This window comes from Nonomuraea terrae, from assembly GCF_044465245.1.
GTDB classification, from domain to species: domain Bacteria; phylum Actinomycetota; class Actinomycetes; order Streptosporangiales; family Streptosporangiaceae; genus Nonomuraea; species Nonomuraea terrae.
On record NZ_JBITLL010000003.1, the window covers coordinates 450,094 to 506,115 of the forward strand.

General features: G+C 72.7%; 52 protein-coding genes and 1 pseudogene (2 of these 53 cut by a window edge). 30 read left to right on the forward strand and 23 right to left on the reverse strand.

From position 1 onward, the window contains the following. Both ACIBP6_RS14535 and ACIBP6_RS14540 read right to left on the reverse strand, forming a co-directional pair. On the reverse strand, positions 1 to 1,075 hold the 5' portion of the coding sequence (locus tag ACIBP6_RS14535) for a hypothetical protein (protein ID WP_397052245.1). 3,008 nt of this gene lie to the left of the window's left edge; the window shows 1,075 of its 4,083 coding nt (coding positions 1-1,075); it begins with the start codon at positions 1,073 to 1,075; the stop codon falls past the left edge of the window. A 261-nt stretch (positions 1,076 to 1,336) separates the two neighbouring features. Beyond that, positions 1,337 to 2,350: a zinc-dependent alcohol dehydrogenase gene (locus ACIBP6_RS14540; protein WP_132621566.1), complete on the reverse strand. Its 1,014-nt coding sequence runs from the start codon at positions 2,348 to 2,350 to the stop codon at positions 1,337 to 1,339. A 92-nt stretch (positions 2,351 to 2,442) separates the two neighbouring features. Here ACIBP6_RS14540 and ACIBP6_RS14545 point away from each other — a divergent pair, with 92 nt between their 5' ends. Beyond that, positions 2,443 to 2,634 (forward strand): DUF1918 domain-containing protein, encoded by a 192-nt coding sequence (locus ACIBP6_RS14545; protein WP_132621568.1) that lies wholly within the window; start codon positions 2,443 to 2,445, stop codon positions 2,632 to 2,634. On the opposite strand, the gene ACIBP6_RS14550 is transcribed toward ACIBP6_RS14545, so the two are convergent. Then, positions 2,635 to 3,159 carry a type II toxin-antitoxin system prevent-host-death family antitoxin gene (locus tag ACIBP6_RS14550; protein ID WP_397052248.1) on the reverse strand — a complete coding sequence of 175 codons (525 nt, stop codon included), beginning with the start codon at positions 3,157 to 3,159 and terminating at the stop codon, positions 2,635 to 2,637. It lies immediately after the preceding gene. A 115-nt stretch (positions 3,160 to 3,274) separates the two neighbouring features. On the opposite strand from ACIBP6_RS14550, the gene ACIBP6_RS14555 reads away from it, so the two are divergent. Continuing rightward, on the forward strand, positions 3,275 to 3,814 hold the full coding sequence (locus tag ACIBP6_RS14555; RefSeq protein ID WP_397052250.1) for a GNAT family N-acetyltransferase: 540 nt from the start codon (positions 3,275 to 3,277) through the stop codon (positions 3,812 to 3,814). 97 nt (positions 3,815 to 3,911) lie between these two features. On the opposite strand, the pseudogene ACIBP6_RS14560 reads toward ACIBP6_RS14555, so the two are convergent. After that, positions 3,912 to 4,878: pseudogene (locus ACIBP6_RS14560) on the reverse strand (endonuclease/exonuclease/phosphatase family protein). Between the two features lie 121 nt (positions 4,879 to 4,999). On the opposite strand from ACIBP6_RS14560, the gene ACIBP6_RS14565 reads away from it, so the two are divergent. Both ACIBP6_RS14565 and ACIBP6_RS14570 read left to right on the forward strand, forming a co-directional pair. After that, the gene (locus ACIBP6_RS14565) at positions 5,000 to 5,761 is read left to right on the forward strand and encodes an SDR family NAD(P)-dependent oxidoreductase (protein WP_132621574.1); all 762 of its coding nucleotides are present in this window, start codon (positions 5,000 to 5,002) and stop codon (positions 5,759 to 5,761) included. A gap of 57 nt (positions 5,762 to 5,818) precedes the next feature. Further along, positions 5,819 to 6,373 carry a DUF4142 domain-containing protein gene (locus ACIBP6_RS14570; RefSeq protein ID WP_397052253.1) on the forward strand — a complete coding sequence of 185 codons (555 nt, stop codon included), beginning with the start codon at positions 5,819 to 5,821 and terminating at the stop codon, positions 6,371 to 6,373. Positions 6,374 to 6,613: 240 nt separating this feature from the next. Here the strand turns inward: ACIBP6_RS14570 and ACIBP6_RS14575 are convergent, their stop codons facing one another. From ACIBP6_RS14575 to ACIBP6_RS14615, 9 genes are all read right to left on the reverse strand, one after another. Further along, complete coding sequence (locus ACIBP6_RS14575) at positions 6,614 to 6,820, reverse strand: hypothetical protein (RefSeq protein ID WP_397052255.1); 207 nt, start codon at positions 6,818 to 6,820, stop codon at positions 6,614 to 6,616. A gap of 309 nt (positions 6,821 to 7,129) precedes the next feature. Continuing rightward, positions 7,130 to 8,557: an aldehyde dehydrogenase family protein gene (locus tag ACIBP6_RS14580; protein WP_397052257.1), complete on the reverse strand. Its 1,428-nt coding sequence runs from the start codon at positions 8,555 to 8,557 to the stop codon at positions 7,130 to 7,132. Continuing rightward, positions 8,554 to 9,789: a P1 family peptidase gene (locus ACIBP6_RS14585; RefSeq protein WP_397052259.1), complete on the reverse strand. Its 1,236-nt coding sequence runs from the start codon at positions 9,787 to 9,789 to the stop codon at positions 8,554 to 8,556. The genes ACIBP6_RS14580 and ACIBP6_RS14585 overlap by 4 nt, the downstream gene beginning before the upstream one ends. Then, the gene (locus ACIBP6_RS14590; protein ID WP_397052261.1) at positions 9,789 to 10,967 is read right to left on the reverse strand and encodes a M20 family metallopeptidase; all 1,179 of its coding nucleotides are present in this window, start codon (positions 10,965 to 10,967) and stop codon (positions 9,789 to 9,791) included. Before ACIBP6_RS14590 ends, ACIBP6_RS14585 begins: the two co-directional genes overlap by 1 nt. Next, on the reverse strand, positions 10,964 to 11,764 hold the full coding sequence (locus ACIBP6_RS14595; RefSeq protein ID WP_397052263.1) for an ATP-binding cassette domain-containing protein: 801 nt from the start codon (positions 11,762 to 11,764) through the stop codon (positions 10,964 to 10,966). The genes ACIBP6_RS14590 and ACIBP6_RS14595 overlap by 4 nt, the downstream gene beginning before the upstream one ends. Then, entirely contained in the window at positions 11,733 to 12,647 is a 915-nt protein-coding gene (locus tag ACIBP6_RS14600) for an ABC transporter ATP-binding protein (protein ID WP_397052265.1), read from the reverse strand. Before ACIBP6_RS14600 ends, ACIBP6_RS14595 begins: the two co-directional genes overlap by 32 nt. Continuing rightward, complete coding sequence (locus ACIBP6_RS14605; protein ID WP_397052267.1) at positions 12,634 to 13,455, reverse strand: ABC transporter permease; 822 nt, start codon at positions 13,453 to 13,455, stop codon at positions 12,634 to 12,636. Before ACIBP6_RS14605 ends, ACIBP6_RS14600 begins: the two co-directional genes overlap by 14 nt. An 8-nt stretch (positions 13,456 to 13,463) precedes the next feature. Next, a complete protein-coding gene (locus ACIBP6_RS14610) occupies positions 13,464 to 14,402 on the reverse strand; it encodes an ABC transporter permease (RefSeq protein ID WP_397052269.1) in 939 nt (312 codons plus the stop codon). Between the two features lie 10 nt (positions 14,403 to 14,412). After that, on the reverse strand, positions 14,413 to 15,909 hold the full coding sequence (locus tag ACIBP6_RS14615; protein ID WP_397052271.1) for an ABC transporter substrate-binding protein: 1,497 nt from the start codon (positions 15,907 to 15,909) through the stop codon (positions 14,413 to 14,415). 89 nt (positions 15,910 to 15,998) lie between these two features. Between ACIBP6_RS14615 and ACIBP6_RS14620 the strand changes: the two genes are divergently transcribed. The 9 genes from ACIBP6_RS14620 (at position 15,999) to qcrB (ending at position 25,250) form a co-directional block, all read left to right on the forward strand. Next, positions 15,999 to 16,751, forward strand: a complete 753-nt coding sequence (locus ACIBP6_RS14620; protein ID WP_397052273.1) for a FadR/GntR family transcriptional regulator — start codon at positions 15,999 to 16,001, stop codon at positions 16,749 to 16,751. Between the two features lie 48 nt (positions 16,752 to 16,799). Continuing rightward, positions 16,800 to 17,762 carry an adenylate/guanylate cyclase domain-containing protein gene (locus ACIBP6_RS14625; RefSeq protein WP_397052275.1) on the forward strand — a complete coding sequence of 321 codons (963 nt, stop codon included), beginning with the start codon at positions 16,800 to 16,802 and terminating at the stop codon, positions 17,760 to 17,762. A gap of 72 nt (positions 17,763 to 17,834) precedes the next feature. Beyond that, complete coding sequence (locus tag ACIBP6_RS14630) at positions 17,835 to 18,317, forward strand: SigE family RNA polymerase sigma factor (protein WP_397052277.1); 483 nt, start codon at positions 17,835 to 17,837, stop codon at positions 18,315 to 18,317. Continuing rightward, entirely contained in the window at positions 18,314 to 19,309 is a 996-nt protein-coding gene (locus tag ACIBP6_RS14635; protein WP_397052279.1) for a hypothetical protein, read from the forward strand. The genes ACIBP6_RS14630 and ACIBP6_RS14635 overlap by 4 nt, the downstream gene beginning before the upstream one ends. A gap of 40 nt (positions 19,310 to 19,349) precedes the next feature. Further along, positions 19,350 to 20,102, forward strand: a complete 753-nt coding sequence (locus ACIBP6_RS14640) for an aminotransferase class IV (RefSeq protein ID WP_397052281.1) — start codon at positions 19,350 to 19,352, stop codon at positions 20,100 to 20,102. A gap of 29 nt (positions 20,103 to 20,131) precedes the next feature. Then, entirely contained in the window at positions 20,132 to 21,109 is a 978-nt protein-coding gene (locus tag ACIBP6_RS14645) for an LLM class flavin-dependent oxidoreductase (protein ID WP_397053394.1), read from the forward strand. A 46-nt stretch (positions 21,110 to 21,155) separates the two neighbouring features. After that, positions 21,156 to 22,685: an acyl-CoA synthetase gene (locus tag ACIBP6_RS14650; RefSeq protein ID WP_397052283.1), complete on the forward strand. Its 1,530-nt coding sequence runs from the start codon at positions 21,156 to 21,158 to the stop codon at positions 22,683 to 22,685. A 127-nt stretch (positions 22,686 to 22,812) separates the two neighbouring features. Beyond that, positions 22,813 to 23,454 carry a class I SAM-dependent methyltransferase gene (locus ACIBP6_RS14655; protein WP_397052285.1) on the forward strand — a complete coding sequence of 214 codons (642 nt, stop codon included), beginning with the start codon at positions 22,813 to 22,815 and terminating at the stop codon, positions 23,452 to 23,454. 176 nt (positions 23,455 to 23,630) lie between these two features. Next, positions 23,631 to 25,250 carry a cytochrome bc1 complex cytochrome b subunit gene (gene qcrB / locus ACIBP6_RS14660; protein WP_397052287.1) on the forward strand — a complete coding sequence of 540 codons (1,620 nt, stop codon included), beginning with the start codon at positions 23,631 to 23,633 and terminating at the stop codon, positions 25,248 to 25,250. A 9-nt stretch (positions 25,251 to 25,259) separates the two neighbouring features. Here qcrB and ACIBP6_RS14665 read toward each other — a convergent pair whose 3' ends face one another. Together ACIBP6_RS14665 and ACIBP6_RS14670 are read right to left on the reverse strand one after the other, a co-directional pair. Beyond that, on the reverse strand, positions 25,260 to 25,595 hold the full coding sequence (locus ACIBP6_RS14665; RefSeq protein WP_397052289.1) for a hypothetical protein: 336 nt from the start codon (positions 25,593 to 25,595) through the stop codon (positions 25,260 to 25,262). Next, on the reverse strand, positions 25,585 to 26,583 hold the full coding sequence (locus ACIBP6_RS14670; RefSeq protein WP_397052291.1) for a LysR family transcriptional regulator: 999 nt from the start codon (positions 26,581 to 26,583) through the stop codon (positions 25,585 to 25,587). Before ACIBP6_RS14670 ends, ACIBP6_RS14665 begins: the two co-directional genes overlap by 11 nt. Before the next feature lie 63 nt (positions 26,584 to 26,646). Between ACIBP6_RS14670 and ACIBP6_RS14675 the strand changes: the two genes are divergently transcribed. Further along, a complete protein-coding gene (locus ACIBP6_RS14675) occupies positions 26,647 to 27,978 on the forward strand; it encodes an MFS transporter (protein WP_397052293.1) in 1,332 nt (443 codons plus the stop codon). 177 nt (positions 27,979 to 28,155) lie between these two features. Beyond that, complete coding sequence (locus ACIBP6_RS14680) at positions 28,156 to 29,175, forward strand: zinc-binding dehydrogenase (RefSeq protein ID WP_397052295.1); 1,020 nt, start codon at positions 28,156 to 28,158, stop codon at positions 29,173 to 29,175. 4 nt (positions 29,176 to 29,179) lie between these two features. Here the strand turns inward: ACIBP6_RS14680 and ACIBP6_RS14685 are convergent, their stop codons facing one another. Then, on the reverse strand, positions 29,180 to 30,091 hold the full coding sequence (locus tag ACIBP6_RS14685) for a MerR family transcriptional regulator (protein ID WP_397052297.1): 912 nt from the start codon (positions 30,089 to 30,091) through the stop codon (positions 29,180 to 29,182). 63 nt (positions 30,092 to 30,154) lie between these two features. Between ACIBP6_RS14685 and ACIBP6_RS14690 the strand changes: the two genes are divergently transcribed. Continuing rightward, positions 30,155 to 30,901, forward strand: a complete 747-nt coding sequence (locus ACIBP6_RS14690; protein WP_397052299.1) for a maleylpyruvate isomerase family mycothiol-dependent enzyme — start codon at positions 30,155 to 30,157, stop codon at positions 30,899 to 30,901. Positions 30,902 to 30,904: 3 nt separating this feature from the next. Here the strand turns inward: ACIBP6_RS14690 and ACIBP6_RS14695 are convergent, their stop codons facing one another. After that, positions 30,905 to 31,726: an aldo/keto reductase gene (locus tag ACIBP6_RS14695; RefSeq protein WP_397052301.1), complete on the reverse strand. Its 822-nt coding sequence runs from the start codon at positions 31,724 to 31,726 to the stop codon at positions 30,905 to 30,907. 143 nt (positions 31,727 to 31,869) lie between these two features. On the opposite strand from ACIBP6_RS14695, the gene ACIBP6_RS14700 reads away from it, so the two are divergent. From ACIBP6_RS14700 to ACIBP6_RS14715, 4 genes are read left to right on the forward strand one after another with little or no spacing between them, the layout of a single operon-like run. Then, positions 31,870 to 32,784, forward strand: coding sequence for an ATP-binding cassette domain-containing protein (locus ACIBP6_RS14700; protein ID WP_397052303.1), 915 nt, complete (start codon positions 31,870 to 31,872; stop codon positions 32,782 to 32,784). Further along, entirely contained in the window at positions 32,781 to 33,572 is a 792-nt protein-coding gene (locus tag ACIBP6_RS14705; RefSeq protein ID WP_397052305.1) for an ABC transporter permease, read from the forward strand. Before ACIBP6_RS14700 ends, ACIBP6_RS14705 begins: the two co-directional genes overlap by 4 nt. 19 nt (positions 33,573 to 33,591) lie before the next feature. Beyond that, the gene (locus ACIBP6_RS14710) at positions 33,592 to 34,740 is read left to right on the forward strand and encodes a sensor histidine kinase (RefSeq protein ID WP_397052307.1); all 1,149 of its coding nucleotides are present in this window, start codon (positions 33,592 to 33,594) and stop codon (positions 34,738 to 34,740) included. Beyond that, positions 34,731 to 35,375, forward strand: coding sequence for a response regulator (locus ACIBP6_RS14715; protein WP_132621698.1), 645 nt, complete (start codon positions 34,731 to 34,733; stop codon positions 35,373 to 35,375). The genes ACIBP6_RS14710 and ACIBP6_RS14715 overlap by 10 nt, the downstream gene beginning before the upstream one ends. Here the strand turns inward: ACIBP6_RS14715 and ACIBP6_RS14720 are convergent. Beyond that, the gene (locus ACIBP6_RS14720; protein WP_397052309.1) at positions 35,360 to 35,899 is read right to left on the reverse strand and encodes a CGNR zinc finger domain-containing protein; all 540 of its coding nucleotides are present in this window, start codon (positions 35,897 to 35,899) and stop codon (positions 35,360 to 35,362) included. The two genes, ACIBP6_RS14715 and ACIBP6_RS14720, sit on opposite strands and share 16 nt — an antisense overlap. 79 nt (positions 35,900 to 35,978) lie before the next feature. On the opposite strand from ACIBP6_RS14720, the gene ACIBP6_RS14725 reads away from it, so the two are divergent. Then, the gene (locus tag ACIBP6_RS14725) at positions 35,979 to 36,518 is read left to right on the forward strand and encodes a putative glycolipid-binding domain-containing protein (RefSeq protein WP_397052311.1); all 540 of its coding nucleotides are present in this window, start codon (positions 35,979 to 35,981) and stop codon (positions 36,516 to 36,518) included. Positions 36,519 to 37,057: 539 nt separating this feature from the next. On the opposite strand, the gene ACIBP6_RS14730 is transcribed toward ACIBP6_RS14725, so the two are convergent. Beyond that, a complete protein-coding gene (locus ACIBP6_RS14730) occupies positions 37,058 to 39,097 on the reverse strand; it encodes a SpoIIE family protein phosphatase (RefSeq protein ID WP_397052313.1) in 2,040 nt (679 codons plus the stop codon). An 867-nt stretch (positions 39,098 to 39,964) separates the two neighbouring features. On the opposite strand from ACIBP6_RS14730, the gene ACIBP6_RS14735 reads away from it, so the two are divergent. Further along, positions 39,965 to 41,179, forward strand: coding sequence for a DUF5685 family protein (locus ACIBP6_RS14735; RefSeq protein ID WP_397052315.1), 1,215 nt, complete (start codon positions 39,965 to 39,967; stop codon positions 41,177 to 41,179). Positions 41,180 to 41,252: 73 nt separating this feature from the next. On the opposite strand, the gene ACIBP6_RS14740 is transcribed toward ACIBP6_RS14735, so the two are convergent. Continuing rightward, positions 41,253 to 42,488: a cytochrome P450 gene (locus tag ACIBP6_RS14740; RefSeq protein WP_397052317.1), complete on the reverse strand. Its 1,236-nt coding sequence runs from the start codon at positions 42,486 to 42,488 to the stop codon at positions 41,253 to 41,255. A 153-nt stretch (positions 42,489 to 42,641) separates the two neighbouring features. Next, positions 42,642 to 45,473, reverse strand: a complete 2,832-nt coding sequence (locus ACIBP6_RS14745) for a hybrid sensor histidine kinase/response regulator (RefSeq protein WP_397052319.1) — start codon at positions 45,471 to 45,473, stop codon at positions 42,642 to 42,644. Positions 45,474 to 45,632: 159 nt separating this feature from the next. On the opposite strand from ACIBP6_RS14745, the gene ACIBP6_RS14750 reads away from it, so the two are divergent. The 3 genes from ACIBP6_RS14750 (at position 45,633) to ACIBP6_RS14760 (ending at position 48,560) form a co-directional block, all read left to right on the forward strand. Then, positions 45,633 to 46,316: a response regulator gene (locus ACIBP6_RS14750; protein ID WP_397052321.1), complete on the forward strand. Its 684-nt coding sequence runs from the start codon at positions 45,633 to 45,635 to the stop codon at positions 46,314 to 46,316. Continuing rightward, entirely contained in the window at positions 46,313 to 47,158 is an 846-nt protein-coding gene (locus ACIBP6_RS14755) for a glutamate ABC transporter substrate-binding protein (protein WP_397052323.1), read from the forward strand. Before ACIBP6_RS14750 ends, ACIBP6_RS14755 begins: the two co-directional genes overlap by 4 nt. 73 nt (positions 47,159 to 47,231) lie before the next feature. Then, entirely contained in the window at positions 47,232 to 48,560 is a 1,329-nt protein-coding gene (locus tag ACIBP6_RS14760; protein ID WP_397052325.1) for an amidase, read from the forward strand. Between the two features lie 118 nt (positions 48,561 to 48,678). Here the strand turns inward: ACIBP6_RS14760 and ACIBP6_RS14765 are convergent, their stop codons facing one another. Beyond that, positions 48,679 to 49,848, reverse strand: a complete 1,170-nt coding sequence (locus ACIBP6_RS14765; protein WP_397052327.1) for an alginate lyase family protein — start codon at positions 49,846 to 49,848, stop codon at positions 48,679 to 48,681. A 205-nt stretch (positions 49,849 to 50,053) separates the two neighbouring features. On the opposite strand from ACIBP6_RS14765, the gene ACIBP6_RS14770 reads away from it, so the two are divergent. Further along, entirely contained in the window at positions 50,054 to 51,148 is a 1,095-nt protein-coding gene (locus ACIBP6_RS14770) for a glycerophosphodiester phosphodiesterase (protein WP_397052329.1), read from the forward strand. Between the two features lie 13 nt (positions 51,149 to 51,161). Here the strand turns inward: ACIBP6_RS14770 and ACIBP6_RS14775 are convergent, their stop codons facing one another. Then, on the reverse strand, positions 51,162 to 51,983 hold the full coding sequence (locus tag ACIBP6_RS14775) for a DUF1206 domain-containing protein (RefSeq protein ID WP_397052331.1): 822 nt from the start codon (positions 51,981 to 51,983) through the stop codon (positions 51,162 to 51,164). Positions 51,984 to 52,092: 109 nt separating this feature from the next. Here ACIBP6_RS14775 and ACIBP6_RS14780 point away from each other — a divergent pair, with 109 nt between their 5' ends. From ACIBP6_RS14780 to ACIBP6_RS14795, 4 genes are all read left to right on the forward strand, one after another. Then, positions 52,093 to 53,493, forward strand: coding sequence for a tetratricopeptide repeat protein (locus tag ACIBP6_RS14780; RefSeq protein ID WP_397052333.1), 1,401 nt, complete (start codon positions 52,093 to 52,095; stop codon positions 53,491 to 53,493). Between the two features lie 68 nt (positions 53,494 to 53,561). Further along, positions 53,562 to 54,386 (forward strand): PIG-L family deacetylase, encoded by an 825-nt coding sequence (locus tag ACIBP6_RS14785; RefSeq protein ID WP_132618814.1) that lies wholly within the window; start codon positions 53,562 to 53,564, stop codon positions 54,384 to 54,386. Between the two features lie 255 nt (positions 54,387 to 54,641). Beyond that, the gene (locus ACIBP6_RS14790; protein WP_397052335.1) at positions 54,642 to 55,235 is read left to right on the forward strand and encodes a DUF6461 domain-containing protein; all 594 of its coding nucleotides are present in this window, start codon (positions 54,642 to 54,644) and stop codon (positions 55,233 to 55,235) included. Positions 55,236 to 55,863: 628 nt separating this feature from the next. Beyond that, positions 55,864 to 56,022 carry the 5' portion of an NADP-dependent oxidoreductase gene (locus ACIBP6_RS14795; RefSeq protein WP_397052337.1) on the forward strand. It continues 522 nt past the right edge of the window, so 159 of the gene's 681 nt are visible here — the first part of the coding sequence; its start codon is at positions 55,864 to 55,866; its stop codon lies beyond the right edge, outside the window.

Genomic DNA, 56,022 nt, shown 5'->3' on the forward strand with positions numbered 1-56,022 from the left:
GCGCGGCGTGGGTGAAGCGGCGCCCCGTCACGGCGAGCGCCTCCAGCCGGGCGGGCGCGGAGGCGGTGGCGTCCAGGGTGAGGGGGTCGAGGGCGGCCTTCACGGTGAGCCGGCCGGTGGCGGGCGACTGGCGCAGGCTCACGGCGCTGCGGCCGGTCAGGCCGGCCACCACGGCCGCGGACGCGCCCGGCTCGGTGCGCTCCACGTCGGCCGTGACACGCCCGCCCGCCACGGTGAACGTCCCCCGGTCGGCCGCCGACAGGGAAGAGCCGCGGCGCAGGCCGTCGAAGCCGACGGAGACCTTGCCGTCGTACTCCGCCCAGACCAGCGCCTTGAGGTCCGCACGCCCCAGCCGCCGCACGGCGAACCGCAGGCCGACCTCCTTGCCGGGGAGGGCGGCGGGCACCAGGGTCGCGGCCAGGTCGGGCCGGTCGTCGGCGGTCACGTCCGCCGCGGCCGGCACGCCGACCAGCCGCCGCGCCGAACACGAAACCGGCACGTCCGCGCTCTCGACGCACAACCGGTACGTCATCCCGGACGCCCCCACTCGCTCACCCGCGCCCTCGCCGAGCCGGTCGAGCACCTCAGCGATCGGGGCGAGGGGTTTCACCAGGGTGAGCAGCCGGGCTCCGGCGGTGTCCGGCAGCACGCCGTGCACGTCGGGAGCCCGCCCGCCGACCCCCTGCTCCTCCTGGACGGCGGCGGCACGCGCGCTGACCTCGCGGGCGAGCGCGGGCCCGGCCGGCGTGGTGACCTGGGGCGCCTGCGGCCCCGCCGCGTCGTCGCCGGCGGAACGCAGGGCGAGCGACGGCCGCTCCGGGACGGTGGCGACGGCGCCGGACGGCTCCTCGACCCCCGGCACGGGCTTCAGGTCGACACCGGCCGCCTGCCCTCGGTCCGGCTTCGGCGTCCGCGCTGACACCGGCTTCGGCGTTCCCGCCTGGGCGTGGACAGGCGTGGGCGCCTGGCCCTGGACGGGCTGGCCTGCCTCGGCCCGCGTCGCGGACGGCTGCGCCACGAGGAGCGAGCCCGCGACGGACGTGGCGGCGAGCACGCGCAGAAAGGCGTGCGGCATGAAGCGTTCTCCCCCGGACCAATCATCCCGTCAGAAACATAAGTCACGAGATGACCACATCCCCTCACAGTGAGTCAAACCTCTCCCAACATGGGACTCCAGTTTTATGGGGCGATACGACCTCATCCGGGACCGCCAGCCGATCCGGCGGAACGGCCGGAAACGGCGCAGAAGGCGCACTGAACAGGGCGCTTACGCGCGGCATCGCTTTCTGCGTCCATGAGCCGCATGTCGGGGGACCGGCCACGGGCCAGGCTGGAGTCAGGCGGGGAGACGGGGATCCACGTGGATCTTGGGAGCGTCGCCCCATTCCGGGCGCCGCTCCCCCGCGAGCACCCCGGCCACCTCGTCCAGCGCCACCGTGGCGGCCACCAGCGGGCGGGGATCGACGAGGCCGGAGGCGTACAACTCCGCGGTGCCCGCCAGGCCGCCCGAGGCGCTGAGCACGCCGACGGCGGTGATGTCGCCGAGCACGAGCGCGCGGGTGTCGACCGTGCTGGGCTCGGCCGACAGCCCGATGAACACCACGCGCCGGCCCGGCTCGACGGCCCGCAGGGCGAGCGCGGGCGCGCCGGAGCCGTTCGAGGCGTCGATGACCGCGTCGAAGCGCCGCTCCGGCGGCTCCGTCCAGGTGCGGGTGAAGCCGAGAGAACGGGCGAAGTCGAGCGAGCGCTCGGTGAGGCCCAGCAGGTGCACCTCGGCGCCGCGGGCCGCCGCCGTCAAGGCCGCCAGCAGGCCGATCGTGCCCGGCCCGATGACCAGCAGGCGCATGCCGGGTTCGAGCGCGGCGGCGTCGACGGCCCTGAGCGCGTTCCCGCCGGGCTCGACCAGCGCGCCGAGGACCGGGTCGAGGCCGTCAGGGAGGGGTTGCAGGGCATGCGCGGGAACGGGGAGGCGCTCGGCCAGCGCGCCCGGCCAGTCGTTGCGGATGCCGATCTCGTACCGGTCGGCGCACAGGTGCTGCCGGCCCGACCCGCAGCGGGGGCACCGGCCGCAGCCGAGCATGGTGTCGCCGGTGACGCGGCGGCCGAGCCAGCCGGGGTCGGCGCCTTCGCCGACCTCGCGGACGATCCCCGCCCACTCGTGGCCGATCCGCACGGGGTAGCGGGCCTCGCCGGTGCGCAGGTACGCCATCGCGCCGGTGAAGAACTCCATGTCGGTGCCGCAGACGCCGGCCCGTTCGACCTCGACGACCACCTCGCCCGCGCCCGGCCGGGGCGGATCGACCTCCCGGACCTCGGCGCGGCCCGGCCCTGTGATGACGAAGGCCCGCATGGCGGCAAGGTACGCGATTCCCGCGTCTTTGCGCGAGGGCCGCTCTGGTGCAAGGTGGAGGTGACCCTCCGAAGCCCTGAGAGGAACCCACCATGCAGGCGAACGTCGGTGACAAGCTGGTCGTCCACGGTCACGTCGTCGGCCAGGGGAACAAGAAGGCGGAGATCATCGAGATCAGGGGCGCCGACGGGGCTCCCCCCTACCTGGTGCGTTACGACGACGGCCACGAGCACCTCGTCTTCCCCGGGCCCGACGCGGTGATCGAACCGGCCCGGCCGCAGTAGTCAATCCTCCAGCGACCGCAGGGCCTCGGCGACCGTCTCGCCGAGGCCGGTCGCGACCACCTCGCCGTCCCGGTCGCGGGCGATCGCGACGACCCCGCCGAGCGGTCCGCCGGCCAGCGCGATGGCATGGCCCTCCGCCAGCAGCGTCTCGGCGGGCGGGCGGCGGCGGGTGGCCGGGCGGCCGAGCAGTCGCCGGGCACTGACCAGGGCGGCGACCGGGCTGCGGTGGCGGGTCAGCAGCACGGGGCCCTCGTCGTACGGCTGGGCGGCCTGACGGACGAGATCGCCGAGCTTGGCGCGGGCCGTCGACAGCGACAGGACCGGCAGACCGCTCAGCACCCCGGACACCTGCGACAGCGGCACCAGGGCGGCCAGCTCCCAGCGCTCACGGGTGATCAGCGTGGTGGTGCCGTCCCTGGCGGCGCGGACGAGGGTGCCCCAGTGGGCGCGCGCGTCCTCCACTCCGACCGGCGGGCCGTATCGGGCCTGCAGTTCGTCGAACGACGGCGATTCCATGTCGATCATGACGAGAACCGTAAGCCGCCTTACAGCAATTTCGCAAGCCGCCTTACATATTCGCGCGCGACCGGTGGCCGAAAATTACTCGAAACCGGTCGGTCTCACCCGATACCGTGCGTCGGTGCACGTATATCTGGAGACCGAGCGGCTGGTGCTGCGCCGCTTCACGCCGTCCGACGAGGACCGCCTGTACACCCTCCACAACGACCCCGAGGTCATGCGCTACCTCAACGGCGGCAAGCCGACGCCGCGCGAGGTGATCGTGGAGCGGACCCTGCCCCGGTTCATCGGCGGCGGCTTCTTCGCGGCCGAGGAGAAGACGACGGGCGACTTCCTCGGCTGGTTCCATCTGCGACCGGCGGACGGCGGCCCCGCCGACGAGCCCGAGCTCGGCTACCGCCTGCGCAAGGCCGCCTGGGGCAAGGGCTACGCGACGGAGGGCTCACGCGCACTGATCGACCAGGCGTTCACGGAGCTGGACGCGCGGCGCGTGTTCGCCCAGACGATGATGGTCAACCTCGGTTCGCGCCGGGTCATGGAGAAGTGCGGCCTGCGCCTGGCGCGCACCTTCCGTCTCGACTGGCCCGAGCCCATCCCGGGATCGGAACACGGCGAAGTCGAATACGAGATCACCCGCGCCGCCTGGGAGGCCACCTCCTGACACCGTCCCCGAGGAGCCCGTGCGTCGTCTGCCGAGCCGTCCCTGACGGCCGGAAGCCGTGGCCGGCGACGTGCTCCGCGGCCGGTGATCCGAGCAGCTACAGCTTGATGCGGGCGGCGACCGGCAGGTGGTCGCTGCCGGTGGCGGGCAGGGTCCAGGTGGTGACAGGGATCGCCGCGCGGGTCATGACATGGTCGATCCGGGCCAGGGGGAACGCGGCGGGCCAGCTGAAGCCGAACCCGTCCTGCGCGGGGGTCAGCCGGGAGGTGACCGGGCTCAGGCCGCGGTCGTCGAGGCTGGCGTTGAGATCGCCCAGCAGCACGATCCTGTCCACTTCTTCGGCGGCGACGGCAGCGCCCAGCGCGGCGGCGCTCTCGTCGCGCCATCCGGTGTCGAAGCCGCCGGGCAACCGGATGCGGACCGAGGGCAGGTGCGCGACGTAGACCGCCATGTCACCCGATGGCGTCCGTACGGTGGCCCGCATCCCCCGGTTCCAGTCCGGTCCGAGGCCCGCGGGCCTGATGTCCACCGCGCGAGTGTCCGTCAGGGGGTGTTCCGACCAGAGCCCGACACTGCCCACGACCGCGTGGTGGGGATGGCCGGGAGCCAGGACGGCCTGGTAGGCGGGCAGGGCGCCGGGCGTCAGCTCCTGCAGGGCGATGAGGTCGGCTCCCGCCCCCGCCAGGGCTCGCGCGGTCGCCGCCGGGTCGGGGTTCTCGTCGTTGACGTTGTGCTGGAGCACGGTCAGGTCGTGAACCGCCCCTTGATCGGCCGGTAGCAACCGTTCGCCGAAGACGGCGGCCCAGACCGCCGCGGGCAGCGCCAGCGCCCACCAGCGCGGTGGCCGAGCGACGCGCCAGCGCCAGGACCAGTAGCGCCGGAACGGCCAGGCCGCCCCAGGGCAGGAAGGTCTCCAGCAGGCTGCCGAGATTGCCCACGGCGTCGGGCACGACGGCGGGAAACGCCAGCAGCGCGCCCACCAGCACGGCGGCCGACGCGAGGACCCGCCCGCGCCGCCACTCCAGGGCGGGCCTGCTCGCGGCTTTCCGATCTTCCGGGCTCACAGCCCGACCGTACGGGGAATCGCGTGTGCCGGTGGACCTCACCCCTCAGCGGGAGGCGGCGTGATGTTCGTGGCCGGGTAGACCTGGTGCACTGGTCTGACCAGTCGCTAGGGTGCCTCGTATGGGATATGACGCGCTGTTCCGCCTGGACGGGCGGCGAGCCGTGGTGATCGGCTCCGGGAGCGGCATCGGCAGGGAGGCGGCGCTCGCGCTGGCCGCGCACGGGGCGTCCGTGGTCTGCGCCGACCGCGACCTGGACACCGCGAAGGAGACCGCCGCCGGGTGCGGCGGCGAGGCCCGGCAGGTCGACGTGCTGGACGCCGGCGCGGTGCGCGACCTGGCCGCGCGCTTCCCGGCCGACGTGCTGGTGTTCACGGCGGCGATGAACGTGCGCAAGCGGCTGCTCGACTACTCCGGCGAGGAGTTCGACCGGGTGGTGGCGCTGAACCTGCGGGCGTCGTTCGACGTGGTCCGGGCCTTCGGGGCCGGGATGGTCGAACGCGGGCGCGGCTCCATCATCGGGTTCGCCTCGATCCGGGCCTCGGTCACCGAGCCGGGGCAGGGCGTCTACTCGGCCACGAAGGCGGGGCTGGTGCAGCTGCTGCGGACGGCCGCGGCCGAGTTCGGCCCGCACGGCGTCCGGGTGAACGCCGTCGCGCCCGGCGTGGTGGAGACGCCGCTGACGAAGCAGATCAAGGACAATCCCGGCTGGTACGACGCGTACGCCGCCAAGAGCGCCCTGGGCCGCTGGGCGCGGGCGGAGGAGATGGCCGGGGCGGTGGTCTACCTGGCCAGTGACGCGGCGAGCTTCGTGACAGGCTCCGTGCTCTACGTGGACGGCGGATGGACCGCCGTGGACGGGCGTTTCGATCCGCCGAATTAACACGAATACTCCTGACCGGATCGGGCAGCGGGCACGGGTCCTACGAAAGGAGGACCTATGAGAGCGGCACGGAAGTTAGTCCCCGCGGGTGCCGCGGCCGTGCTGGCCTTCACCCTCGCCCCCGCCGCACAGGCGCAGTCCCCCACGCCGGAGACCGCCGCGGTCGCCCCCGTGAGCTGGGCGCAGCGGGTCTCGGCCCAGGACAGGGCGTACCTGAGGGAGGCGCACCGAGGGCATCTCGCCGAGATCGCGGCCGGACGGGCCGCGCTGCGCGAGTCGCGTGACAGAGATGTCCGGAGCATCGCGGCGCGTCTGATCCGTGACCACGGCAGGCTGGACGCGCGGCTCCGCGAGGCCGCCAGGCGGCTCCGCGTCAGCCTGCCCGACTCCCCCAGCGCCGAGCAGCGCAGGGATCTGCGCGCCGTGGTCGCCAGGAACGGTCACCGCTTCGACCGCGCCTGGCTGCGACTCCAGCGGGAAGCGCACGAACACGCGCTCTGGCTGGGTGAGCGACAGCTCCGGCGAGGGAGTTCCGGATGGGTGAAGGACCTGGCGCGCGACAGCGCACCGGTGATCCGGCACCACCTGCACATGGTGCGCACGGAGCTCTGACACCGCCGGGAGCTCTGATACCGCCGGTAGCTCCAGCACCGCAGGGAGCTCTGACGCTGGAGCTCTGACGGCTGGAGCGGTCACACCGCGCGGAATCGACGGCCGGGGCCGGTTTGGTCCCGGCCGTTGCGCTGCCCGGAAGTCAGCGCCGGCCGTTCAGCAGGGTGTCGATGACGAGGTCGGCGGCCTGCGGCGGGTCGATCGAGGGGAACCGGTGGGCGACCGTGTCGACCCGTTGGGTCAGGGCGCGTGCCCAGCCCGGGAGGGCACGTCGGGCCGCAGGACCCTCTCGTCGGCCGCCCGCTGGACGAACCTGTCGAGGCGGGCGATCTGCTCCGCACGCAGCGCGTTCGCCGCGGGGTCGGCGGCGCGTATGAGGCGGCGGGTCTCCCACGGCCGCTCCCTGCTCACCGGGACGATGCCTTCCCCGTAGCGGTGCAGCGCCACGGGACAGGCGCGTCCATGAGCACCGCGTCTCGGCGAGGACCCGCTCCGTGGAGCGAACACGGCGGCGAGCAGGGCGCCTCCTGCTCGGCGCGGACGCGGTGGAGCGGGCCCGACGTTCGTCCGGGGCCCGCGCCGCGCAGGCGGCCCAGTGGGCCCAGGTGAGCCGCTCGGCCGACTTCCCGCCCGGAGAACAGCCCGCCCGCACCACCGAGCCCGGCCTGGCAGCGGCTCCCGCAGCACCGAGCCGCCCTGGCCGGCATCTCGGCCGGCCACCACCATGACGGGGCACGCACGGCCGGGCCGGAGCGGCTACGGCCGGATGATGGCCATCCTGGTGACAGTCAGCTCCTCGATGGCGAAGCGGGGGCCCTCGCGGCCGGCGCCGGAGTCCTTGACGCCCCCGTACGGCATGTTGTCGGCCCGGAACCCGGGCACGTCGTTGACCACCACTCCGCCGGCCTCGATCCGCTCGATCGCGGCGAACGCCGTGGCCAGCGAGCGGGTGAACACCGCGGCGTGCAGCCCGTACCGCGACCGGTTGACCGCGGTGAAGGCGGCGTCCAGGTCGGGCACCGAGCGGACGCACACCACCGGCCCGAAGATCTCCTCGTCCCAGGCGGCGGCTCCGTCCGGGACACCGTCCAGCACCGTGGGCGCGATGGCCCGCCCGTCGCGGTGCCCGCCCGCGAGCACCTCGGCGCCGGACGCGGCGACCCACTCCAGGACGCGCTCGGTGGCCTTGTCGTCGATGAGCGGGGCGACGCGCGTGTCCGGCAGGCGGGGGTCGCCGACGGAGACGTCCTTGACGCGCTCGCTCAGCAGGGACAGGAACCGCTCGCGTACGGGGTCCTCGACGAGCACCCGCTGCACCGAGATGCACGCCTGGCCGGAGGCGTAGTAACCGCCGCGCACGACCGCGTCGGCGGCGGCCTCGAGGTCGGCGTCCGCCGCGACCACGAGGGCCGCGTTGGAGCCCAGCTCCAGGAGCACCTTCGTGGGGGCCGCGTTGCGCGCGATGGCGTGTCCGGCGGCGGCGGAGCCGGTGAACGACACCGCGCCGATCCGCCGGTCCTCCACCAGGGTCCGGCCGACCTCGACGTCGCCGGTGACGAGCTGGACGCCGGCCGGCGGCAACGCGCCGGACTCGCGCAGGAGGTGGACCAGCCAGAGGGTGGCCAGCGGGGTCGCCGGAGCCGGCTTGACGATCACCGGGCAGCCCGCGGCCACGGACGGCGCGATCTTGTGGGCGGCGAGGAGGAGCGGGTAGTTGTAGCCGGTGATGCCGACGACGACGCCGATGGGCCGGCGCGTCCAGAACCCGATCAGCCCCTCACCCGCGGGCAGCAGGTCGAGCGGCACCGTCTCGCCGTGCAGCCTGGCCACCTCCTCGGCGGCCGTGGCGAGGGTGACGAGCGTCCTGGCCACCTCGACCCTGCAGTCCACCAACGGCTTCCCGGTCTCCAGGACCAGCAGCCGCTCGAACTCCGCACGCCGTTCCGCCAGGGCGTCATGGGCGTGCGTGAGTGCGGCCCGGCGGGCGTGCGACGGCAGCGCGGCCATCGCGGGGGCCACGTCGAGGGCCGCCTCCAGGGCGCGGCGGGCGTGCTCGGCCGTGCCCAGCGGGGCCGCGGCGACCACGGAGCCGTCATAGGGGAAGGTCACGTCGGTGGTGTCCGCGGTCTGCGTCCATTCGTCGCCGATGGGCAGGCCGGCGGGCCATGCGAGGTCGAAGGTCATGTCTCTTTCCGTACTGCGCTCGGGAACACGTCGAGGTACGCGGGCGCGTCCTCGCGTCCGGTGGCGGCCAGGACGGCGTGCGCGACCGCGCGGCTGAACGCGTCGGCGGCGGTCGCGAGGACGTCCTGGAACGTGTCGTGGTCCGGGGCGGGGCGGGCGCAGGTGGCCAGGGCGAAGACCGTGTCGCCGTCGGTCATGGTGTGCGCCGGTCTGATGGCCCGGGCCAGACCGTCGTGGGCCACCGCGGCCAGCTTGCCGCACTGGGCCTTGGTGAGGGCGAGGTCGGTGGCGACGACGCCGATGGTGGTGTTGAACGACGGGCCCTTCTCGGGGTTCCAGGCCCGGGCTTCCTCGGGGGTGGGCGGGCGGAGGTGGTCGAACTCGCCGGGGAGCCCGTACCTGGCGCCGGCCAGGGTGGCGTCGAGAGGATCCAGGACGGAGCCGGCGGCGTTGACCACGGCCAGGGCGGCGACGGTGGTGCCGTCGGGCAGCACGACGCTCGCCGTCCCCACACCCCCGGCCAGCCCTCCGGCCACCGCCCCGGTGCCCGCCCCGACGGACCCACTCGCCGTGGCCGACGCCGTCCCGAACGCCCCTCGGGACGAAGGGCCGGGCCGCCACACCGCGTCAGCGGTCATCACCCCGCCGTCCACGGCTGAGGTCACTCGGGGGGAGTCGGGGGTGAGGGTCGATCCGGAAGCGACCGGGGCCGAAGCCTGCCCGGACGGGAAAGCGGCGCCGTCCCCCTGCCTCGGCACCGCCCCACCGCCCCGGGCTGAGGTCCCTTGAGGGGAGTCGGGGTTTGGGACGGCGCTGGCGGCTTGGTAGGCGACTGCGCCGAAGGGAGCGTCGGGGACGGCGCGGAAGGTGCCGCCTCGGCCGAGGTCGAAGATGACGGCGGCCGGGACGATCGGGACGGTGCCGCCGGCGACCGGGTAGCCGATGCCGGCGTCCGCGAGGCGGTCCATGACGCCGCAGGCCGCACTCAGGCCGAACGCGCTTCCGCCTGACAGGACGATCGCGTGCACCCGCTCCACCAGATTGCGCGGGTCCAGGAGTTCCGTCTCCCTGGTGCCGGGGGCGGCCCCCCGTACGTCGACTCCCGCGACGGCTCCGCCGGCGGGCGCGAGGACGACGGTGGTCCCGGTACGGTAACCGTCCCCGACCCGGTGCGCGTGGCCGATCCGCAGCCCCGCCACGTCCGCCAGCGAGTTCGTCGGCCCGGGCCGCATCAGAAGTCGCCGGTCAGGAAACGGCGGGCGGCCTCGGCGAAGACACGGGTGCAGCGGACGATCTCCTCCACCTCCACGTACTCGTCCGACTGGTGCGCGATCCACTTCCCGCCGGGCCCGTACACCACCGACGGGATCCCGCCCCAGTGCGTCAGCACGGTGCCGTCCGTCGAGCCGGGCACCCCGCCGTACACGGGCTCCTCCCCCGTGACGGCCCGGTGCGCGGCGGCCAGGGCGGCCACCACCGGCGTGGTGACGGGGACGTCCACGGGCGGCCGGTCCACCAGCACCGACACCTCGGACGAGATCCCGGAGCCGGAGGCGAGCGCGGCCACCCGGTCGGCGACGTCCTTGTGCTCGACCCCGGGGATCGTGCGCACGTCGACGAAGAGCGAGGCGACCGCGGGGATGACGTTCACCTGCTCCTCGGAGCCGGCCCGCAGCACGGTCGGCGTCACGTACACCTCGCCGAGGTGCTCGTGGGCGGGGTGGCGCGCCTGGAGCTCGTCCTGCAGCGCGGCGAGGCCGGCGAGCAGCGCGCCGGCGGCGGGGATGGGGTTGCGGCCGTGCTGCGGCATCGCGCCGTGCGCCATCTTGCCGGTCAGGTCGACGCGCAGCCGCAGGGCGCCCTTGGCGACCGCGCAGATCTCCCCCGCCTCGGGCTCGGCGACGATGGCGCCGTCCACCCCGGCGGCCAGGCCCTCGGAGACGAAGTGGTGCGCGCCGATCATGAGGCCCTCCTCGTCGGCCAGCGCGCACACCTTGATCCGCCCGGGGAACGGCCCGGCCAGCTGCAGGGCGCGGGTGGCGTAGAGGGTGGCGGCCAGGCCGGACTTCATGTCGGCGCTGCCCCGGCCCCACAGCCGCCCGTCGCGGATCTCGCCGCCGAACGGGTCGACGGTCCAGGTGGACAGGTCGCCCTCGGTGACGACGTCGGTGTGGCCCTCGAACATCAGCGTCGGCCCGTCACCGCCGCCGCCCTCGACCACGGCGACCACGTTGGGCCGGCCGGGCGCGGCCTCGTACACGACCGGGTCCCAGCCCCACTCGCGCATCCTCGCCTCGACGAGCTCGGCGGCGGGCCGCTCGTCGCGGCCGCGCGCCGGGTCGTTGGTGCTGGGGATGCGCACCAGGGCCTGGGTGAACGCGACCACCCCGCCGGCATCGACGTCGATCAAGACAACCCCTCCAGAGTCGGTACGGCCTCCAGCAGCGCCCGCGTGTACGGGTGGGCGGGCGCGGCCCAGACGTCGTCCACGGGCCCGGTCTCCACGATCTCCCCCGCGCTCATGACGGCGACCGTCTCGCACACGTGCCGGACCACGGACAGGTCGTGCGAGACGAACACGAGCGTGAGCCCCAGCTCGTCGACGAGGTCGGCCAGCAGGTTGAGGATCTGGCCGCGTACGGAGACGTCGAGGGCGCTGACGGGCTCGTCGGCGACCAGCACCTGCGGCCGGGGCGCGAGCGCGCGGGCGATGGCGATGCGCTGGCGCTGCCCGCCGGAGAACTGGTGCGGGTAGCGCTCGGCCGCCTCGGCGGAAAGCCCGACGGCCTCCAGCAGCTCCGCCACCCGGCCGCCGACCGGCAGGCCGAGGGCGACGAGCGGCTCGGCGACCAGGTCACGGACGCGCATGCGCGGGTCGAGCGAGCTCATCGGGTCCTGGAAGACGATCTGGAGGTTCTCGCGCAGGAAACGCAGCCGCCGCTCGGGCAGCCCGATGATCTCCCGGCCGTCGAACAGGATGGACCCGCTGGTCGCCCGGTCGAGGCCGCACAACAGGCGCAGCAGCGTCGACTTGCCGGAGCCCGACTCGCCGACGATGCCGTACCGCTCGCCGCGGTGCACGGTCAGCGACACCTCGCGCAGGGCCTGGACGTCGTGGCCCGGCTTGGTGAGCGAGGTGCGGGGACGGTGGTAGACGCGGGTGAGGCCGCGCGCCTCAATCAGCGGGGTGCCAGCATGCGAAGGCATGTCCGTCTCCTGTCAGCTCCGGTGCCGTCTCACAGGCGGGGGTCGCCTGCGGGCAGCGGTTCCTGAACACGCAGCCGCCGGGGAAGCGCCCGGCCGGGGGGACGCTGCCGCTGATGGTCGGCAGCCGGGTGCCGCGCGGGGTCAGCTTCGAGGCGGCCAGCAGGCCCTCGGTGTAGCGGTGGCGAGGGCGGGTGAACACCTCGCGGATGGGGCCCGACTCGACGACGCGGCCGCCGTACATGACCAGGACGCGTTCGCAGACGGAGGCGACGACGGCGAGGTCGTGGGTGATGAACAGCAGCGCGGGCGCGACCTCGGCGATCAGCTCCAGCATCTGCTTCTGCACGGTGACGTCGAGCGCGGTGGTCGGCTCGTCGCAGATGAGCAGGCCGGGCTCGTTGGCCAGCGCGATGGCGAGCATGACGCGCTGACGCTGCCCACCGGACAGCTGGTGCGGGTACGCGCGGGCGATCTGCGCGGGCTCGGGGAGCCGTACCCGCTCCAGCAGCTCGACCGCCCGCGCGCGGGCCTCGTGGCGCGCTTTCCCGTGCAGGGTCATGACCTCGGCGACCTGGGCGCCGACCCGCATGAGCGGGTTGAGCGCGGTCATGGGCTCCTGGAAGACCATGGACATCTCGCGCCCGCGCAGCTCCTTGATCCGGCTCTCGGGGACGCCGACGAGGTCGCGGTCGCCCAGCCTGGCCACCCCTGAGGCGGCGACGCCCTCGGGCAGCAGGCCCATGAGCGACAGCGCGGTCAGCGACTTGCCCGACCCGGACTCGCCGATCAGCCCGACCCGCTCCCCCGGCCCGATCGCGAACGACACGTCGTGGACCAGCTCCACGGAGTCGGCGCGTACGGTGAGCCCGTCAACCTTCAGCACGGATCCTCCTGAGCTTCGGGTCGAGGAAGTCGCGCAGCCCGTCGCCGAGCAGGTTGAACCCGAGCACCGCCAGCGCGATGGCCAGGCCGGGCCACAGGGCCAGGCGCGGGGTGGAGAACAGCAGCTCCTGCGACTCCTGCAACATCCGCCCCCACGACGGGGTCGGCGGGCGGGTGCCGAAGCCGAGGAACGACAGCGCCGCCTCGGCCAGGATCGCGATCGCGAACGACACCGACGCCTGCACGATGAGCACGGAGCCGATGTTCGGCAGCACGTGCCGGAAGGCGATCGCGGGACGCCGCCGCCCGGCCGCCCTGGCGGCCAGCACGTAGTCGGTGACCATGACCTGCAGCGTGGCGGCGCGGGCCACGCGGGCGAACGCCGGCACGGTCGCCACCCCGATCGCGATCATCGCGGTGAGCGTGCCCGCCCCGTAGACGGCGCCGAGCATGACGGCCAGCAGCAGCGCGGGGAAGGCGAACACGAGGTCGTTCACCCGCATGATCAGCTCGGAGAGCCAGCCGCGCGGTGTCATCCCGGCGGCCATCCCGAGCGGCGTGCCGATGACCGCGGCGATGCCGACGGCGACGATGCCGACGTAGAGGGTGGTACGGGCGCCGACCATGAGCTGGCTGAAGGTGTCGCGGCCGAACTTGTCGGCGCCGAGCAGGGAGCCGCCACCGGGCTCGCGCAGCTTGCGGGCGGCGTCCACGAGCGTGGGGTCGTGCGGGGTCCAGAAGAACGACACCAGCGCCGCGAGCACGACGATCCCGACGAGCACCCCGCCGACCAGCAGCCCGGCGTTCATCCGGCCTCTCATCGCAGCCTCGGGTCGAGCAGGTGGTAGGCGACGTCCACCACGAAGTTGATCAGCAGGACGGCTGCCACGAGCACCATCACCACGCCTTGGACGAGCAGCAGGTCGCGCTGGGCGACACCGTTGAGCAGCAGGTCGCCGAGGCCGGGGACGACGAAGACCCGCTCGACCACGACCGCGCCGATGAGCAGCGTGGCGAGTTGCAGGCCGAGCACGGTGACGACGGGGATGGAGGCGTTGCGCAGGCCGTGCCGCCACAGGGCGCCGGTCGAGCCCCGGCCCTTGGCGCGGGCGGTGCGCAGGTAGTCCTCGCGCATCACGTCGAGCACGGCGCTGCGCACGTAGCGGGTGAGCACCGCGCCCTGGACGAGCCCGAGCGACAACCACGGCAGCAGCAGGCTGCGCAGCCACTCGGCCGGGTTCTCGGAGATCGGCACGTAGCCGCCGGACGGCAGCGCCTGGGCCTGCACCGCGAAGACGAAGACGAGCAGGATGCCGGCGAGGAAGGCGGGGATCGCGATGCCGAGCTGGCTGGCGGCGCTGATCACCGCGCCGAGCGCGTCGCGGTGGTGGACGGCGGCGAACGTGCCCAGCGGCACCGCGATCACCACCGCCAGGATCATGCCGCCGAGCACCAGCACGGCCGTGACGCCGAGCCGGTCGCCGATCTGGGGCCCGATGGGGGCGCTGGTGACGTAGGAGGTGCCGAAGTCGCCCTGCAGGAGGCCGCCGGCCCAGTCGAGGAACTGCGCGACGGGCGCCCGGTCGGTGCCGAACTGCCGGCGCAGCTCGGCGACCGCCTCGGGGGTGGCGTTGACACCGAGCGCGATCTCGGCCGGGTCGCCGGGCAGCAGCGCCATGAAGGCGAAGACCACGACGGCGGCCACGGCGGTGCTCGCGAGGAGCACCGCCAGCCGTTTGACGAGGTACAGGGTCATGCGGATCGGGTCACTGCTTGGCGAGCGCGGTGAAGTCGAACTGCTCCGCGATGGCGTTCTTCGGCAGCCCGGTCACGCCCTTCTTCGCCACCACCAGGTTGGGGAAGAGGAAGAGGAAGTCGGCCGCGGCGTCGTCGGACAGCAGCTTGGCCGCCTGCTTGAGCGACTCGGTCTGCTCCTGCTCGGTGCCTTCGTCGGCGGCGGCGAGCAGCTCGCCGAACTCGGGATTGTCATACCGGAAGTAGTACGACTTGTCGGCAAAAATCGACATGTCGCGCGGCTCGACGTGGTTGATGATCGACATGTCGTAGTCGCCCTGGGTGAACACCACGTCCAGCCACCGCGCCGGGAACTCCAGCGGCTCGATCTCCGCGTTGATCCCCACCTGGGCCAGCTGCGACTTGACGACCTGCGCGCTGTTGACCGCGTACGGCAGGTTGGGGATGCGCATCTTGACGTCGTACGTCTTGCCGCCCAGCAGCTCCTTGGCCTTGGCCGGGTCGTACGGGTAGTCGCCGGTGCGGTCCTCGTACCAGGGGTCGGTGGGCGGCACCATCGAGCCGATGAGCTGCCCGCGCCCGGCCCAGGCGGTGTCGAGCAGCGCCTTGTGGTCGATGGCGTGCCGGACGGCCTGCCTGACCTTCTTGTCGTCGAACGGCGGCCGGCCGTTGTTCATCGACAGCACCACCTCGCCGTTCGTGGTGCCCTCGACCGTCTGGAAGCGGTTGGGGTCGGCGAACTGCTGCAGCGACTCGGGCGCCTGCACGCTGGAGATGGCGTCGATGCCGCCGGTCAGCAGCGCGTTGTTCATCGCCGTGGCGTCCTTGAAGTACTTCAGCGTGACCGACGACAGCGACGGCTTGGTGCCCCAGTAGGCGGGGTTGGGCTGGAGCTGGATGGAGTCGCCGCGCCGCCACGAGCCGAGCACGTACGGGCCCGTCCCGATCGGCTTGTTGGCCAGGTCGGAGACGCCCGTGCGGCTGAACATCGCGCCGAGCCTGGTGGCCATCGAGTAGAGGAAGCCGTTGCTCGGGCGCTTGAGCGTGACGACGACGGTGGAGTCGTCCTTCTTCTCGACCGTGTCGATGACGTCGAGCTGCGACTTGATCTTGAGCTTCCAGTCCGTCTTCACCCGGTCGAGCGAGAACACCACGTCGTCGGCGGTGAACGGCGCGCCGCTGCTGAACGCGACGTTCTTACGCAGGGTGAAGGTGTAGGACCTGCGGTCGTCCGAGACGTCCCACTTCTCGGCCAGCAGCGGCACGATCTGGCCGTTCTGGTCGAGCTTGACCAGGCCCTCGTAGACGTTGACGAGCAGTGCCTGGGGGATGGCGACGCCCTCCGTGGAGGTGAAGTCGAGATTCGCGGGCTCGGCCACGAATCCGACGGACAGCGTCTGGGCCGCGGGGGCGCCGCCGCCGCCTGCGGTGCCGGCGGTGCCGCCACCGCAGGCTGCGGTGCTGAGCAGGAGACCGCCGACGGCGATCCAGGTCCCGATGCGCCTCATCTCTTACAGCCTCCTGGCTAGTGCACTGGTCGGACCAGTAGGCTACGCACATTGCCAGTCGGCGACGGCTCGGGTCAAGGGGGCAGGACGTGAGTGGTCCGAGGTTCGAGCCCGTACGGGCCGTACGCGCTTACGAGCGGGTCGTGGAGCAGGTCGAGGAGGCCATCGAGAGCGGCGCTCTCTCACCGGGCGAGCGGCTGCCGAGTGAGCGCGAGTTGATGGTGCAGTTCTCCGTCAGCCGCTCCACGGTGCGCGAGGCGCTGCGGGTGCTGCAGGCGCGCGGCCTGGTGCGGTCGCGGCCGGGCGACCCGAACGGCGCGGAGGTGCTGCCGTTCACGCCGGCCGCGCTGCACAAGTCGATGACGACGCTGGCCCGGGTGGAGGAGCTGTCGCTGGCGGAGCTGGTGCAGTTCCGGATGGTGCTCGACTCGGCGGCGATCCTGCTGGCGGCGCGGCTGCGTACCGACGAGCAGCTCGCCGAGATGGCGGAGGCGGTCGCGCGCATGCGGGCCGCGCTGGAGCTGGGCGAGGACGCCTTCAGCGCGGCCGACGTGGCCTTCCACGAGGTGGTGGCGCGGGCGGGCGGCAACAAGCTCATCCAGATCTGCACCGACGTGGTGCGCTCGATCGTGGTGCGGCTGATCTCCGAGAAGCTGGCGGGCGCCCCCGACAGGGACGCGCTGATGCGGCAGAGCATCCGCCACCACGAGGAGGTCATCGCGGCCATCCGCCTCGCCGACGGCCCCCTGGCGGCCCGGCTGTCCAGGAAGGCGATGTACGACTACTACGCGGGCTACGTTCCCGCCGCCGAACGCGGCGTCCTGCGGGCCCTGCTGGACTGACCCATCCCGTAGGAGTGACCTGGCCCACAGGGGTGTTATGTTGCCCCCGTGGCGCGCGACGGGGACGGGCTGGCGGAGGCCTTTCTGCGCGAGCCGCGGCGATACACCAGCCACCAGGTGGCCGAGATGGCGGGGGTGCCGGTCTATCGTGCGCGGCGGTTCTGGCGTGCCCTGGGCTTCCCCAACGTGCCCGACGACGCGGTCGAGTTCACCGACTCCGACGTCGAGGCGCTCAAGACGCTGCTCGGCATGGTGACCTCGGGCGTCTACGACGAGGAGCACGTCCTGCTCATGGCCCGCTCGCTGGGCCGGGCCACGGCGCGGCTGGCCGAGTCGCAGGCCGAGCTGGGCGCGGAGGCGCTCGACCAGGCGGGCGTGCCGCTGGCCGAGCGCCCGCGCGCCTGGCGGCGGCGGGCCGAGCTGGTGGTGCCCGACCTGGCGCGGCTGCTGGTCTACGCCTGGCAGCGCCAGCTCGCCGCCGCCGCGGGCCGCATCGCCGACCAGGACATGAGCTCCGTACGCCTGGCCGTCGGGTTCGCCGACCTGGTGGCGTTCACCCGGCTGAGCAGGCAGATCACCGCGAGCGAGCTGGCCAGGCTGGTCGACAGGTTCGAGGGCCGCTCGGCCGACATCGTCACCTCCACCGGCGGGCGGGTGATCAAGACACTCGGCGACTCGGTGCTGTTCGTGGCCGACAAGTCCCACGTGGCGGCGGAGATCGCGCTGCGCCTGGTGGAGACGCACGCCCGCGGGCGTGACATGCCGGAGCTGCGGGTGGGGCTGGCGTCCGGGCCGGTGATCTGGCGCATGGGCGACGTGTTCGGCACCACGGTCAACCTGGCCAGCCGGCTGACCGCGCTGTCGCTGCCCGGCTCGATCCTGGCCGACCCGCGGCTCGCCGAGGAGCTGGAGGGCGACCGGGCCTTCCGGCTGCGCGAGGTCAACCGGCTGTCGGTGCGCGGCCTGGGCGAGCTGGCCCCGTACACGATCGGGCGCGCCGAGGGCGCCTGAGCCGCGGGGCAACCCGGTGGGCCGGTCACCGCGTCATTAGCGGCAGGCCGGCTCGTGGCAGGAGGCATCCCGGTGGCGGATAGGGCGATATTTCAGGACTTCGTGGTGTCGAGGTCGGATCGGTTGTTACGCACGGCGTACCTACTGGCCCGGGACTGGGACGTCGCGGAGGACCTGCTGCAGGAGTCCCTGGCCAAGGCGTGGTTCGCCTGGCCCCGGGTGGAGGAGCCCGAGGCGTACGTGCGCAAGATCCTCGTGACTACGTACGTCTCGTGGTGGCGGCGGCGCTGGCGCGGGGAGCTGCCCAGCGACGACCTGCCCGAATCACCCGCGCACGACGCGGGGGACGGCCGCGACGACGGCCTGTGGCAGGCCGTGGGCCGCCTTCCGGCCAGGCAGCGCGCGGTGGTCGTGCTGCGCTTCTACGAGGACCTGCCGGTGGCCGAGGTCGCCGGGCTGCTGGGGTGCGGGGAGGGCACGGTGAAGAGCCAGACCGCGAAGGCGCTGGCCAAGCTGCGCGTGGACGAGACGATCGTGAAGGAGCTGCGCCGATGAGCGTGCAAGACCTGCGGGACGTGCTGCGCGAGCACGCCGGCGGCCCGTCGCCGGCGAACCCGCGCCGCCACGATCAGATCCACGCCCGCGTCCGCAGGATGCGGCGACGCCGGCGGGTGCTGGCGGGGGCGGCGGCCGTGGCGGCGGTCGTGGCCGCGGCCGTCCTGGTGCCGGGCGTGGCGGCGCCACCGTCGCGCGAGACGACGGCCGCCGCCGTGGCGGAGGCGCTGCCCGAGCGCTTCACGGCGCCGGACGGGACTCCGTACCGCCGCCTGGCGCTCACCTCGCTCGGCCCGGACGTGCGGCGGTCGTCGGTGACGGTGCCGGTCTCCGGCCGGCCGCTGGACGTGGGCGCCGTGTGCGACGGCCGGCTGCCGAGCCTGGAGGTGCAGGTCCTGGTGAACGGCAACCGCACCGGACCGCCCGGGTTCTCTCCGTGCCGCCCGGAGCGGGCGCTGTGGCCGCTGACCGTGCCCCCGGGTGTCCGGGACGTCACGATCACGTTCGAGATGACGGACATGGGCTGGCGCTGCGCCGACGAGACGAGGCCGTGCGAGGCCGCGACGCCGCAACCGGGCGACTGGGGCCTGGCGGTCTACGAGTGGACCCCGCCGGCCCGGCCGGTCTCCCCCGAACCGGTCCGTGCCTTTCCCGGCCGGCTGGGTGAGCTGAGACTGGCCGCCTCGGCGTCGGGCGTGTGGCCGCAGGACTCGACGTTCACCTTCGAGGGCGTGAGCGCCGACGGCACGATCGGCATCGAGCGGCTCTGCTCCGGCGACCTGGCCGGCCGGATGTGGTTCAGGTTCCGGATCGACGGCGTGGAGGATCCTTCGACGGTGGGTTGCGACGTCTGGAAGGAGGGCTCGTTCCCGTCGGGGAGGATCCCGTTCGACGTCCCCAAGGGGAAGCGGGTCACCGTGACGGGGCAGATCGGGCTCTGGGGAGAGCACACCAACCGGCCGGTCGACTGGTCGGTCGGCTTGTACCGATAGCGGGCCCTACGGTAGATCGGAACATGAGGAGGTGGCCGTGATGCGACGTGCCGTGATCGAGGGCCGGCCGGTGGACGACGCGCAGGCGCGGTGGGCGATGGAGGCCCGCTACGGCCACTTCACCGCCATGCAGGTCAGGGATCGGCGGGTACGCGGGCTGGAGCTGCACCTCGAACGGCTCCGGGGTGCCACCCGCGAGCTGTTCGGCGCCGAGCTCGACCGCACGACGGTGCTGGAGTCGATCCGCGCGGTTCTCGGCGAGGAGCGCGACGCGAGCGTGCGGGTGTACGTCCTGGAGCACGACCGGCCGCGCGTCGTCGCGACCGCGGGGCCGCCGCACGAGCCGCTCGCCGGGCCGCTGCGCCTGCGCTCGGTCGTCTACCAGCGCTATCTCCCGCACATCAAACAGGCCGGTGGGTTCCAGCAGGCCCACATCCTGCGGACGGCCGCCCGTGACGGCTTCGGAGAGGCGCTGCTCACCACCGATGACGGCCTGATCAGCGAGGGCGCGATCACGAACGTGGGCGGGTTCGCCGACGGCCGGCTGGTCTGGCCGGACGCGCCGATGCTGACCGGCGTCACGATGGCGCTGCTGCGGCGCATGGACGTGCCGCAGGAACGGCGTCCGCTGAAGGTGGCCGACCTGTCCGGGTTCGACCTGGTGTTCCTCTGCAACTCCTGGGGCGTGACGCCGGTCGGCGAGGTGGACGGCGTGCCGCTGCGGCAGGACGCCGCGCTGATGGCGCGGCTGCGCGCCTTCTACGACGGCATTCCCGGGGATCCGGTGGATTGATCCGGCGGCCGGGCGCGTTGCACCGGTACGTGACCGCGTACTCGATTCTCGATCGTTCGCTCGTGCGGCAGGGCTCGGACCCGGCCGAGGCGCTGCGGGAGACCGTGCGGTTCGCGCGGCAGGCGGAGGAGCTCGGCTACCACCGGTTCTGGGTGTCGGAGCACCACAGCGTGCCAGGCGCGGCGGGCTCGGCGCCGACCGTGCTGGCGGCGGCCGTGGCCGCGGCGACCTCCCGCATCCGGGTGGGCACGGGCGGCGTGATGTTGCCCAACCACCGTCCGCTGGTGGTCGCCGAGCAGTTCGGCGTGCTGGAGTCGCTGTATCCCGGGCGCGTCGACATGGGGCTCGGGCGTTCCGTGGGGTTCACCGGCGGCATCCGCCGGGCGCTCGGCCACGGCAAGGACGACGCCGACCGGTTCGCCGAGCAGCTCGGCGAGCTGCTCGGCTGGTTCACCGGCACCCAGACGGCTCATCCCGGCGTGCACGCGCTGCCCGCCGAAGGACTGCGTCCGCAGGCGTTCGTGCTGGCCATGGGCGCAGGCGCGGACATCGCGGCGGAGCTGGGGCTGCCGGTGGTGATCGGGGGCGGGCCCCGGGCGGTGGACGCCGCCGCCCGCTACCGGACCGGGTTCCGGCCGTCGGCGTGGGCGGCGCGGCCGTACGTGATGGTGGCGGCGGACGTCGCGGTCGGCCCGAGCGCCGAGGAGGCAGCGCTGCTGCAGCTGCCCGAGGCGTGGTCCACGGTCCGCTCGCGCACGGCGGGCGTCTTCCCGCCGCTGATCCCGGCCGCGGAGGTCGCGCGGACGGAGATGAGCGAGCGCGAGCGGGCGTATCTGGAGGAGTCGCTCAAGAGCCGTGTCAACGGGACGGAGAGTGAGGTCGCCGTCGCCCTCGGCACGCTGGTCGAGGCCACCGGTGCGGACGAGGTGCTGGTCACGATGAACACCTACGACCTCGATCGCCGGCTCGACTCCTATCGGCGGCTCGCGGGGGTGTTCGGGGGCTGATCGAGGGCGTTACTATCGCCCGAATGTCGTTCTGCCCGGATGAAGGGTGCCCGCCTTGACCCGTCAGCACTCCCTCGGCGATCTCCTGCGGCGCTCGGCCGCCCGTCACCCCGCCAAGACCGCGATCGTCTTCGGCGACCTGCGGCAGAGCTACGCCGACCTCGACCGGGCGGTGAACCGCACGGCCAACGCGCTGGCCGCGCGCGGTGTGGCCAAGGGCGACCGGTTCGCCGTGCTGAGCCACAACAACCACGCGTTCGTGGTGGCGTACCTGGCGCTGGCGCGGCTGGGGGCGATCTCCGTGCCGGTCAATTTCATGCTGCGGGCCGAGGAGGTGGCGTACGTCCTGGAGCACTCCGGGGCGAGCGGGATGCTCGTCGAGGAGGCGCTGCTGCCGGTCGCCGAGGCCGCGGTCACCGGCAAGGTGTCCGTACGCGGCGTGATCGGCGCGGCGCGGGACGGCTGGGAGGCGTTCACCGCGTGGTCGTCGCACGACGACGACGCCGAGCCGCGGGCAGAGGTCGCCGACGACGACCCGATCCAGATCATGTACACCAGCGGCACCGAGTCGCGCCCCAAGGGGGCCACCCTGTCGAGCCGGAGCCTGATCGCCCAGTACGTCACCTGCATGGTGGACGGCGAGATGAGCCCCGACGACGTCGAGGTGCACGCCCTGCCCCTCTACCACTGCGCCCAGCTGCACTGTTTCCTCACTCCTGGCCTCTATCTGGGCGCCACCAACATCGTGCTGCCCGGCGCCAGCCCGGCGGCGATCCTGGCCACGATCGAGGGCGAGCGCGCCACGAAGCTCTTCTGCCCGCCCACCGTCTGGATCTCGCTGCTGCGCCACCCCGACTTCGACCGCCGTGACCTGTCGTCGCTGCGCAAGGGCTACTACGGCGCCTCCATCATGCCGGTGGAGGTGCTGAAGGAGATCGCCGCCCGGCTGCCGGAGGTGCGGCTGTTCAACTTCTACGGGCAGACCGAGATGGCGCCGGTCGCCACGATCCTGCGCCCGGAGGAGCAGCTCACCCGGCTCGGCTCGGCCGGCCGGCCCGCGCTGAACGTGGAGACCCGCATCGTGGACGACCAGGACGAGCCGGTGCCGCCGGGCGTGGTCGGCGAGATCGTGCACCGCAGCCCGCACGCCATGCTCGGCTACTGGAACGACCCGGACAAGACCGCCGAGGCGTTCCGCGGCGGCTGGTTCCACAGCGGCGACCTCGGCGTCATGGACGCCGACGGCTACCTGTCGGTGGTGGACAGGAAGAAGGACATGATCAAGTCCGGCGGCGAGAACGTCGCCAGTCGCGAGGTCGAGGAGGCGATCTACCAGCATCCGGGGGTCGCGGAGGCGGCGGTGTTCGGGCTGCCGGACGACAGGTGGATCGAGGCGGTGACCGCGGCGGTGGTGCCGCGGCAGGGCGCGGAGGTGACCGCCGAGGAGCTGTCCGCGTTCCTGCGGGAGCGGCTGGCGGCGTTCAAGGTGCCCAAGCGGGTGGTGTTCGTGCCGGAGCTGCCGAAGAACGCCTCGGGCAAGGTGCTCAAGCGGGAGCTGCGCGACACGCTGGCGTAACGTCCGCGGCCTCGGGCACGACTTCGGAGTGATCACGCTTCACCCCGGTCCGGAGCGGGCATGCCCTCTCGGCGACCACTTGCCCGCCCAGCCCGGGACTCCCCCCGTGTCGACCTAGAGAGGCCGCATGCCAAGCCTGCCCGAGCTCATGCACCGCACCTTCTTCCGGACGTTGTCGCTGCTGTCGCCGAGGGGTCAGGCCGTGGTCCTGCGCCGCTACTTCGACTGGTGGCACCGCAGCCCCGACCCGTGGAAGTTGTCGACCGACGACTACGAGCAGCACAAGTACCGCTCGACGCTGGAGTGCCTGCCCGCCAGGCCGTACCAGCGCATCATGGAGGTCGGCTGCAGCGAGGGCGTGTTCACCGGGACGCTCGCGAAGACGTACCCGGAGGCCGAGATCACCGGGGTGGACGTGTCGGAGCGGGCGCTGGAGCGGGCGCGGGCGCGCGTCCCCGAGAACGGGCGGGTGCGGTTCCTGCAGGCCGACATCCTCACCCACCAGGTCGAGCCCCGCTACGACCTGGTGTTCTGCTCCGAGACCCTCTACTACCTGGGCCGCCACGACCGCCTGCACCGCGCCTCCGACCAGCTCAGCGCGTTGCTGGCCCCGGACGGCGTGCTGGTGGCGGTGCACCCGTGGCCGGAGGCCAGGCGGCTGCACCGCTTCCTCGACGGGCACCCGTCGCTGTCGCGCCTGACCGAGCGGGTCTACACGACTCCGCCGCGCCCGTTCACCGTCGCCGTGTACGGGACAACACCGGCATAAAACTGCGGCGAATCCGGCAGAACGTTACAAATTTTGCCGGTGCCCGGGGTCCGCCATCGAGTCGGATGACGATCGCGCGACTACGCTCTGGTACTGCCGCGTACCAGTCATCCGGCAGCGCCGAGGCGCCGTCCGGCTTCCCCCCGCCGTTGGAGTCCGGCCAGGGGAGGCCATTAATGACCACATTGCCCAAGTTCATCACCGGGCCCAGCAACTTCTTGGACGAGCGCCTGGGGGGCGCGAACTTTCTCAAGCGCAACCTGCGCAAGATCTTCCCTGACCATTGGACGTTCCTGCTGGGTGAGATCGCGCTGTACTCGTTCATCATCCTGCTGCTGACCGGGACGTTCCTCACCTTCTGGTACGAGCCCAGCATGGGGCACGTGGTCTACCAGGGACCGTACGCGCCGCTCAGAGGCGTGGGCATGTCGGAGGCGTACGCGTCGACCCTGGAGATCAGCTTCGAGGTGCGCGGCGGGCTGCTGATGCGGCAGATGCACCACTGGGCGGCGTTGCTCTTCGTGGCCAGCATCGTGATCCACATGCTGCGGGTGTTCTTCACCGGCGCCTACCGCAAGCCGCGCGAGCTGAACTGGCTGATCGGCATCGGGCTGTTCACGGTGTCGCTGTTCGAGGGGCTCAGCGGCTACTCCCTCCCCGACGACCTGCTGTCGGGCGCGGGGCTGCGGATCACCCAGGGCGTGGTGCAGTCGCTGCCGCTGGTCGGCACGTACCTGTCGTTCTTCCTGTTCGGCGGGGAGTATCCGGGCGAGGTGGTGATCGCGCGGTTCTTCACGCTGCACATCCTGCTGATCCCGGGCCTCCTGGTCGCCCTCATCACCGCCCACCTGATCCTGATGTGGGTGCAGAAGCACACCCAGATGCCGGGCAAGGGCCGCACGAACACCAACGTGGTCGGCGCCCCGCTGCTGCCCGCCTTCATGGCGAAGTCGGGCGCGTACATGCTGTTCACGGTCGCCGTCCTGGCGGGCCTGGCGACGTTCGCGCAGATCAACCCCATCTGGTTGTTCGGCCCCTACACGCCCGCGGACATCTCCGCCGGATCCCAGCCGGACTGGTACATGGGCTTCCTGGAGGGCTCGCTGCGGCTCATGCCGGCCTGGGAGATCAACCTCTTCGGCACGGCGAACGCGGGCACGCTGCCACTGAGCGTGCTGATCCCGGCGCTGCTGCCCCTCGGCCTGATCATCACCGGCCTGGTGCTCTATCCGTTCCTGGAACGCTGGATCACCGGCGACCGGAGCGAGCACCACATCGCCGACCGGCCGCGCAACAACCCGCACCGCACCGCGATCGGCATGGCGGGCGTCACCTTCTACGGCCTGCTCTGGCTGCTCGGCGCCAACGACGAGATCGCGACGTTCTTCCGCGTCAGTCTCAACTGGACGACGTACATCGGACGGGTGCTGATCTTCGTCGGGCCGGCGCTGGCGTACTGGATCACGTACCGGATGTGCGTGGGCCTGCAGCGGTCGGACGCGAGCGTGGTCAGCCACGGGGTGGAGTCGGGCGTCATCAAGCGCCTGCCGCACGGCGAGTACATCGAGGTCCACTCGCCGCCGTCGGAGGACATCGAGGCCCACCTGCGCGGCAAGACGCCCGTCCCGATGCTGCCCGCGGCCCGGGGGGACGGCGAGCGTGTCCCGCCCAAGTACGCCCGCAGCCTGCTCGGGCGGCTCAGGGTGAAGATGAGCCGCGCGTACGGCGGCGAGCAGGTCCCGCTCGACGGGGACCACGCACATGAGGAGAAACCCGTCGCCAGGAGGGAGCAGTAGGACCGTGGCTCAGGAGGCCGGGCGGCGGTCGAGGGCCTGGATCCACTTGACCGCCACGGCGGCCACCTGGACCAGCTCGCCCCGCAGCCGCCGCGGGTCGCTCTCGGCGAACGCCTCCAGCACCTCCTCGGCCAGGATGTGCCGCCAGGTCAGCGTCCCGGCCCGGGAGGCCGCCTCGGTCTCCAGCCGGGCCTTGTCGGAGGCGGCCGTCGCGCCGTCGGCGCCGGTGCCGTCGGGCAGGATCTGCATGCCCCACCTGGCGTCCTGCGCCGCCCGCTCGGCCGCCACGTCGCCGAGCGCCCGCGCCAGCGACCCGGGCACTCCCGCATCCCCGTCATGTGTCATGCGCCCAGTCTGGCCGATGATCATCAATGCCGGCCGGCCGGACGGGGCGGGGTGCCGGAGGGCGGAAACCGGGGCCGAGGTCGGTCAGGCCGGAGCAGGCGTGGTCGCGGAACGCGCGGGCGGCCGGGGTCAGGTGGTCCCCGGCCGGCCAGCTGACGCCGATCGTGCGGAACAGCGGCGGCGACAGCGGGATCTCGCGCATGCCGCCCGTGGGCGGCTGGTCCGAGCGGGGCAGGACGGCCACGCCCAGGCCGGCCGCCACCAGGCCGCGCACGGTCTCCGACTCCTGGCCCTCGAAGGCGATGCGCGGCTCGAACCCGGCCGCGGCGCACAGGTCGTCGGTGATCTGGCGCAGGCCGTACCCGTGCTCCAGCGTCACCAGCTCCTCCCCCGCCAGCTCGGCCGCCCGCACCCGCCCCCATGCGGCGAACCGGTGCGACGGCGGCACCGACAGGACCAGCTCCTGGTCGGCGAGCGGCCGGCTGACCAGATCGGGGTCGTCCAGCGGCATGGGCGCGACGAACACCAGGTCGATCTCGCCGGCGCGCAGGGCCCGCAGCATGTCCTGGCGCGACCCCTGCGCCAGGCTGAAGCGGATGCCCGGGTTGCGCTCGCGGAAGCCGCCGATGAGCGACGGCACCAGGGTGCGCCCCAGCAGGTGCAGGAACCCGAGCACGACGCGGCCGCTGCCGGGGTCGATCTCCTCGCGCACCTCGCGGACGGCGGCGGTCACGGCGGCGAGCGCGCGGGTGGAGGCGGCGGCCAGGGTGCGGCCGGCCCGGGTCAGGCGGATGCCGCGGCCGGCGGGGAGCACGAGCGGGGCGCCGACGATGTCCGCCAGCGCCGCGAGGCGGCGGCTGGCCGTGGGCTGGGGGATGCCGAGCAGCTCGGCGGCACGGGTGACCTGGCCCGTTTCACCGACGGCGGCCAGCAGGGCCAGGGACGGAGCCAGGCGGGCGGCCAGCTCCTCATCGGATTCATGCGTCACAGTATGAATTATCGCCTATTTCTGCATTAGACGTATTTTTTAGCTTTGCTTAGCGTCTGAGGTGTGGTCGTTCTCCAGGATGTCTCCGTGGACACGCGGCGGGTCAGCGCCGCGGTGGCCGCGGCCGGGCTGTCGTCGTTCGCTCTGCTGTACGCGCCGCAGCCGGTGCTGCCGCAGCTCGCACAGGCGTACGGGCTGGATCCGGGCAGCGCGTCGCTGGCGATCGGGGTGGCGACCACCGCGCTGGCCGTCGCCGTGCTGCCGGTCGCCTGGATGGCGGGAGCCGTCGGGCGGCGGCGGGTGATCCTCTGGTCGGTGCTGCTGGCGGCGGTGATCGGGCTGGCCCTGCCGCTGGCGCCGTCCTTCCCTGTGCTGCTGGTGATGCGGGCGGTGCAGGGCGTGGCCGTCGCCGGGTTCGCGGGGGTGGGGGCGGCGTACCTGGCGGATCTGCTGGGGACGGCGCGGCTGCCGGCCGCGGTGGGCGCGATGATCGCCGGGAACTCGGTCGGCGGCATGCTCGGCCGCCTCGGCGCCGGCTTCGCCACCGGCCCCCTGGGCTGGCACGGCGCCCTCCTCGCGGTCGCGGCGGTGGCCCTGGCCTGCGCCGTCTTCGCCGCCGTCGCCCTCCCCCGCGAGCCCAGGCCCGCCGGCGCCGCTGCGGACGCCGGCCGCACGCCGGACAACGGACGCACGGCCGCTCGCGACCTCGCGCCCGACCGCGCACGCGCGGCGGATCCCGACCTCGCGCCGGGCGGAGGAGGAGCGGCGGGGGGCGGCGGAGCGGCCGGGGGTGAGCGGGGCGCCGCGGCGGCGAAGAAGGCTCGGCCGGGGCCGGGTATGGTCGGGCCGCTGGCGGTGGGGTCACTGGGGATGGGGGCGTTCGTGGCGCTGTACAACGCGGCCGGGTTCCGGCTGGCCGCGCCGCCGCTCGACCTGAGCCCCGCGGCCGCTTCCCTGGTCTTCCTGTCGTACGCCATGGGCACCGTCTCCTCGGCCGCCGCGGGCCGGCTGGCGGGCCGCCTGGGGCGTACGCCGGCGCTCGTCACGGCGCTGGCCGTCACGGTGGTGGGCAGCGTGCTGACCGCGCACTCGTCGCTGCCGGTCGTCGCGCTCGGGTTCGCCGTGCTGACCGCCGGGTTCTTCGCCGCGCACGCCATCGCCAACGCCTGGGCCACCGCCGAGGCTCCCCCGGCCGCCCGGGGCCGTGCCGCGGGCCTCTACACCCTCTGCTACTACCTCGGCAGCGGCGCGGGCGGCACGGCGGGCGGCATCGTCTACGGCCACGCGGGCTGGGCCTGGCTCATCGCCCTGACCTCGGCATGGCTCGTGCTCGCGGCCCTGGCCGTCCTGGTGACCCGCGGCCGCCAGGCGCGCGCCTTCGCCGAGCCGGCCTGATGGCCTTCGGGTGAGCCGGGCCGTGGATCGTCCCTGGTCGTCCTCTATGGTGACCGGCGCCAGGAAAGCGGGACCTCGGCTCGCCGGCCGCAGGCGGGGGTGCAACCTGGCCTGCACCGGGGGATGCGGAATGCCGGGGTTCCTCGACCATGAGGGGATTTCATGCCTGATCACCGAATGAATCGGCAGATCGTGATGGCGGAGCGGCCGTCGGGGGAATTGGCGCTCCACCATTTCCGTGCCGAGGTCGTGCCGATGCCGGAACGCCCGGCCGACGCCGTGCTGTTGCGCAACATCCTCGTCTCCGTCGCCCCGGGCGCACGTGCGGCGATGCAGGGGCCCACCCACCGCCCCCAGCTGGTCCCCGGTGAGCTGATCCCGAGCTCTGTCGTCGCCGAGGTGGTGGCCGGGCCGCCGGACGGACCCGCGCCGGGGAGCGTCGTCACCGGCACGGCCGGATGGCAGGAGTACTCCGTCGTCCCCGCGTCGGCGGTCCGCCCGCTGGAGCCCGTCGGCCCGCTCTCGCACCAGTTGGGGTTCCTCGGCCTGAACGGTTTGACGGCATATTTCGGCATTCACGCGATCGCGCGGGTCCGAGCAGGTGAGACGGTGCTCGTCTCCGGCGCCGCGGGCGGCGTCGGGCATCTCGCCGGCCAGCTCGCACGCGCGGCCGGGGCGCGTGCGGTCGGCATCAGCGGCTCCGACGACAAGAACCGGATCCTGGAATCGAAGCTGGGATACGCCGCGACGGTCGACCGGCGATCGGCGTCGTTCCAGGACGACCTGCGTGCGGCCTGCCCGGACGGGGTGAACGTCTACTTCGACAACGTCGGCGGCCCCATCCTGGAGTCCGTGCTGCCGCTCCTGGTCAAGCACGGCCGGATCGTCTGCTGCGGTGTCACCTCCCACTACGACCTGGGCGACCCGCCGCCGGGACCGCGCGACCTGGCGGTGCGGCTCATCGCGAAGAGCCTGCGCATGGAGGGCTTCCTGGTCGCCGACCACCGGCCCCGATGGGAGGAGGCGCTGCGGGACCTGCGGCGGATGCATGCCGCAGGAGAGCTGACGATCCTGGAGGACATCCGCGACGGCCTCGACTCCGCACCGGCCGCCCTCGTCGCGATGATGGCCGGCGGCAACGTCGGCCAGCTCGCGGTCCGGCTGGCGCAGGACCCGCCGGGCCGGCCGCCGGCGTGAGGCGTCACAGGAGCGACCGTTCGAGAGAGTCGGTCAGCCACAGCTGGGTCGCGCCCAGCGTGGCGCGCTCGCCGCTCACCTCGCCCACGAGCCGCCAGTAGCGGCGCAGGCGGGGGTCGCGGTCGGGCTCAACGCCGGCCAGCAGCTCGCGGCGGAAGGCCGGGGAGTCCGCACGCCGCCGGGCCATGGCGTGCGCGGCCACGAACCGGTCCAGCTCCGGGCCCCCGCGCGGCGCCTCCCCGGCCAGCACGAGCGGCTCGGCCAGCGCGGACGCCTCGCCGAGGCCGTACAGGAGGTCCTCCTCGTCGGCGATCGCCTCGAGATTGGCCACGGCGCGGGCGCGCAGGCGGCGCGTGAACGCCCGGTCGGCGGCCAGGGCGACCATCTCGGCGTACGCGACGACCTGCGCCGGCGTCGGGTCGGCGGGCGGCACGGGCACGGCCATGGTGACGAACGCGGCGAACAGCTCCTCGGAGATGGGCGCCACCATCTGCCACCGCCAGAACCGCACCAGCCGGTCGTGGGCGGCGGGGCCGTCCTCCACGGCGGCCAGCAGCTCCAGCCGGGCGGCCCGGGCGGCGGGACCGGCCTCCTCCACGGCCAGCAGCGCCGCACGGCGCCAGGACAGGCCCGCGAGCCGCACGTCGAGGGCGGCCCGTTCGGCGGCGACGGCGTCGGCCACGGTGCTCTCACCGGCGAGCACGCGGGCGATCGGGGCCAGCCCGAGGCCGAGCCCGCGCAGCCGGCGCACCAGGTGGAGGGTCTCGACGGCGGCCCCGTCGAACCTGCGGTGACCGCCGACGCTGCGCACGGAGGCGATGATGCCCTCGTCGCAGTAGAAGCGGATGGTCCGCACCGGCACCCCGGTCAGCCGGGCCAGCTCTCCGATCCCGATCGTGTCGTCGCGCAACGGCACTTGAACCTCCACTGGACTGGAGTTCCTACCGTAATCGCGTACCCCGACGAGAGGAGCGACGCGATGGTGACCTGGGAGAGCGACCGGCTGATGAAGGACCTGCGCGAGCAGACGGCCGGGCTGGCCCGCGCCGCGGCCGCGGGCGACCCGGACGCGACGGTGCCCACCTGCCCGGAATGGCGGCTGAGCGATCTGGTCGCGCACATCGGGCAAGCCCCGCGCTGGGCGGCCGACCTGGTGCGCAAGGCCGCACCGCTGCCCATCCCCGACCCGCGCGAGGTCGATCCCGGCGCGCCGGCCGGGTGGGAGCGGTGGCTGACGGACGGCGCCGAGGAACTGATCGAGGCGGTCAGGGACGCGGGCGAGCGCGCCGAGGTGTGGTCCGTGGTGGGGATGGTGCCGCCGGCGTTCTGGCTGCGCAGGATGCTGAACGACATCTCCGTCCACCACTACGACGCCGCGGCGGCGACCGGCGCGCCGTTCGAGATCTCCGCCGAGCTCGCGGCCGACGTGATCACCGAGGGCATGGAGCTGCTGTCGGCCCCGGCGGCCGAGGACTTCAAACCGGAGCTGGCCGAGCTGCGCGGCTCAGGCGAATGCCTGGCGATCCGCCCGTACGACGCGGAGGGCTGGCTGGTCAGCAGGACCCCGGACGGGCCTCGGTGGGAGCGCGCGAGCGGCGAAGGCGACGTGACGGTGCGGGGGCCGGCCGCCGAGCTGATGCTGGTGCTCACCGGCCGGGTGCCGGCCCGTGAGGTGACCGGCGACCGGGAGCTGCTCGACCACTGGCTGGCCCACACCAGGTTCTGACCGTCAGAGCTCGACGTTCGAGTCCGGGTCGCCGCCCGTGCGGCCGGAGCCGTCGAGCGACTCCATCCGCGCCATGTCGTCCGGCGACAGGCTGAAGTCGAACACCTCGAAGTTCTGCCGCATCCGCTCAGGGTCGGACGACTTGGGGATGGGCACCGCGCCGAGCTGGGTGTGCCAGCGGAGCACGACCTGGGCGGGCGTACGGCCGTGGGCGGCGGCCAGGGCGGCGACGACGGGATCGTCCAGCAGCTTGCCGGCGCGGGCGAGCGGGCTCCACGACTCGGTGACGATGTCGTGCTCGGCGTGCCAGGCGCGCAGCTCGCGCTGGGAGAATCCGGGGTGCATCTCGACCTGGTTGACGACCGGACGGACGCCGGTCCCCGCGACCACCCGCTCGATGTGCTCGGGCGTGAAGTTCGACACGCCGATCGAGCGGGCCAGCCCCTGCTCGCGCAGGTGCACGAACGCCCGCCAGGTGTCGGCGTACAGGTCGCGGCCGGGCAGCGGCCAGTGGATGAGGTAGAGGTCGACGTAGTCGAGGCCGAGCCGGCCCAGGCTCTCCTCGCAGCCGCGCAGGGCGGCGTCGTAGCCGTGCTGGGAGCCGCGCAGCTTCGTGGTGACGAACAACTCCTCGCGCGGCACCCCGGCCTGCGCGATGCCGGCGCCCACGCCCTTCTCGTTGCCGTACGCGGCGGCGGTGTCGATCAGGCGGTAGCCGAGCGAGATGCCGTGGGCGACGGCCTGGCGGGCCTCGTCGTCGTTCATCGGCCAGGTGCCGAGGCCGATGCGCGGCATGGAACGTCCGTCGGCGAGCTTGACGGTCATACGTGGTCCTTTCCCCCCGGTTGAACGGCGCGGATGTCCCTACCCGGCCGTTTCCGGGACAATCCGGTTACGGTTTTCCGCCATCGAGGTCGGCGGTCCGCCCCCATGGCCGCCGCCAGCGCGGCTGCCTAACGTGGTGCGACGTGATCAGTCTGAGGGGTTTGACCAAACGGTACGGAGACCGGGTGGCGGTCGACGACCTGTCGCTGGAGCTGAAACCGGGCGCCGTGACGGGTTTCCTGGGCCCGAACGGCGCCGGCAAGTCGACCACCATGCGCCTGGTCCTCGGCCTCGACCGGCCGAGCGCGGGCACGGCGCTCGTCGGCGGCGTGCCGTACCACCGGATCAAGAACCCGCTGCGCACGGTGGGGGCGCTGCTCGACGCGCGGGCGGTGCACCCGGGCCGCAGCGGGCGGGCGCACCTGCTCGCGCTGGCCCGCAGCAACGGCATCCCGCGGCGGCGGGTGGACGAGGTGCTGGAGATGGTCGGGATGGCGGGCGCGGCCGGCAAGCGGGCCGGGACGCTGTCCCTCGGGATGAGCCAGCGGCTCGGCATCGCGGCGGCGCTGCTGGGCGACCCGGAGGTGCTGCTGTTCGACGAGCCGGTCAACGGGCTCGACCCCGACGGGGTGCGCTGGGTGCGCGGGCTGATGCGCTCGCTGGCGGCCCAGGACCGCACGGTGTTCGTCTCCAGTCACCTGATGAGCGAGATGCAGCTGACCGCCGACCACCTCGTGGTGATCGGCAAGGGCCGCCTCATCATGGACGCGCCGCTGGCGGAGGTCATCGCGGGCAGCTCCCTGACGGCCGTGCTGGTCCGCACCCCGCACGCCGGCGACCTCGCCGTACGGCTGCGCGCCGCCGGCATCCGGGTGGACCGGCTCGGCGAGAACGAGCTGGAGGCGACCGGCGCGCCCGTCGAGCGGGTCGGCGACCTGGCGTACGAGGCGGGCATCCGGCTGCACGGGCTGCGCACCCGCGAGGCCTCGCTGGAGCAGGCCTACCAGGAGCTGACCTCGGACAGCGTCGAGTACGGAGCGGAAAGGGCGGGAGCATGAGCACTCTGCGGCAGGCGGTCGCGGCCGAGTGGGTGAAGCTGTGGTCGGTCAGGTCCACGTGGTGGTGCCTGGGCGGCGCGCTGGTCCTCATGGTGCTCGGCGCGGTCACGCTGGGCGGCTCCACCGCCACCGAGGCGCTGCGGGACGGCGCGACGGGGCTGCGGCTGACGGCGAGCGAGCCGGTGGTCGCGGCCACGTCGTTCGCCCAGTTCGCCCTGGTGGCGGCGGCGATGCTGGCGGTCACCTCCGAGTACGCCTCCGGCACCGTCCGGGTGACGCTGCAGGCGACGCCGGTGCGCGGGGTGATGCTGGCGGCCAAGGCGCTGGTGGTGGCGCCGGTCATGGCGGTCGCGGGCGTGCTGTCTGGGGCGGCGGCGACGGCGGCCGTCTACCTGCTGCTGTCGATCGACCTGTTCGGCGGGCTCGTCGTGCTGCCGCCCGGCGAGGCGGTGCGCGACCTGCTGGGCGTGGGCGTGTTCTACGCGCTGGTGTCGGTGATGACCGTGGGGGCCGGGCTGGCGATGCGCAGCGCGGCCGGCACGCTGACGGTGATGTTCATGCTGCTGCTGGGCCTGCCGCTGATGTTGCTGATGGCCGGCGGCCCGGCGGCGCTGGGGGCGGCGCTGCGGATGCCGACGTTCGCGGGGCTGGCGTTCATGGGCAGCGCGGTGAACATGACGGGCGGGCCGATGCCCTACCCGGCCTGGGAGGGGCTGGCGTGGCTGCTGGCCTGGGCTGCGGTGGCGGTGGCGGCGGGCCACGTCATGCTGCGCCGCCGCGATGCCTGAACCGCCTAGACTCACGCCGATGTCAGGCAGCAGGTTCCCCCGCGCGCTGGCCGGAGCCGTCCTCGGGATGGCGCTCGGCCTGGCCGAGTCGCTCTTCCTGCTGGCGGCGGCGCCCGCGTGCCTGGTGCCCGCGCTGCGGCCGGTCGCCCAGCGCGGGCTGGCCCGGCTGACGGCCATGGAGCGGGCCCGGCTGTCGCGCTTCTTCGGCCTTGACACCTCGCGCGAGAACGGCGGGTACGCCTTCCTCGCCGCCCGCGCCGCCCTCGGCCTGCTCGGCGGGTACGCCTGCACGTCGTTGCTGTTCCTGGCCCTGCTGTTCCTGGCCGGCGGCACGTGGGCGCTGCTGTGGGGGCGGGCGGAGCCGATCCCGCTCGAGCTGCCCGGCGTCAACCTGGTCACCAGCAGCGACGTGGTGGGCCTGAGCAGCGGGGCGCTGCTGCTGGTGGTGAGCGCCCTCCTGGTGCTGGGCATGGCGGCGCTCGAACGCCGCGTGGCCGTTCACTTCCTCGGCCCCGACGGCGGCGAGCTGATGCGCCGGCGCATCGCCGAGCTGACCGCGACCCGCTCCGGCATCGTCAGGGCCGTCGACGACGAGCGGCGCAGGATCGAACGCGACCTGCACGACGGCGTCCAGCAGCGCGGTGTCGCCCTCGCCATGCTGCTGGGGCGGGCCCGGCACAGCCGCGACGAGGAGCAGGTCCACGAGCTGGTCGCCCAGGCGTACACCGAGTCGCGCCGGCTCCTCGACGAGCTGCGCAGCGTGGCCTGGCGGATCTACCCGACCGCGCTCGACGAGCTCGGGCTGCGGGCCGCGCTCGCGGGCGTCGCCGAGCGCTCGCCGGTGCCGGTGACCGTGCACGACGGGCTGTCCGGCCGTCCCGTCTCGGAGGTGGAGACCGCCCTGTACTTCGTGGTCCGTGAGGCGATCACCAACGCCGTCAAGCACGCCGGCGCGCATGACATCCTGGTGGTCCTGAGCGAGGACGAGCGGACGGTGAGCGTGGCGATCTCCGACGACGGCGAGGGCGGGGCCGACCCGTCGGGCGGCGGGCTGTCCGGGCTGGCCCGGCGGGTGCTGGCGCTCGACGGCACGTTCACCGTCGACAGCCCGCCCGGCGGTCCCACCCGCGTCACCGCCATGCTGCCGAAGGCGCCGCCGTGCGGGTGATCCTGGCCGACGACTCCGTGCTGCTGCGCGAAGGGCTGACGCGGCTGCTGGCCGACGCCGGTCATGAGGTCGTGGCCGCCGTCGGGGACGCGCCCGCGCTGGTCGAGGCGGTCGAGCGGCACCGTCCCGACGTGGCCGTGGTCGACGTGCGCATGCCGCCGACGCACAAGGACGACGGTCTGCGCGCGGCGCTGGAGATCCGCGAGCGCCTGCCCGGCGTCGGGGTGCTGGTGTTGTCGCAGTACGTCGAGCAGCACTACGCGGCCCGGCTGCTGGCCGGCTCCACCGAGGGCCTCGGCTACCTGCTGAAGGACCGCGTGTCGGAGGTTGCCGAGTTCCTCGACTCGCTGGAGCGGGTCAGCGCGGGCGGCACGGCGTTCGACCCCGAGGTGGTGCGGCAGCTGCTGGCCCGCACCACCCACGCCGACCCGCTGAGCCGGCTGAGCCCGCGTGAGGGCGAGGTGCTGCGCCTGCTGGCCGAGGGGCTGGTGAACGCGGCCATCGCCGAACGCCTGCACGTATCGCTCAGCACGGTCGAGAAACACGTGAACGCCCTCATGGACAAGCTCGACCTGCCCCGCCAGCCCGGCTACAGCCGCCGTGTCCTGGCCGTGCTGCGCTATCTCGAAAGCTGACCGCCGGGGTCGCGCCCGGCGCGGTTGCGGCGGTGACGGCGTACTTTCGCGATCGTGCCGCACGCCCGGCCGCCGGGGCCGCCCGCGTTCATCAGGCACCAGCGTTTGCTCGCGTTCCTGGTGTGGTCGTAGAACACCCAGCGGCAGTCGGGGCAGGCCTTGAGCCGATCCCACTGCCGGGTGGTGATCGCCTCCAGGACGATGGCGAGGATCTCGCCGGCGGTGCCGGCGTCGTGCCGGAAGACGAGCGTGCGGTCGTGCACGCGTACGCCGAGGCCGAGGTCGTGGACCCAGGCGTTGATCAGGTCGTCGGAGCCGGGCTGCCGCTCCACCGCGGCGCGGAGGTCGTCGCGGAGCCGGCGCACGACGACCCGGTCGGGCGCCGGGAGGGGCGCGGCGTAGTCGTCGAAGCGGTCGGCCGGCCGGCGGGTGTCGTTGGGGATCAGCCAGGTGTTCAGCAGCTCTCGCACGCGTTCCAGCGCGCCCGGGGCCTCCTGCGGGGACCCATCACGAACGTTAACCACCTATCCAGGTTAACGGTTGCCACATTCGGTCGTCGCTCGTTAACCTGCTAGTGAAATAGCCGGTTACACGGAGGTGCGCATGGACGTGATGTGGTCGTCGCTGGCCTGGCCCGGCCTTGAGCACGTCCGATGGACGGAAGGCGACGGTCCGCACGCGGACGGCCTGGCCGTGCACGAGTTGCCGGGCGGGCCGGCGCGCGTCGCGTACCGGCTCACCGCCGACGAGGGCGGGCGCACCCGGCGCCTGTCGGTCGAGGTCGGCGGGCGCGCCCTGGTCATCGCCGGCGACGGCCGGGGAGCCTGGACCGACGCGGGCGGCCGGCCGCTGCCCGGCCTGTCCGGCTGCGTGGACGTCGACATCTCCACGACGCCGCTGACCAACACCCTGCCGATCCGCAGGCTCGGCCTCGCTCCGGGAGCCGCCGCCGACCTGCTCGTGGTCTACGTCGACGTTCCCGACCTGGAGCCGCGCGCGGTGACCCAGCGCTACACGTGCCTGGGGCGCAGTGGGGCGGTGACGGTGTACCGCTACGAGTCGGGGTCGTTCCGGGCCGACATCACCGTGGACGACCACGGGCTCGTCGTCGACTACCCCGGCCTCTGGCGACGGTCCCGCTGAGGGAGAGAACACATCACATGACGCTCTCCCCGATCCTGCACGCCACCGGGCCGCATCCGGGCACCGCCGAGCAGCTCATGCTGTTCGGGCAGTTCGTCGGCACGTGAGACCTGGTCGTCGAGTTCTTCGACGACGCCGGGATCCGCGTCTGTCGCGAACCCGGCGTCCGGACCTTCGGCTGGGTCCTCGACGCTCACCTATCCGCCCGCCGGCGGCCCCTCCGGCGAGGGTCCGACCAGGTACGGCTCGCCGTCAACGGCCGCGGCTGTCTGCGCCGCGACGAGCGCAAACTCACCGTGCGGCCGTCGCCGCTGTGTACGTCTACCGCAACGGCGTGGCCTGCCGGCCGCCCGGCGACTTACGTGTCCGAGGCCGCCGCCGCGGGCGCCCGACCCGACCGCCCTGGTGGAGCGGGAGGCCGCCGACTTCATCGCCCTGCTCGGCCCGGCTGGGCGGCGACCGCATCGCCGACGTCGCCCCGGCCGGCGGCCGCCACCTCCTCGATCCCGTGCCCCGGGCCAACGGCCGCATCGTGAACGTCAGGGTCCGGGCGGCCGCAACGCCATTATCGCGATGTCGTCCTTCGCCGCCATGCTCATCCGGGTGAGAAGCTGGTCGCACAGGACGTCGAGGGGTTCGCGGGCTAGCGAGGCGGCGTTCTCGAGCAGGCAGGCCGGGCCCTCGTCGAGGTGCTCGCCGGGGTGCTCGATCAGACCGTCGGTGTAGAGCAGCAGGGTGCTGCCCCGGGGCAGGGGCGCTACGGTGCTGGACCGGGGCCAGTCGTCGAGCAGGCCGAGCAGGGGATCGGCGGCGCCTTCCAGGTAGCGGGCCTCGCCGTGCCTGGTGACCAGCAGCGGCGGTGGATGTCCGGCCACGGCGTAGGTGAGCCGCCACTCTCCGTCTGCTGGGTGCTCCAAGCGGGCGAGCACGCAGGTGGCCGTGACCTCGCCGTACAGCGACTCCGTGGCGACGTTGAGACGGCGCAGGATGTCGCCGGGCGGCTCGTCGCGGTCCATGGCGAGCCCTCTGAGCATGTTGCGGAGTTGGCTCATGGTCACCGCGGCAGCCAGATCGTGCCCGGCCACATCGCCGATGGTGAGGATGGCCGAGCCGTCGCGAAGCCGGAAACAGTCGTACCAGTCGCCGCCGACCTCGGCGGCCGTGGTGCTGGGCCGGTAGCGGGCGATGATCTCCAGGCCGGGCACCTGGGGCGGGTCAGGGAGCAGATAGTGCTGGAAGGCGAGGGCCACGCGCTGGGTGCGCTGGAACCGCCTGGCGTTGCTGAGGTGGGCGTGTGCGTGGTCGACCAGCCGGTTCAGCAGGTCGACGTCGGCTCCACTGATCGGCTCCCGATCGCCGCAGATCACCGCGTCGAAGACGGCCGCCACCGCGCCGTCGACGATCACCGGAAGCAGGGCCATGCTGTTGATCCCGTTGGCCCTGAACCACTCCGCTGCCCCGGGCGGCGCCAGGCCGGGCGGCGCTTGACCTGGTGGGAAGACTCTGTGCACCGGCTGCCTGGTCCTGACGGCCTCGACGAAGCCGCAGTCGCTTTCCAGGGAGATCGTGCCAGGTCTGACGGGGGGCTGTAGGTCGTCCCCTTCCCGCACGATGCTCACGAACCGCTCGACGACCAGCGGGTGGGGTGGCTCTCCGTCGAACTCGGGAAGGAGGTAGATCCCGCACGCGTCGGCCACGTTGGGCACGATGACGTTGGTCAGCATGCGCAGGACCTCATCCGGATCCGCCATGGTGGCGGTCGCCGCGGCGGCCTGGTCGAGCAGCCTTTTGTGCCGTTCCTCCTGCCACTCCTGTTCGACGTCGGAGCAGGCGCCGACCCACTCGATCACCGTGTCGTCCTCGATCACGGGTACGGCGCGCGTTCTGACGTGCCGGTAGTTCCCGTCAGCCATCCGCACCCGTGCGACGTTGTCGAACAAGCGCATGGTGCGCGACGCCGCGGCCCACTCGTCCTTGACCGCCCCCCGGTCCTCGGGGTGTACGGCGCGGAGATAGCCCATGCCGCGGGTCTCGTTCCAGGTCTGCCCGGTCATCCGCTGCCAGCCGGGGCTCGGCTCGATCGCCTGCGTGTTGGCGTCCGTCACCCACACGACCTGCGTGTCGATCTGCAGGAGGCTCTGGTAGCGCTGCAGGAACCTGCGCCGGCTCTCGGCGATCGATTCGATCATGCGGGCTGAGTGGACCCGGTCGGTGACCTCCATGACCATCATGAGCACGCCCGTCCTGCCGCGGCCTAGCGAGACCTTGGAGATGCTGATCGAGGCGTAGCGCTCCTGTCCCTGGTTGCCCAGTTCGAAGGGCACCTCCCTGAGGGAGAGCGACTCCCCGGTGGTGTAGACGTGGTCGAGCTGGGAGAAGTAGCTGCTCTGGAGGAGATCGCGGAGCGCCTCGCGGAAGGGCACGTCGAGTGAGCGGTCGCCGAAGATGGTCCGGTAGGCGTCGTCGGTGTAGATGAGCCGGTGGTCCGGGCCGCTGGTGACGGCCACCCCGACAAGAGCAGGAGAAAAGACGTCCAGCGCCAGTCCGCCGGACGTGTTCTCCTCCACCTTCTGAGCCATCAGCGCTCCCCCCCAGCCCCTTTGCCCACGCCGATCGAATGGCCCGCCGTGGTCGCGGCGAGCGAATCACCCCACGCCAACCCGACCATCCAGCAAAAAGACATACCGGGCAAAGTACTCATTAGTACTGATAACGCTAACATCGCGGTGACGCGGCGGCCAGGCCCAGCTGGTCAACATGCTGACCAACTCCTTCGACATCCTCGCCGACGTCGACGACGACCGGCCCGTCGTCAAGCCGCAGTCACACGGCGGTGTCACGTAGGACAGCGGCTCTGCCCGTCCACCTGCTCGTGCGGAACCTCGATGCGGCAGCCGTCGCCTTCCCGCCCTACCCCGATGCCGCTCGGCCTCAGCCACTCCCCGGGCGGCCGCGCCCGGCACGCAACGTGAGCCCGCTTCCTTCCACGGTGCCGGCAGGCGCCATGCCGAAGTCGTCAATGACCATGTTGCCGTTCTGGTCGAAGACCTCGACGGTGGGCGCTCAGACGGTGACCTCCGCCGTGACGGGAGACACCGTGATCTCGGCGGAGCCCGAGCCTGACGGCACACTCGACCGCCGGCGGTTCGCCGACATCACCCCCGGCGGTTTCCGCTGGATCGGGCGCGAGTCCGCCGACGGCGGAGCCACCTGGAACCTGCGCCGGCGCATGACCGCGACCCGCCGGGGCGCCCGACCTCGTCGGGGTGTTCGGGGAGACCGGTTCCGCCGGGAGCGGCGCGGATGCCAGGTGAGACGGGTCCGGTTCCGCCGGCGACAGCGCGGATGCCAGGTGAGACGAGACCGGTTCTGTCGGGAGCGGCGCGGGTGTGGGGTGCGGACCCGTATGATCTTCGCCAATCGGGGCGATACCGCTGAGAGGTCATGTGTTCGGGATCATCCGGCCGTGCGGTGAGCACGGCTGCCCGTCGCTGCGTGAGGCGTGGCGGGCCCATCTGTGTGGTCTGTGCCTGACGTTGCGCGACGGCCATGGGCAGGGCGCACGGCTGGCGACCAACTACGACACGCTGATCATCTCGGTGCTCACCGAGGCCCAGCTCCCGTCGGCGGCGCCGCGCCGGACGGCGGGACCGTGCGCGTTACGGGGCTTCCGCGGCGCCGAGGTGGTGGACGCGCGGGCGAGCGGCGCCCGGCTCGCGGCCGGGGTGTCGCTCGTGCTGGCCGCCGGCAAGATCCGCGACCACGTCGCCGACGGCGACGCCGGCCGCGCCACGGCCGGGGCGCGGACGCGACTGGCGGCTCGCTGGGAGAAGGCCGGCGCCCGCCTGGCGGCCGAGGTCGGCTTCGACACGACGCCCCTCGCCGCGACGGTCACCCGCCAGCTGGCCCTGGAACGCGCGTTCGCAGCCCGTGGTCACGAAACGGCGGTGCTCGAACGGGCCGCGCCGCCGGTCGCCGCGGTGCCGGAGCCGACGGAGGAAGCGGTCGCCGGAGCGGCGGAGGCGGCGCTCGCCGGAGCCCGGCAACCGGCGCGGGAGGCGGTCGCCGGGGTGCTGGAGCTGACGGCGCCGGCCGAGGAGGCGGTCGCGGCGGCGTTCGCGCACACGGCGGTGCTGGCCGGCCGGCCGGAGAACGCCGCCGCGCTGGCCGAGGCGGGCAGGTTCTTCGGCCGCATCGCGCACCTGGTGGACGCGTACGAGGATCGGGCGGAGGACGACGCCCGCGGGGCGTTCAACCCGCTGACCGCCACCGGCACCACGCCGGAGGAGGCGCGGCGGCTGTGCGACGACGCCGCCCACGGCCTTGCCCTGGCGCTCGCCGAGGTGCGCTTCGAGGAGCGCCACCTGGTGGACGCGCTGCTCGGCGCCGAGGTGCGCCGGGCGGTGGACCGCGCGTTCCGCCCCGCCGCCGACCTGCGCCGGCGACCCGGCTGGATCCGCAGGTCGGCGGCCGGCACGGCGATCTTCCTCACCTGCGGGCTGTGGCGGCCGGAGTGGAGCACGCTGGCGGGCGAGTCCTGGGACGAGCGCTGCTACGTCTGCCGATACGGCGACTGCTGCAGCAACTGCGGGGACTGCTGCTCCTGCTGCAGTTCGGACGGCTGCTGCTGCGACGGCTGCAGCTGCTCCTGCTGCGACTGAGACGACGCCCGAGACAGCGACCCAGACTGCGACCCAGACAGCGACCCAGACAGCTCCGGCCGCCTCCGGCGGGTCAGGGGCGCAGCAGCACGGGCAGGGCCCGGTGGCCGTTGGCGATGAAGGAGTCCAGAGGCGTCAGTTCGTCCGCGGGGACGGCGAGGGCCAGGTCGGGGAACCGGTCGAACAGGGCGGGCAGGGCGACGCCGGCTTCGAGCCTGGCCAGCGGAGCACCCACGCAGTAGTGGACGCCGTGGCCGAAGGACAGATGGTCGCGCCGGGTGGGACGGGTCAGGTCGAAGCGGCCGGCATCGTCCCCGTGCTGCGCCGGGTCGCGTCCGGTGGCGGCGTAACCGGCGAGGATGGGCTCCCCCTCGCGGATCACGACGTCACCGAGGGGGATGTCCTCGGTCGCGTACCGCAGGGGCAGGTTGGCCACCGGCGGCTGCCAGCGCAGCGTCTCGTCGATCACGTCCTCCCACGAGGCCTGACCGGCACGGGCGAGGGCGAACTGGGCAGGATGGGTCAGCAGAGCCACGACGGCGTTGCCGATGAGGTTGACGGTCGTCTCATGACCGGCCGAGATCATCAGGAAGAGGGTGTCGATCAGCTCGGCTTCGCTGAGGCGTGAGCCGTCCCCCTGCTCGTCGCGTGCGGCGATCAGGTCGCTGGTCATGTCGTCGCCGGGGTTGCCGCGTTTCGACGCGACCAGGCCGCCCAGGACCTCGTAGGCATGGCGCAGGGTGCCCATGGCCTGCTCCGGGTCCGCGGAGGTGTGGAAGACGCCGTCGACGATCCGGCGCAGATCCCCTCGCGCGCTGTCGGGGAGGCCGAACATCTCGCCGATCACCCGGGTGGGCAGCTGGTAGGCGAACTCTTCGCGCAGATCGACCGGCTCACCCGCCGCGGTGCCGGCGAGCGTGCCGAGCAGCTCCTCGGTGATCTCCTCGATACGCGGGCGCAGGGCCATGGTGCGGCGGGCCGTGAACGCCTTGGAGACCAGTGAGCGCAGCCGCCGGTGCTCGGAGCCGTAGGCGGTGAACATGTTGTCCACCGCCACCCAGGAGTAGAGCACCCAGTCCGGAGTGATCTTCCCGGACATGTAGGCCGGCCAGTGACGGCGTGGATCCTTGGAGACGCGCGGATCGGCCAGGAGCTGCTTGAGGGATTCGTGCCGGGTTATCGCCCACGCGGTCACCCCGCCGGGCAGTTCCACCCGGGTCGCCGGGCCGGTGCCACGGATGCGGGCGGCCTCACCGTGGATGTCACGGCCGGTGGGGTCTAAGGGGATGGCGGTGCCGAACGATTCCACAGACTCTCTCCAGGTGTCTTCGCGTACGGCGGACAGGCGGGAAAGCTTGGTGCGGAAGTGCAGGTGTGACGGCGGCCGGCGGCCACGATCCACGATGTCATGACTCACCACCATCGGTCATGCCCGCGAGTCAGCAAATCTTTCCGTGAGGGGTCAGGCGTTCATCCACTCGGGAACGTCGTCGAGCAGGTCGCCCAGTTCGTCGAGCAGTTCGTCCCCGACCGCGGCTCCGGCCCGCGCGAGCTCCTCCACCTGCCGGCACAGCTCGGCCTCGCGGACCGCGCCGACGGTCGCGCACGCGCCCTTCAGCCGGTGCGCCAGCTCGGCCGCCAGCGCCCGGTCGCCGTCGCGCAGCGCCTGCCGCAACTCCGCGAGCGTCTTCCCTGCCGTCCCCCGGTACGCCTGCGCGACGTCCGCCAGCGCCTCCGGCGACAGCCCCGCCAGCTCGGGCGGCAGCCCGGCCGACGCCGCCCACTCCGGGATCCTGGCCAGCACCCGCTGCCAGTCGACCGGCTTGGCCAGGTGGTCGTCCATGCCCGCCTCCAGGCACCGGATCCGGTCGTCCGGCATGGCGGCGGCGGTCATCGCGATGATCGGCGTGTGGACCTCCTCGCGGGTCCTGATCTCCTCGGTGGCGGCCAGGCCGTCGAGCACCGGCAGCTGGCAGTCCATGAACACCAGGTCGTACCCGCCGGCCAGCACCGCCCGCACCGCCTGGGCGCCGTCCTCGACCACCTCGACCTCGTGCCCGGCCTGTTCGAGGACGAGCAGCGCGACCTGCCTGCTCACCTCGTCGTCCTCGGCCACGAGGATGCGCGCTCCCCCGCCGCCGGCCTCGGCGCCCTCCAGCGGCTCGCCGGGGCTCTCGCCGTCGCCGAGGGCGTTCTCCACGGCGGCGAGCAGGCGGCGGCGGCTGAGCGGCCGGGTGATCGACTGCACGTGCCGCTCCCCCGCGCCGCCCGGCCAGGCGAAGCCGGAGCGGCCCGGCGTGACGACCACGACGACGCTGGTGGCCTGGAACGCCGGGTCGGTGAGGATGGCGTGGGCGAGCGAGCTCGTGCCCGGCTCAGGGGCGGCGCCGAGGTCGAGGGCGACCACCGCCAGTTCGTACGGCTCCCCGCCCGCGGCGGCGGCCCTCAGCAGTGCCAGAGCCGACTCCTCGTCCCTGCTCTGCGCCACCTCCAGCCCGGCCTCGGTCAGGAAGCGCGCGGCCAGCGCGCGGTCCTCCGGGCGCGGGTCGGCGACGAGCGCGCGCCGTCCTTCCAGCGTCTCGTGCTCCGGCTCGGTCCAGGTCAGGACGTCGACCGGCAGCGTCACCCAGAACCGGCTGCCCACGCCCTCGACGCTGTCCAGCCCGATCCGGCCGCCCATCAGCTCGACGAGCTGCCGGCTGATGGCCAGGCCGAGGCCGCTGCCGCCGGTGCGGCGGGTGATGGCCGAGTCGACCTGGCGGAAGACGCCGAACACCCGCTCGCGGTCCTCCGGCCCGACCCCGATGCCGGTGTCGGCGACCGCGAACCTGAGCACCGCCCGGTCCTCCCCCGGCCCGCCGTCCTCCATGGCGACGTGCAGGTCGACGCCGCCCTGGAAGGTGAACTTGAGCGCGTTGCCGACGAGGTTCGTCAGCACCTGGCGCAGCCGTTCCGGATCGCCGCAGACCTGGCGCGGGACGCCCTCCTCCAGCCGGAGCGTCAGCCACAGCCCCTGCTCGTACGCGCGCGGCGCGAACGGCGCCACCACCTCGTCGCACAGTCGCGGCAGGTCGAACGGCACCTCGTCGACCTGCAGGTGGCCCGCCTCGATGCGGGACAGGTCGAGGAAGTCGTCGAGCAGGCGCAGCACGTTGTGCGCCGCGGACTGGGCGGTGCCGGCGTAGTACCGCTGCTCGTCGTCCAGGCGGGTGCCCATGAGCAGCGAGTTCATGCCGAGCACGCCGTTGATCGGCGTGCGGATCTCGTGGCTGATCTTGGCCACGAACTCGGACTTCGCGCTGGAGGCACTGACGGCCTCGTCACGGGCGGCGGCCAGCTCGGCGGCGTACCTGGCCAGGGTGGCCTGGGCGCGGCGGCGGCCGCGGGTGCTGTGGATCTGCAGGCCGAGCCCGATGAGGATGAGCAGCGCGAGCAGGGCGGCGACGGTGAGCACGTTCGCCCGCACCTGCTCGGCCTCGGCCAGCGCCTCGGCGGCCGACACCTCCGCGGTGACCGTCCAGCCGATGCTCGGGATGGGCTCGGAGGCCGACAACACCGTGCCGTCGATGCCGCGGAAGTCGCCGCTCCACGCCTGCCCGGCCAGGGCGGCGTCCACGCGCGGGTCCTCGCGCAGCGAGGTGAGGGCGAACAGCTTCCTGCCGGGGTCGGCGACGAGCACGCCGGCCCGGTCGGTGATGAGCAGGCGGATGTCCTGCGCGTCGGCGGCCTCCTCGGCGAACTCCTGGATGGCGTCGAGGCTGTAGACCACCGTGAGCATGCCGAGCATGCGGGTGCCGTCGGCGCTCGGGATGGGCGCGGCCACGGCGACGGCCCGCGACACCCCGACCATGGTCGGCGTGTACGCCTGCGACACGTGGGCCCGGGGCCGGTCGCGTACGGCGCGGTACCAGTCGGTGCTGACGATGTCCTGGGGCAGCACGCTCGGCGGCTCACCGCCCAGCATGTCGCCCTCCGGCGAGATCATGATCAGGCCGCTGACGCCGTCGCGCATCCGCTCGAGCTCGGCCAGCCAGTCACGCAGCACGCCGGGGCGCGGGCCGCCCACGGCCTCGCGCACCTCGGGCCGCTGGGCGAAGGCGGTGACGAGCTGGGTGAGCGAGCTCATCTGCTGGTCGACGACGACCCGGCTGACGGACGCGGTGGTCTTGACCCGGTCCGTGACCTCCTCGCGCACCGCCTGCTCCGACAGGGAGATGCTGGAGGAGGTGAGCAGCGCCAGAGGCAGCAGACCGAGCAGCGTCCACAGGGCCGTCACCGCGAGCAGCCATCGCACCGCCGTCCATCCTTTCCCGACCCGGACTCTTGGGTATCAGGTTAGGAGCAAAAGGTGCTGAGCGCCCTTTTCCGCTGAGCACAACGAGCAAAAGTCGAAATAATCGAATAAAGCGCATCTAAGCTGAAACTATCTGCCATAGGGATGAGGAGCGTGGCTGTGCCTGAGTTCAGGGACATCACCGTTCTGATCGTGGACGACGACCCGGTCATCACGACGACGCTGAAGCATCAGGTCGGAAAGGTCCCCGGGTTCAGGGTGGTGGCGATCGCGCCCAACGGTCAGACGGCGCTCGACGCGGCCGCCCGCTTCGCGCCCCGGCTCGTGCTGCTCGACCTCCACCTTCCGGACATGACCGGCCTCGAGGTGGCGCACCGGTTACGCCACCCCGATCGGCCGCCCACCGACGTCATCGTCATCTCCGGGCGCAAGGAGTCCGACACCGTACGCGCGGCCATCCAGCGCGGCGCCCTGTACTACCTCGTCAAACCGACCCGCGCGAGCACGCTGACGAACACCCTGCTGCGGTACGCGGACACCCTGGAGCGGCTCCAGCCGGGCTGCATGTTCGATGAGCAGCAGGAGATCGACGAGCTCTACCGCGCGATGCACCTCGACCTGGCCCGCCCCAAGGGCATCACGGCGGCGACCGAGCGGGCGGTGCTGGCCGCGCTGACCAACGTGGAGGCGGACGCCTCGGCCAACGAACTGGCGGCGATGGTCGGCGTCAGCCGCGCCACCGCCCAGCGCTATCTGGAGTACCTCGCCGGCCGCGGCCTGGTCGAGGGCGGCCCGAGGTACGGCCTCCCCGGCCGTCCCCAGCACCGGTACCGGGTGCGGTGAAGGCGCTGCGAGCACTGCTCGCCGCGGTGCTGTGCTGCCTGCTGCCGGTCGGCTGCGGCGAGGCGCAGGCGTTCCCCGAGGACTCCACGATGGCCCGCATCAGGGAGCGCGGGGTGCTGACCGTCGGCATCAAGTTCGACCAGCCGATGTTCGGCTACAAGGACCCGGCCAGCGGGCGGATCACGGGCTTCGACGCGGAGATGGCCCGGCTGGTGGCCAAGGACCTCACCGGCAGCGAGCGCAACGTCCGCTTCGTCGAGACCGTCTCGCGCGAGCGCGAGAACTTCCTGTCCCAGGGCGTGGTGGACGTCGTCATCGCCACGTACTCGATCACGCAGAAGCGCGCGAACCGGGTGACCTTCACCGACCCGTACTACTACACCGGGCAGGACCTGCTGGTCAGGGCGGGCGACTCGACCATCGAGAACGTGGGCGACCTGGAGGGCAAGACCGTCTGCACCGCGATCGGCTCGACCTCCGCCGACCGGCTCCGTTCCATGATCCCCCGGGCGGAGATCGAGATCGTCGACGCCTACAGCGTGTGCGTGCCTGCGCTGGTGGCCGAGCGGGTCGACGCCATCAGCACCGACGACACCATCCTGCTCGGGCTGCTCGCCCAGCATCCCGCCACGCTGCGGCTGGTCGGCAAGCCGTTCGGGCGGGAGCCGTACGGGATGGGCGTGCGCAAGGACGACACGGTCTTCCGCGACTACCTCAACGGGCTGATCGCCCGGTGGCTGCGCGACGGGCAGTGGGACCGCGCGTACATGGCGACCATCGGCGTCTCCGGCGTGACCTCGGACTCCTCCCGCCCGCCCACCCCCGAGCAGGACGGCACCTGACCTGACGCCCGACCAGAACGGGGGCGCAGGACCGGTGATGCCGCGCAGATCCCGATATGTGTACAAAGAGGCCATGCCGATCCCCCTTGGCCCCTTCCGTGGGCGTAGCATCGCCTCCCTCGCCCGTGACCTCCGCGCGGGCCGTACCTCCTCCGCCGAGCTGACCCGGCAGGCCATCGACGCGGTCGCCGCCCTCGACCCCGAACTGAACGCCTTCGTCACCGTCGACGCCTCCGGCGCGTCGGCCGCGGCACGGCGGGCCGACGAGGAGCTGGCCGCCGGCACCGACCGGGGGCCGCTGCACGGCGTGCCGGTCGCGGTCAAGGACCTCGTCCTGGTCGCCGGGCTGCCCGCGACCATGGGCTCGCGGCACTTCGCCGGTCACGTCGCCGGCTCCGACGCCGCCTGCGTGACCGGGTTACGCCGGGCGGGCGCGGTCATCGTGGGCAAGACGACGACGCACGAGTTCGCGTACGGGCCCACCGGCGACCGTTCGGCGAACGGGCCCTCGCGCAACCCGTGGGACGTCGCGCGCATGTCGGGCGGTTCCAGCGGCGGCAGCGCGGCGGCCGTCGCGGCGGGCCTGGTCCCGCTGGCGATCGGCACGGACACGGGCGGCTCCGTCCGTATCCCGTCCGCTCTGTGCGGGATCGCCGGGTTCAAGCCCGCGTACGGGGCCATCCCGGCGGACGGGGTGTTCCCGCTGTCGCGGACGTACGACCATGTGGGCGTGCTGGCGGGCGACGCCGCGGACTGCCTGCTCGCCTACGGCCGCCTGGCCCGGGACGGCGGCCCGGGCGAGGTGTCCGGGCCCGCGCGGGTGGCGTGGCTCGATCCCGCCGGGCTGTTCGACGGAGACCCCCGGGTGGCCCGCACCGTCAGGGAGGCGGCCGGGAGGGCCGGGGCCAAGGAGGAGGTGCGGCTGCCGGACGGCGCCGGCGAGGAGCTGCGGGAGACGTACACGATCGTGCAGAGCTGCGAGGCGGCGGCCGTGCACGCCGACCGGCTGGAGCGGGACCCCGGCCTGTTCGACCCGGAGGTGCTGGAGCGGCTGCGGGTGGCCGCCGAGTTGCCGGGCTGGCGGTACGTCCGCGCCATGGAGGCGCGCACGCGGCTGGCCGCCCTCACGGACGCGCTGTTCGCCCGGCACGACGTGGTGGCGCTGCCGACCGTGCCCATCGTCGCGCCGCCGCTGGACCGGCGCGAGATCGAGGTGGACGGCCGGCCGATCGCGGTCAGGCCCGCGCTGCTGTCCCTGACGAGCCCGTGGAACGTGCTCGGCCTGCCCGCCCTGACCGTCCCGGCGGGAACGGTGGACGGCCTGCCGGTCGGCCTCCAGCTCCTCTGCCGCCCCGGCCACGAGCCTCTGCTCTTCGACACCGCCGCCCTCGCCACCGGCTGACGGCCGCTCACACCCTCCCGCCTGTACGGACGCGCAGGCGGGAGGGCGTTCCGCCGGCCTCAGGTGCGGTGCCTCAGTGCGGGTTGCCTCAGTGCGGGTTGCCTCAGTGCGGGTTGCCTCAGTGCGGGTTGTTCGCGTGGGTGAGGGTCTCCCAGGCGACGAACAGGTTGTTGGTCCCCGCGGGGCGCTGCCGTTCGGTCAGCGTCTGGGTGTTGGTCATCGGGATGCCCATCCGGTTGTGCAGGGCGTTGAAGCCGACCTCGGTGACCGGGCCCAGGCCGAGGGTGAGGTCACCGCGGCACAACCAGCTGGGCACGGCCGCGCCGAGCTGGTACTTGGCGTGGAAGCCGAGCCCGTGCCTGAGCCGTTCCGCCACCTCGGGGTAGAGGTCCTGGCCCTGGATGCGGGCGGTCTCCGCGATGTGCGAGATGGAGGCCAGACCGTAGCCGGTGTGGGTGAAGTCGCGGCAGGTCTCCTGGCTGAGACCGTCGACGAAGGTGGTCTGCTCGTGCCAGAAGCGGATGATCTCGTCGCGGGTGTCGACGCCCCCGACGGGCGGCGCGACCGGCAGCGCGCCGTCGGCGGTGATGTAGAGGAAGGCGGGCACGCGGGCGCGGAACTTGGCCACGGCCCGGTCGTAGGCGGCGCGGTCCTCCAGGAAGACGGCGATGCCGAGGGCCGCCTCCGTCATGGTCAGCTCCCAGTTGCCGTTGCTGCTGGAGCCGCCGGCGACCTCGGGCAGGTACACCTCGCGCAGCATCGTGGCGAAACGGCCGGCGTTGGGCCAGCCGGAGTAGGTGTGGCGGATGATCTCGGCGGCGCGCGGCCAGGTCGAGCCCGCCCAGCCGCTCTGCAGGGGCGCGTTGCTGTTGGTGTGCTCCTTGATCGTCGCGGACCAGGCGTCCATGATCGAGATCGCCTTCTCGGCGTACCTGCTGTCGCGGGAGATGTACCAGCGCAGCGCGAGCGTGTACGCGGCCAGGGCGTCCTCGCGCTCGTCGGTGCAGCCGTTGTTCGGGTTGGAGTAGGAGCCGCACTCGACGATCGCCCGAGGGCTCGGGGTCCTGGTCAGGGAGGCGTACCGGCTGGCGTTCATCTGGTCGTAGGCGGCTTTCCACGGTTGCTCGTTCGCCTGGACCTTGGCCCGCACGAAGTCGAGCTGAGGCCGGCTGACGAGCACGCCGGGATGGGTGAAGGTGGCGGGAGCGGCCTCGGCCGGGCCGCCGGGCAGCCCGGTGACCAACGCTGCCACCAGCGCGGACACGGAAAGGAGGACACGGCTGCGCATGGGGGGAGTCCCTTCGTCCACGTACGTGTGCGGAATGAACCTGAGCGGCTTGCGGACGATGGCGAACCTAAGCGCCCCGCGTATTCCCGGTCAAGCTTTTCTGTTTGTAAACTTTACTATTGACTGGAGATCCCGAGGACGGAGCGTCGATCACTGTGTGCTCACCAGTAACTCCCGGTCCACCTGAGCCGTCTACCGTGCGCGCATGAAGATCCGCAGGTTACTCGCGACCGTGCTGTCCGGCGTCCTCGCCGGGGGTACGTTCGCCGTCGTGCTGACCCAGATCCCGCCCGCCGCGGCCGAGCGCCGCGGCCAGGCCCCGCTCGTGATCGGCCACCGCGGCGCCAGCGCCCTCCGGCCCGAGCACACCCTGCTGTCGTACGAGGCCGCCATCGCCATCGGCGCCGACTACATCGAGCCCGACCTCGTCTCCACCAAGGACCACGTGCTGGTCGCCCGGCACGAGAACGAGATCTCCGGCACGACCGACGTGGCCGAGCATCCCGAGTTCGCCGGCCGGCGCACCACCAAGACCATCGACGGCCGGCCGGTCACCGGCTGGTTCACCGAGGACTTCACGCTGGCCGAGCTGAAGACGCTGCGCGCCAAGGAGCGCGTGCCCGATCTGCGGCCGGACAACACCGCGTTCGACGGGCTGGCCGAGATCCCGACGTTCGAGGAGGTCGTGAAGCTCGCGCTGCGGCACGGCGTCGGCGTCATCCCGGAGACCAAGCACCCGACCTACTTCGACTCCATCGGCCTGTCGCTGGAGGAGCCGCTGCTCGACGTGCTGAACGAGTACCGCGTGCGCGAGGCGTACATCCAGTCCTTCGAGACCGCGAACCTGCGCGACCTGAGCAAGAGGACGAGGCTGCCGCTGGTGCAGCTGGTCACGTTCGGCGGCGCGCCGTACGACTGGGTCGCCGCCGGCAGCACGCGCACGTACGACGACATGGTGACGCCCGCCGGGCTGCGCGAGGTCGCCGAGTACGCCGACGTGATCGGCGCGGACACCCGCCGCGTGGTGCCCCAGGACGCCGAGGGCAGGACCACCCAGCCCACCTCGCTGGTCCGCGACGCTCACCGCAGGGGCCTCGACGTGCACGTCTGGACGGTGCGCAACGAGAACTCGCAGCTGCCCGCCGACTACCGGCTCGGCGACCCGGCGAGCCCCGTCCACCCGCGCGCGACCGGCGACGTGATGCGCTGGATCTCGACGCTGGTCGAGCAGGACGTGGACGGCCTGTTCTGCGACGACCCCGGCATGTGCCGCGCCGTCGTGGCGCGGCTGTCGGCGTAGCTCGCGTCCTGGCTCACGTACGGCGCCAGCGGGACTCGCCGAAGCAGTAGCCGGCGAACAGCAGCACCCCCAGCGCCACCGCCACCAGCAGCCACGGACCGGCGGGCGTGTTCGCGAACTCCCGCAGTGTCGCGTCGATGCCGCCCGCCTCCTCCGGGTCGTGGGTGATCGCCGCCTGGACGACGAAGATCCCGGCCAGTGCGGCGATCACTCCCCTGGCCACGTACCCGCCGAGCCCCAGCCGGTCCATCACGGTTCGGGCTCGCGGGGACATCCGCCCGCGGTCGAGCTCCTCCCTGAACCCCTTCGTGACGCCCTGCCGCACCCAGTAGACGCCGAGCACCACGAGGGCGAGGCCGATCACGCCCACGATGACGGCGCCGGCGGGCAGGGCGAGCAGCTTGGCGGTCAGGTCCTGCGACTTCTGGTCGTCGGAGGGCGCCCCGTGCGCGGTCAGCACGCTCAGCAGGGTGAAGAAGACCAGCACGTAGACGCCGGTACGCGCCACCGACTCGACCCGGTCCAGCGCCTTGCCGCCGCCGAACACCGCCTCGGAGGCCTGCCACAGCGCCAGCGCGGCGAACCCGGCGGCCATGACCCACAGCAGCACGGCCCCGAACGGCAGGCCGGCCAGCGTGGAGATCGCGCCCGACTTGTCCGCCTCCTGCGAGGTGTCACCGAACGCGATCTGCACCGCCACGATGCCGATCAGCGCGTACAGCACCCCGCGGCACGCCAGGCCCACCCTGGTCAGCACCTCCATCGGCCGGCTGCCGGCCGCCCGCCGGGTCGCGGCCTTCGCCTCGCGGCCCGCCTGTTCCGCTGTGTTCGCCATGATCACCATTCCTCGATGAGGTCTGCAGGGACCACGAGTGCCCCGGAAACGGCGGTCTAGGCGTCGCAGGCCAGGTGTCGCGGGGCTTTTCGCTGGTTACATTCACTGCGTGACGCAGGATCAGCACGGCCTGGCGATGACGGGCGCGGGGTCCGCCGCGGCCCGCCACTACGACCGGGCGATCGACGAGTTGCTGCACTTCCGCGCCGAGGTGGACGCCGAGGCCCGCGCCGCGCTGGCCGAGTCGCCCGACTTCCCCATGGGCAACGTCCTGGCGGCGTACCTGGGGCTGCTGACCACCGAGGTGGAGGACGCGCGCACGGCGCGGGTGCGATTCGGGGCGTTCCGCCGCAGGATCGACGAGAGCCGGCTGCCGCCGCGCGAGCGCGCCCACCTGGCGGCCGTGGGGGCGCTGCTCGACGGCGACTTCCTGACCTGCGGGGCGCGGCTGGCCGAGATCACCGTGGCGCACCCGCGCGACGCGCTGGCGCTGGCGGCCGGTCACCAGATCGACTTCTTCACCGGCGACGCCCGCATGCTGCGCGACCGGATCGGCGGGGCGCTGTCCGCCTGGCGCGAGGACGACCCCCACTTCGGCCACCTGCTCGGCATGTACGCCTTCGGCCTGGAGGAGGCCGGTCACTACGACCGGTCGGAGGAGGTGGGGCTGCGCGCGGTCGAGCTGAACCGGCGCGACGTGTGGGGCATCCACGCGGTGGTGCACACGTACGAGATGCAGGGGCGCTTCGGCGACGGCCTGCGTTACCTGGACGCGCGGGTGCCCGACTGGTCCACCGGGACGTTCTTCAACGTGCACAGCTGGTGGCACTACTGCCTGTACGCGCTGGAGGCCGGCGACGTGGACCGGGTGCTGGCGATCTACGACGCGGTGATGTCCGACGGGCAGTCCTGCATGGAGCTGCTGGACGCGGCGGCGCTGCTGTGGCGGCTGCACCTGGAGGGCTCCGACCAGACCGTACGCTGGCGGGCCCTCGCCGACGCCTGGCCGGTGCGGGTCGCCGAGCCGTTCTACGCGTTCAACGACATGCATGCCGTCATGTCGTACGTGGGCGCCGGGCGGCTGTACGACGCCGAGAAGCTGATCGCGGGGCGGGAGGCGTACGTGCGGGAGCCGCATCCTGGGGTGACGAATCACGACATGACGCTGCGCGTGGGGCTGCCGGTGTGCCGGGCGATCACCGCCTTCGGGCGCGGCGACTACGCGGCCGTGGTCGACCTGCTGTATCCGATCCGGCACCGGGTCGGCGAGTTCGGCGGCAGCCACGCGCAGCGTGACGCGGTGCAGCGCACGCTCCTGGAGGCGGCGCTGCGGTCCGGGCGGCATGACGTGGCGCGGGTGCTGGTGAGCGAGCGGGTGAACGTGCGCCCGTGCAGCCCGTACAACTGGCTCAAGCAGGCGGCGCTCGCGGAGTCGGCGGGCGACCGCGCCGCAGCGGCCCTGGCCCGCCGACAGGCCGCCACCCTCACCCGCACCGCCTTGGCCGACTGACCGGTCAGCCCCGGACGATCCGCCGTGCGCCGGCCGAACTGTCGGGGGCGGCGAGTAGGGTTCCAGCCATGGATCGCCAACTCACCCTGATGGTCGTGCACGCCCACCCCGACGACGAGTGCCTGAGCACCGGCGGCGTCCTGGCCCGCTACGCCGACGAGGGCGTCCGCACCGTTCTGGTCACCTGCACCAACGGCGAGCAGGGCGACGGCGACGGCGGTGTCAAGCCGGGCGAGCCGGGTCATGACGACGCGGCGGTGGCCAGGAAGCGCCTGGCCGAGCTGCGCGAGTCGGTCGCCCTGCTGGGCGTGGAGCATCTGGAGCTGCTCGGCTACCGCGACTCGGGCATGCAGGGCTGGGAGGGCAACGCCCACCCCGACGCGTTCGCGAAGGTCCCGGTCGACCAGGCCGCCGCCCGGCTGGCCGCGCTGATGGAGCGCTACCGCCCGCAGGTCGTGGTCACCTACGACGAGACGGGCGGCGGCGGATACGGCCACCCCGACCACGTCCAGACCCACCGCGTCACGGTGGCGGCCACCGAGCTGAGCGGCATCCCCGCCAAGCTCTACTACACGGCCATGCCCCGCTCGGCCATGAAGCAGATGTTCGAGCTGATGCGCGAGCAGGGCATCGACGTCGGCTTCACGCCGTCCGACGACTTCGGCACCCCTGACGAGCGCGTGACCACGCTCGTCGAGGTCTCCCCCTACGTCGAGCGCAAGCTCAAGGCGCTGCAGGCCCACGAAAGCCAGGGCGACAACATCTTCCTGTGGCAGATGCCGGAGGAGATCCGCCAGGCGGCGTTCTCCCGCGAGGCCTTCGAACGTGTCCTCAGCAAGGTCGACACTCCCGCCCACGAGGAAGACCTCTTCGCCGGCCTCCGCGACGGCTGACGAACGAAAAGCCGCCCCCGGACTGACCGACGCACAGACCGAGGAGCCGTCATCCCGACCTACGGGCACGCCGAGCGAGAAGACGTCGTTCCGGCCCCCGGGCGCAGAAGTCATTCCGCCCTGCGGGAGCGCAGGGCCTGCGTTTCTCCTTCGCCATGGTCATCAACTGAGATGAGGCACTCTTCTAGGTGATTCGGATCTACGCGCGGCACGGTCGTGGGTCCACGATCGTGCCACGCCATCGTTGCGGGGGGCATGGTGAACGACATATTCGACACCTATAACGCGACAGCACACCTGATTTTCGAAGAACCTACCTGCATCACCTGGATCGGTGGTCTGCCCTTGCCGGAATGCGTCCGCCTTTTCGGCGGGGATCCGCTCCAGACGCGGGAGGCTGATTTCCAGGACATATATGAGGAAGGCTACGACCTCGATCCCGACGAGCCGAGCGACGGCGCCATCCTGCTCGATCAGCAGGGCGATTGGGTGGTGGTGGTGGAGCCGACGAGCTACCGCGGAATCTCCTCCGCATTGTTGAAGCAGCTCTCCGTGAACGGAGCCGCCTTGAGCGTCTCCTGGACCGTCAACGTCGATGCCTACGTCAAGTGGGCCGAGCATGGCCATGTGCTCCATATCTTCGAACCGCCGGCCCTCGACACCGTGAACCCCGAGATGGCAGAGGTGGGCTGGGTCGTCGATCACGGTGTAGGTCTCAACGCATGGGATCAGAACTGGCTGGCGGCAACGCTGACGCTGGCGGAGAAAATCACCTCCGTTCGCCTCGGCCGGGCGTGGATGGAAAGGCCCCATGTGGGGGTGACCGTCGGTCCCAGGCCCTCGGCCTGACCCGGACGGGGCCCGGAACCCAGCATGACCTGGCCGGGCGTGTGAGGCGATCCTCGCGGAGCTGTGCGGAGGCGCCGATGACCAGCGCTGGTGCGTCCTCTACCGGGTAGCCACTCCGGCTGATCCCCTTCGAGGAACCATTCGAACCACCTGCCGCCGGCTCCAGCAGGTACATGGCACAGCCACTTCGTCCAGGCGAAACACCCCTGACACCACCACACGGGACAGACCGCCGAACACGCCCAAACGCCTCCACACCGGCTATGCCCCCATGAACATGACCCGCAGACGGACCGATCAGCGGTGGCCCGGCCCACATCGTTGCCATCCAGACCAGCCGCCCCGAGGGCTTTTCATCCCGCTCTGTCCCGAGGGGGCCATCGCGTCGTGGTGAGGCACCGTGAACAGGTGAGGTCCCGTGGACTGCCGGGTGGCGTACGGCGGGCGGTTTTCGTAGCCGTGGCTGTGGGGGAGGCGTTGACAGGGCGCGCGAAAAGCCCGGAATTGGGGCGATATTTGTTGGGGTAATCGTGGAGATATCGGGAGCGCTCGTTCAATCCACCCTCTCGCTTATTACGGGAGGATATGTGGTTCAAGGCCATTTTGGTTTGTGTGTTTTGGAGCCGCCATGCGAGCCGTCGCCGCTCGAGACCGCGCCGCCGGTATCGATGGGCTCTCGCTGACCGAGATGCCGTACCCGCATGCCGCCGAGAACGACGTCATCGTCCGGGTGCACGCCGCGGGGTTCATCGCCGGAGAGCTCGACTGGCCGGGGACGTGGGTCGAT

Excerpts from the sequence above, each read along its gene's own strand:
- ACIBP6_RS14540 (WP_132621566.1), bottom strand. The coding sequence starts at position 2,350 with ATGCGGGCCTTCGTCATCACAGGGCCGGGCCGCGCCGAGGTCCGGGAG.
- ACIBP6_RS14545 (WP_132621568.1), top strand. The coding sequence starts at position 2,443 with ATGCAGGCGAACGTCGGTGACAAGCTGGTCGTCCACGGTCACGTCGTC.
- ACIBP6_RS14550 (WP_397052248.1), bottom strand. The coding sequence starts at position 3,159 with ATGATCGACATGGAATCGCCGTCGTTCGACGAACTGCAGGCCCGATAC.
- ACIBP6_RS14565 (WP_132621574.1), top strand. The coding sequence starts at position 5,000 with ATGGGATATGACGCGCTGTTCCGCCTGGACGGGCGGCGAGCCGTGGTG.
- ACIBP6_RS14570 (WP_397052253.1), top strand. The coding sequence starts at position 5,819 with ATGAGAGCGGCACGGAAGTTAGTCCCCGCGGGTGCCGCGGCCGTGCTG.
- ACIBP6_RS14580 (WP_397052257.1), bottom strand. The coding sequence starts at position 8,557 with ATGACCTTCGACCTCGCATGGCCCGCCGGCCTGCCCATCGGCGACGAA.
- ACIBP6_RS14585 (WP_397052259.1), bottom strand. The coding sequence starts at position 9,789 with ATGCGGCCCGGGCCGACGAACTCGCTGGCGGACGTGGCGGGGCTGCGG.
- ACIBP6_RS14595 (WP_397052263.1), bottom strand. The coding sequence starts at position 11,764 with ATGCCTTCGCATGCTGGCACCCCGCTGATTGAGGCGCGCGGCCTCACC.
- ACIBP6_RS14605 (WP_397052267.1), bottom strand. The coding sequence starts at position 13,455 with ATGAACGCCGGGCTGCTGGTCGGCGGGGTGCTCGTCGGGATCGTCGTG.
- ACIBP6_RS14610 (WP_397052269.1), bottom strand. The coding sequence starts at position 14,402 with ATGACCCTGTACCTCGTCAAACGGCTGGCGGTGCTCCTCGCGAGCACC.
- ACIBP6_RS14615 (WP_397052271.1), bottom strand. The coding sequence starts at position 15,909 with ATGAGGCGCATCGGGACCTGGATCGCCGTCGGCGGTCTCCTGCTCAGC.
- ACIBP6_RS14635 (WP_397052279.1), top strand. The coding sequence starts at position 18,314 with ATGAGCGTGCAAGACCTGCGGGACGTGCTGCGCGAGCACGCCGGCGGC.
- ACIBP6_RS14640 (WP_397052281.1), top strand. The coding sequence starts at position 19,350 with ATGCGACGTGCCGTGATCGAGGGCCGGCCGGTGGACGACGCGCAGGCG.
- ACIBP6_RS14655 (WP_397052285.1), top strand. The coding sequence starts at position 22,813 with ATGCCAAGCCTGCCCGAGCTCATGCACCGCACCTTCTTCCGGACGTTG.
- qcrB (WP_397052287.1), top strand. The coding sequence starts at position 23,631 with ATGACCACATTGCCCAAGTTCATCACCGGGCCCAGCAACTTCTTGGAC.
- ACIBP6_RS14665 (WP_397052289.1), bottom strand. The coding sequence starts at position 25,595 with ATGACACATGACGGGGATGCGGGAGTGCCCGGGTCGCTGGCGCGGGCG.
- ACIBP6_RS14680 (WP_397052295.1), top strand. The coding sequence starts at position 28,156 with ATGAATCGGCAGATCGTGATGGCGGAGCGGCCGTCGGGGGAATTGGCG.
- ACIBP6_RS14690 (WP_397052299.1), top strand. The coding sequence starts at position 30,155 with ATGGTGACCTGGGAGAGCGACCGGCTGATGAAGGACCTGCGCGAGCAG.
- ACIBP6_RS14695 (WP_397052301.1), bottom strand. The coding sequence starts at position 31,726 with ATGACCGTCAAGCTCGCCGACGGACGTTCCATGCCGCGCATCGGCCTC.
- ACIBP6_RS14705 (WP_397052305.1), top strand. The coding sequence starts at position 32,781 with ATGAGCACTCTGCGGCAGGCGGTCGCGGCCGAGTGGGTGAAGCTGTGG.
- ACIBP6_RS14710 (WP_397052307.1), top strand. The coding sequence starts at position 33,592 with ATGTCAGGCAGCAGGTTCCCCCGCGCGCTGGCCGGAGCCGTCCTCGGG.
- ACIBP6_RS14725 (WP_397052311.1), top strand. The coding sequence starts at position 35,979 with ATGGACGTGATGTGGTCGTCGCTGGCCTGGCCCGGCCTTGAGCACGTC.
- ACIBP6_RS14730 (WP_397052313.1), bottom strand. The coding sequence starts at position 39,097 with ATGGCTCAGAAGGTGGAGGAGAACACGTCCGGCGGACTGGCGCTGGAC.
- ACIBP6_RS14760 (WP_397052325.1), top strand. The coding sequence starts at position 47,232 with ATGCCGATCCCCCTTGGCCCCTTCCGTGGGCGTAGCATCGCCTCCCTC.
- ACIBP6_RS14765 (WP_397052327.1), bottom strand. The coding sequence starts at position 49,848 with ATGCGCAGCCGTGTCCTCCTTTCCGTGTCCGCGCTGGTGGCAGCGTTG.
- ACIBP6_RS14770 (WP_397052329.1), top strand. The coding sequence starts at position 50,054 with ATGAAGATCCGCAGGTTACTCGCGACCGTGCTGTCCGGCGTCCTCGCC.
- ACIBP6_RS14775 (WP_397052331.1), bottom strand. The coding sequence starts at position 51,983 with ATGGCGAACACAGCGGAACAGGCGGGCCGCGAGGCGAAGGCCGCGACC.
- ACIBP6_RS14785 (WP_132618814.1), top strand. The coding sequence starts at position 53,562 with ATGGATCGCCAACTCACCCTGATGGTCGTGCACGCCCACCCCGACGAC.
- ACIBP6_RS14790 (WP_397052335.1), top strand. The coding sequence starts at position 54,642 with ATGGTGAACGACATATTCGACACCTATAACGCGACAGCACACCTGATT.